The organism is Thalassotalea sp. ND16A (genome assembly GCF_000764205.1).
Lineage (GTDB): Bacteria > Pseudomonadota > Gammaproteobacteria > Enterobacterales > Alteromonadaceae > Thalassotalea_A.
On sequence record NZ_JQDZ01000030.1, the window covers coordinates 57672 to 115342 of the forward strand.

A 57671-nucleotide genomic window follows, 5' to 3' on the forward strand; every position below is an offset into this window, starting at 1 on the left:
GGTGTTGTAGCACGCGCACGTCATAAAAAAGTTTTAAAGCAAGCGAAAGGTTACTACGGTGCTCGTAGTCGCGTATATCGCGTTGCTTTCCAGGCTGTAACCAAAGCAGGCCAATACGCTTACCGCGACCGTCGTCAACGTAAACGTCAATTCCGTCAACTTTGGATTGCTCGTATTAACGCGGCAGCTCGTCAAAATGGTTTATCTTACAGCCGTTTCATCAATGGCTTGAAAATAGCTTCGATTGAAATCGACCGTAAGATCCTAGCTGACATCGCAGTATACGATAAAGCAGCTTTCACAGTTCTTGTAGAGAAAGCGAAAGCTTCTTTATAATTGTTGTAAAAGACTTTTGAAAAGGACGCTTCGGCGTCCTTTTCTACTTCTTAACATTAGCCCTATTATTATCAAAAGGTCTTGGTATGAATTCTACCTCCGAGCATTTTTAATAATAATGAGGATCAGGAACGAGGAACGAGGAACGAGGGGTTGAACAAACCAATCTTGCTCGATAATTCAAAAAATCTTCATCCTAAACTCGATTATCAGGTGCGATACGCGGATCTATAGTTCCTCGTTCCTCGTTCCTATTTTACTTTTTTGAAACACTAAGCCAACAATAGGCTTTCAACTGATAAAACATTTTGGGAAACAAACATGACAATTGCTAATCAAGTTTTGGCAGTAAATAACGATCTTCCTATTAAAACTGATGCACCGGTACACAGCGGCAAAGTGCGCAGCGTTTACTGGTTAACCGCAGAAGATTCTCGTCGCCTGATCCAAGAGAAAGGCTACAACGTAGCAAGCGATACGCCTCTGGCTATTATGGTGATCTCTGACCGTATCTCGGCGTTTGACTGCATCTGGCATGGCGAAGGTGGCATGAAAGGTGTTCCTGGTAAAGGTGCCGCATTGAATGCCATTTCAAATCACTGGTTCAAACTATTCAAAGACAATGGTTTGGCCGACAGTCATATTCTTGATATCCCACACCCATTCGTATGGATAGTACAAAAAGCCAAACCGGTAATGATTGAAGCGATTTGTCGTCAATACATCACCGGTTCAATGTGGCGGTCATACGTCAAAGGTGAGCGTGAATTTTGTGGTATTCAATTACCAGAAGGGTTAGAAAAAGACACTAAGCTTGCTGAATTACTGCAAACACCGTCAACCAAAGGTATTTTAGAAGGCATTTCTGGTGTACCGGCGCAAGACGATGTAAACATCACGCGTAAGAACATTGAAGATAACTTTGCAGCGTTTAATTTTAAATCTGAAGACGATATCGCCCTTTACGAAAAACTGTTAAAAGAAGGCTATGACGTGATCTCTGACGAACTAGCCAAGCTCGATCAAATTTTTGTCGATACCAAATTTGAATTTGGTTACGTGACTGATGCCAAAGGTAACGACAAGCTAATCTACATGGACGAAGTGGGCACGCCGGATTCATCACGCATTTGGGATGGTGAGCAGTATCGAAATGGTAAAGTAGTGGAGAACTCGAAAGAGGGCTTCCGTCAGCTGTTATTAAATCACTTCCCTGATTCAGACATCCTATTGAATAAAGACCGTATGGAAGAACGTGAAGCGTTAGCTCGAGATAACGCTTTACCTGAATCTGTACTGATGGCAGTTTCGGATACGTATACCGGCATTGCGGAAAAAATTACCGGTAACAAAATCGTTATCTCGGATGATCCAAAAGCAGAAATCATCGAAGTGTTACGCAACGAATACGATTTAATTAATACAATTTGATAAATCAAATTCTATAGAAAGAGAGCCCAAAAGCTCTCTTTTTTTTGCCGTTTTAAAACTATAGGGCCAATAAATTGGCCGGTTGGCGGGGTTTTTAACCTCGCGTAATTACCGCAGGTAACCTAAAGTGGCGTTCGCCTAATGCGAGAATGAATTCCCGCCAACCAATATTATTTGATTGGATAAACGTACTTCAACCAGGCCATCATTCTCAGCAATATTCTGCGCACCAGAGAAACGTGCAAAATATCATGCTTGTGATTAATGACCGCCGCTTGCCCCTGAACACCAAGTGGCAGGTTGTAATCGGATAAATCTTCATCCAGTTCTATTACCGCAATGGCGAAGCCGTGCTGGCCGATCATCGACGCAGGGATGAGTAAACCATTTGCTTGTATTTGACCTTCGGCCATAGCCGGCAGCACATCAACAACTTTACCGGTAAACACTTTACCAGGCACCGCATCGAAAATGACTTCTGCAGCCAATCCTTTCTCTAACCGTCTTAATGAGTTTTGAAAGAATAAACCGGCAATTCTGCGCTTCTCATTGGGAATAAAGCTCATTACCGGTCTTAATGGTAATGAGGAAGCACGTACTCCGGGTCGAATCGCTATTTGCATTGGTACGCCATCGACAGGGGCGCGGATAAAGGTTCTTTCAAAATCTAATCGTGCTTTGTCCCGCTCTGCCATGAGTTGCGCGACAACGGTGTTTTCACCGGCAATTTTTGATTCGGTATCTAAGCGCAGGCGACGCTCTTCCGATTGCGCGCTAGAGAGTGTGGCTTTTGCGGCTTCATAGAAATTACGTTTATTGTCGATTTCTTGTTGGGTAAAAGGTGAATTTATACCTGCTTTTTCATGACCTTCTATCACTCGGTCATAACTTGCTTTGGTTCGGTTTCGTTCGGCTGTCGCCTTTTGTACGTTGGCAATGGCGGCAAGTAAAGACTCGTCTTTTTGCAGCACCGCATTTTTTGCTTCCACTAATGCCGCTTCCGCCTGGTCCAGGGTGATTTGCTGTTGTTGATTTTCCAAAGTAAACAGTATCGTCCCTTTTTTTACCAGTTGATTTGGCATTACATCGACAGTAGCAACGGTTCCGGTGACTTCAGGGACAATAGGAATATTGACAAAGACTTCCTTGGCGTACTTTGCATAAGGGTGGTTGTAATTCATCAGCAGCAATATCGCCGAAAGAATGACAACCCCGCCTAAAATAGCCGTGGGCACGGACCATTTATTTAACGGGATCTTAAATATTTTAAATATGGCAATACAAATTGCGGTGTAAGTAAGAATGATGATTAAGTCCATATTAGTTCTCCTTACTTTGCAATTGCTGCTTAATTTCGGCGAGCTCCGCCTTTAAACTGTCGACGTCTTTCGATAAATCGTTTTGCTCAGTATTAAAACCCCAGCCGACACCTTCTTTATAGAGGGTTGCCCATATCCATAAAAATGGCCAAATAACGTGCAAGGTAAATAAGCTGATCCATCCGGCTACGTGTAAAGCATCTTGTTGTGGGTGATTACGTTTTACCGCAATTTCATAAGGGATATCATGGATGACGATAATGCCATAAAAAAGCACCAGCGCGACAAAGAAGACTAGAAATAAAGCAAAGTATTCAAGCATTTAAGGCTCCACATATTTTTAATTTGGTTTAATTAACATAGCAGTAAAAATGGGAATATACATTTTTTCAGCAAAAAAAAGAGCAGGTAAACTGCTCTTTTTTAAATAAAAATTAATTTTAACGGATTAAATGCTGGTGATGTTTACTGAGAGTTTGAGTAATTGTCCAGGTTGCAGGTATTTTTTACGATTCAAATTATTCCATTTTTCAATGTCGCTAATACTGACCTTAAATTTATTGGCGATTCGGTCGAGTGAATCGCCCGATCTGACTTTGTAATTGATATTGCGCATGATGGTATTGCCAACCGCTGCCGTTTGATTGGTTTTGATTGGCGCTGACTTTCCAGTCCAAACTGTCAGTTTTTGCCCGAGACGCAACATATCTTTCGGGGCAAAACCATTCCATTTAGCAATGTTTTTACCCGATACTTTGTACAATTTTCCTATGTCCCAAAGGGTATCGCCATTTTTTACCGTGTGGGTGATTTTAGTGCCAGTGCCTTTTTTACTGAGTTTAGCCACTCTCACTTGCTCATAAGTTTTATACCGATCAAGTGATTGGGTTGCCGTCGGGATCAGCAGATATCTGCCGGCACGAATGCTGTTGTTTTTAAGATTGTTGGCCTCTTTAACCACAGTAACCGTGGTATTAAAACGATTGGCAATCACGCTTAAGCTGTCACCGTTTTTAATTTTATAACGCTGCCACGATAACCGGTCTTTATCATCAAGTTTCGCCAGCTCACCTTTAAATTTTTCCACCTTGTTATTTGGTATCAATAACTGATGCGGACCATTCGGTGCCGTTGCCCAACGGTTAAAGCCAGGATTAAGTGCATGCAATTCGTTTATGGTTAAACCCGACAAGTCGGCAGCTAAAGCAAGATCTAACTGTGAACCAATATCTACCGAGCTTATCACTGCTTTGTTATCTATGGCGTACAGCGTCACATTGAAATCGGCTGGGCTTTTTACAATTTCGGCCAAAGCTAACAGCTTAGGCACATAATCTCGAGTCTCGCGCGGCAGTTTTAAATTCCAAAAGTCAGTCGGTTTACCTTTACGGGCATTGTATTTAACGGCTTTGGATACTCGTCCTTCGCCGGAGTTGTAGGCTGCTAATGCCAATAGCCAGTCACCATCAAAACGTTTGTGCAAGTATTTTAAAAACTTGATCGCGGCCTGTGTCGATGCCGCTACGTCGCGACGACCGTCATACCACCAGTCTTGTTGTAAACCAAACTGTTTACCGGTTCCTGAGAGAAATTGCCACATACCAGAGGCGCTGCCGTGCGAGTAAGCGAAAGGATCGTAGGCACTTTCAACAACAGGCAAAAGGACCAGTTCCATGGGCATGTTGTGTTTTTCTAGCTCTTCCACGATGTGATGAATAAAGGGCTCAGAGCGTTTCGCCACCCGGTCTAAATAGCTTTGATGTTTAGCATACCAATTACGCTGGGCGATCACTTTTTTGTTTTGTGGAATGTCAAAGTGTAACTGACTACGAACCCTGTCCCAAACGTTGTCAGAAATGATGGCATTGTCTTTATCACCAAGCTCAATATCGACGTCAGCTTTAGGATGGATAACTTTGGCTGTTTCATCCGCCAATAATGCTTCGTAGATATCGCCATTACTGGCCATTTTGCCAGGTGGAATTTTATCTGCACCCGATTTTAGGGCTTGATCATCGAGGTTTTGACAACCAACCATCAAGGTTAGGGATATTGGAAATAGTATTTTCTTCATGAATGCTCTTTTCTATTTTTACGCTAATTAAAGTTGAATGCAGCGCTTGAAATTATAATATTTTTTAAAAATTGTCTTTTAACGACCGGATCGTAGCAAAAACATCGACATCGGTTTGCAATAAATGTTGGCTATGTTGTTTTGCCGATTGTTGTACCGAATCCACATGGCTACGTAAAAACGGATTAATTTGTTTTTCAAGGCCTATTGTGGTTGGTATGGTGGCAATATCCTTTGCTCTTAAGCGCACCACATTATCATAGTAACTCTGTAGTTGACTATTGTTTGGCTCAATTGTTCGGGCAAAATTTAAATTTGCCAGGGTATATTCGTGGGCACAATAAACCTTAGTGTCGGCAGGCAAGTTTGCAAGTTTATCCAATGAATGATGCATTTGGGCGGCGCTGCCTTCAAATAACCGACCACAGCCCCCAGAAAATAAGGTGTCACCGCAAAAAAGTATGCCGTTACTATAATAGGCAATATGGCCAGAAGTATGACCGGGTAAATCGATAACGGTAAAAATTAACTCATCATCATACAAAGATAGCTGATCATTTTCTTCGAGTTTGTGATCGAGCAATTGAATTGCCTCACCTGCCGGGCCAAAGATGGATACCGGCCAGTCATTTTGTTGGCAAAATTCACGCAATTTCTGCAACCCGCCAACATGATCTTGATGATGGTGAGTGATTAAAATGGTATTAAGCGTTAACTGATTTTCTTTTATAAATTCGATACATACGTTAGCATCACCAGGATCAACTAATGTACAACTAGAACTTGCGCCATTAGTGATACACCATATATAGTTATCGTTAAACGCTTTGATCGCGGTAACTTGAGTCATTGGTATTCCATTTTTACTTTTTTTCAGTATACCTTGAGTATACCAATAATTGAATTGCCAAGCTCAACTTTGTTCAACTCAACCAGGTACCATAATATCCATGAAACCCGCGTTAGCTTTTGATCGTCCGCAAGAACCGGTACAGTGGCGAGATATGCCCAATGGCGAATTAATTGCTCAATCGATAGAGCAACACTTAAGCCCTTGGTGGCCAAGACTTTTCGGCTACCATTTATTAAAGCTTGGGGTGTTGAGCGGGGCCATTAATACCGAAAATTCGATGATTAATCACCAGGTTATTGTTACCGGGGCGAATTCTAATGCCGATGTTATTGCCGAAGTTGATGATTTACCCTTTTTAGAACATTCCGTTGATTTGTGTTTATTGACCCATGGCCTGGAATTTGCCATTGACCCGCACCATGTGTTGCGTGAAAGCGATCGTGTGCTTATTCCCAATGGCCACTTAATTATCAGTGGCTTTAATCCGTTTAGTTTGGCCGGTTTTAATCAGCTCATTCCTTTTCGCCGTCAGAGCTTACCGTGGAAAGGCCGTTTTTTTACTCCGATGCGAGTCAAAGATTGGTTACATTTACTCGGTTATGAAATTATTGAAGACAAGCGCTTTCTTCATTCCGTACTGCATTCGCCCTTTGACAGTAAGCGCTGGTGGAACCGAATTTGGTTAAAATTTGCCAGTAAGTATTTAACGCCATTTGGTTCCGTTTATCTGATTATTGCCAAAAAACGAGTACACCCATTGACGCCGCTAAGGCCAAAATGGCAAATTCGTCCTAAATTTCATCCGGTTAAAGTCACCACCTATGGACCAAGTAGCAGGGCCCCTTTGAAAAAATGAGGGTAACACCACTATATTTAGCCATAGATTTTGGTAGTCAGTCGGTACGTGCGGTTATTTTTGATAACAACGGCAATGTGATCTTAAAGCATCAGAGTTATCCACTGCAGTACTTACATCCTGAGCAAGGTTTTGTTGAACAACAACCGGTTTGGTTTTATCAGCAAGTGGCTATTTGCTGCCAAAATTTACAGCAATTGGCATTCGCTGATAACATTGATTTAACTGAGCTGCGCAGCATGGGTATTACCACCATGCGTAATACCTTATTTAATCTCGATGCTAAAGGGCAACCGTTACGAAATGCCATTGTTTGGTTAGATCAACGCAAGGCTACCAATATGCCAAAGTTGCACTGGAGCTGGCGCCTACTGTTTAATGCGGCCAATGTATTAAAGCCGGTATTAGCCACCATTAACACCTTACAAAGTGAAGCGTTTATCAATTATATTGCGCAACACGATAGGCATAATTGGCAAAAGACCGAACATTTACTGTTGCTCTCTGGCTATTTAACCTTTCGCCTTACCAACAACTACGTTGACAGTTCGGCCAATATCATTAGCCACTTACCCTTTGATTTTAAACAGCAGCAATGGCACAAACCAACATCCTGGCAATTTCAAGCGTTAGCGGTAAAAGCCAATTGGTTGCCTAAGCTGCTGAAAACAGGAGGAAAATTAGGACAGCTCACGGCCAGTGCACAACAAGATCTGCAAATTGCCAATTCACTGCCGGTGATAGCTGTGGGGTCTGATAAAGCTTGTGAAGTGTTAGGTGCTGGTTGTTACCGGGCCGGGCAATTGCACATAAGTTTGGGAACGGCGATAAGCGTGACCCTATTAAATAAAACGTTTAAAGGGCCAAAAGCATTTTACCCGGCGTACCCCAGTTTAGTCACTGGTTTGTATTTAACGGAAGTGATGTTGCCCCATGGATTAAATGTGCTGAGTGAATTTATTCGACGCAATGCCACAGCACTGCAATTTTTAACCGACACTAACCTGCAAACCCGCAATATTGAGCATTTAATCGAATTATACATTGCCGCCAATAATGTTACGGCAACAAATTTAGTGTTTGAATTAACAAAATTCGACAACGTGAGCAACTATCATCAGGGCTTTATCAATCTATCGAATCACAGCATTTTCGAGCAATACGTCGCCATTCAAGAGTCGGTGGTAAACAGCTTAAATACGGCGATAAAGCAGCTGTTAAAACGGGTGCACCGTAACGTTAACAAGCTGGTGATCACTGGCGGTGGTGCGAATTCGAGACGATTACTGCAAGCAATTGCCGATAAAACTCAACGCTTCGTGGATAAACCGGAAGTGCTCGATGCCGGCGCTTTAGGCGTTGCCATTACGTTGGCGGTGCAAGATAAGCAATATTCCAGCATTGCCGAAGCGGTTAAGTGCATGGGTGCAAAAACAACGGTGTTTACGCCGGTAAATAATTACCCCGGTGACAATTAGCACGTTAACGAACTGCACTGGAAAAAATGATACAAATAGCGAGCAAAAGTGAGCATAATGCTAATACTTTGAGTCGCTATATCACGGTGACAAGTATTATCAGAGCTAGCAATTTAAAAGCCAAAACTAAAAAGTGAACAATGATGCAACGACAACAATTTCAACAAATCCTTAATGACCTTTTACAACCAGAGCGGATAAAAGATTTTTCCCCCAATGGCTTACAAGTACAGGGCAATGCAACCATCAGCAACGTTGTGACTGGTGTTACTGCATCGCAAGCATTGCTGAATGCTGCGGTAGCTCATGGCGCCGATACAATTTTAGTGCATCACGGTTACTTTTGGAAAAATGAACCTTATAACATTACCGGTATGAAGTATCAGCGGATCAAAACGTTAATCGATAACAACATCAACTTATTCGCCTACCATTTACCCCTGGATATCCATGAAACATTAGGGAATAACGCGCAATTGGCAAAACGATTAAATATTAATGTTACCGGGCCATTAGAACCGGGCAATCCGGTATCGGTGAGCATGCAAGGTGAGTTTGCTAAAGCGCTGTCGGGCGATGAGTTAAATGAGCAGATATCAACCAGCCTAGAGAGAGCGTCATTGCATATCCCGGCCAGCTCGAACAAGCCAATAAAAACAGTAGCCTGGTGTACTGGTGGTGGCCAAGGCTATGTTGAACTTGCCGCGGAGCAGGGTATCGATGCCTTCATTACTGGCGAAGTGTCCGAGCAAACTACCCACATTGCCCGTGAAATGGATATTCATTTTTTTGCGGCCGGCCATCATGCCACCGAGCGTTATGGGGTAAAAGCGTTGGGCGAATACTTACACCAACAGCATCAGTTGCAAGTGCTATTTATCGATGTGGATAACCCGGTTTAAACATTTATCTCCTGTAACCTACCTTTACTCCAATGCGCCCGTATTTGCGGACTTTGTGCCGGGATGTATTTATACCCGGCAGGCAGGATGCCTTTTGAGGGTTTTGTACAGGGATGTAGTTAATCCCGGCAGACAGGAGGTCTTTTGAGGGTGATTATTTTTAGCTTCTAGCAACGAGCTGTATATTTGATGAATTCACCTTTCGTCTAACATTACCAACTCTGCCCGTAGCCCGTAGCCAGAAGCGATTATTATTTTGTACCGGGATGTATTTATACCCCGGCAGGCAGGACGCTTCTTGAGTGTGTTTCATTCTGCACAGTATTTAATCAACTTGATAGGAATTATCATTCAATTACTGGGTATTCTAAAAAATCGAACGTTAGCTTGCTTTTTTTACGCTTTCATTCAATTTTTTGGGAAGGTAAAATAGCCTCATTGAATTTAATTGAGTGTAATAAATGATCAACAACACAACACAATCCTACGGCGTTATCAGTAAATTGCTGCATTGGGTGTCAGGCTTAAGCATTATTGCTTTATTTGCTTTGGGCTTTTGGATGGTAGATTTAACCTATTACTCGCAATGGTACAAAACGGCCCCGCACTGGCATAAAAGCCTGGGCATTTTGCTGCTAGCGTTAACCATAGTTCGCTTGCTAGTGAAAGTGAAACAAGAAAAAGTACTGGCCATTGCCAGTCACTCAAATTTAGTGAAAAAAGCCTCCAGCTTCACTCATAAAGCGCTTTATCTACTAATGGCGTTGGTATTTGTCAGCGGTTATTTAATTTCAACCGCAGACGGTAGAGCCATCGAGGTGTTTAATTGGTTTTCAGTAGCAAGTTTGGGCGCATTTGTTGAAAATCAGGAAGACTTGGCCGGCATCATTCACCGTTATGTCGCCTATTCATTAATTGCCTTGACACTACTGCACGGATTGGCAGCACTGAAACATCATCTGATTGATAAAGACGACACGTTAAAACGCATGATCAAATAACAACTTCCAACTCTTAACTTTTAGCTTAATTCAGATACAGACTTAATTTTCACACAGCTTATTTAGTAACACACATAGGAAAACCATGAAAAAAATTATTTTAGCCACCGCACTATTTGGCTTAAGTGCACTAACATCAACGCAAGCGGCAGATTATGTTGTTGATTATCAAGGGGCGCATGCGTCGATTAACTTTAAAGTAAAGCATTTGGGTTATAGTTGGTTAACTGGCCGTTTTAACGTTTTCGATGGAAAGTTTAATTTTGATCAAAACAATATTTCCGCCTCTAAAATTGCGATCAATATTGATACCACGAGTATTGATTCTAACCACGCAGAGCGTGACAAACACTTAAAAAGTGGCGATTTTTTAGACGTAAATAAATTTGGCACTGCGACTTTTATCAGCTCTAAAGTGGAAGATAAAGGTGATGGTAAACTGGCAATCACCGGTGATTTTACCCTACAAGGCATTAGCAAAGAGTTAGTGATTGATGCAGTAAAAATTGGTGAAGGTGATGATCCCTGGGGCGGTTACCGTTTAGGCTTTAGTGGTACAACATCGATTAAAATGAGTGACTTTGGCTATAAAAGCGACTTTGGTGAAATTTTATTCGACTTACACGTGGAAGGCGTACGCCAGTAACATCTAATTCTTATCAAAAGCGATGGACGGTAAAGTGAACTGTCTATCGTTTTTAACTTTCTAACTTTTTAGCCATTGCCATATGCGGCCCAGTGTCTCATACCAGGCGATTTGGCTTTTCTCTAGTTGATTAGGCTGTGGGAAATATTCTAAGAAAGGCATGTCACCATCAACATCTTTTAGATAAAACCCGGTCGGCGCCGGTATTGGCGTAAGCCCTTGATTTTCAAAATAAGTCATAGACCTTGGCATATGGTTGGCGTTGGTCACTAACACAAAGGTTTTATCTATCAGTAATGGCGCTATGTACATGGCTTCATCTTCGGTATCTTTAGGTCTGGATTCGGCAATGATTTGCTCGGCTTCGATACCAAGTTCAATCGCCGCTTGTTTCACTTTTTCCGCATTCGGTATGTTGTCATGCGAAGACCACCCGGAGGTGATGATGGTTGCTTGCGGGTGCAACTTGGCAATCCGCATGCCTTCGACTAAACGTTGCAGTGAACAAATTTTTAACTCTTGACTGGGTGTCAGTCTTTCATCACTGGTATGGTCGCAGCCTAATATGACTATGTAATCTAAGGTGTCATTACTCGGTTGATAAACACTGTAGTGAGCTTCCAATGGCTTCATCAAACGGCTGGCAACGGGATTAAAGGCAAATAAGAATAATAAGCAAGTGGCTGATATCAGTATTATTCTGCCATGCTTGGGTTTGTAATTAAGTAAAAATAGACCCAGACATAAGGCAATAATTATTATTGGCAGTGGCATCAACAACTGACCAATTAATTTTTTAAGAAAAAATAAATCCACAATAACAGTCTCAAACAGAAGTAATCTTGAACAATAGATAAACTGAACTATATCTAAGGCGATGGTTATTTGCCAATAAACTGTGAGTTTTGCCCGTTATTAGTATTAATACAGTTAAAGAACTAAAAATTATAAGTTTTCTCGACTAAGCTTGTTGCTTTTACCGTCAAATTACGGTTTAATTGCACCGTTGATTAGAGTTATTGCTCAAAAATATACTTTAACCAACACCAGAAGAGGTTGCATTAGCCAGGTAGGTAATTTGAGGGGCCACACCCCAAAGACAATTATTGAGGGGGACTAATGCCGAGAATGAACGCGAATAGCCAATTTTTAATAAATTACTAGGTGGAAAGCGTCATTCGGTCATAACGGTTGAATCCTTATGACTGTCACCGAAACGGTGGAGAGCTTCTGGCTGAAAAATCAAGATGTTATCTTCCTTGCCAATCAGTCATGCTCTTCTTTATACCAGTTCGCTTAATGATGTGATCAATTGAGAATGATATAGAAAGCTTTAGAACAACTGAAATTTTAAAGAGATAGTTATTCATATCTTTTTGAAATTTCTGGACGTTATCAAGCTTTATATACATTCCCGAAGGGGAACTCATGTGTTGTTTATATGAGTTACTCAATGAGCAGATCATTATACGGATTGGTATTAAGTATTATTTGCAGTGCTAAGCTTTATCAGAAAAGCAAGTTAAAACCGCAATTTAGGGAGAAAATCCAATGTTAAACGTAGCCAAATTTGGCGGTACCAGTGTTGCTGATCATCAAGCAATGTTACGCTGTGCGCACATTATCAAATCACAACCTGAAACTCGTGTTGTTGTCGTTTCCGCAAGTGCCGGAGTAACCAACCATTTAGTGACGCTGGCGCAAACTCAATTATCATCTAGCGAACAAGCTAACATTATCGCCAGCATTGGTGACATTCAATTCAACATCAGCAAACATTTAGCTGCGGCAGAAGCGGAACTGAATCAACAGATTGATCAAATATTAGTGTCGTTAACGGCCCTTGCCGAGCAACAAAGCATCTTGCAAACGGCGAAAACCGGCGATGCGATATTGGCCTGCGGTGAGAAAATGAGCTCCATTTTATTTGCCGAGGTGTTGCGCAGTATCGACGTAAACGGTTTCGCCTTTGACGTTCGCCAAGTGATGCGTACCAACAGTTTGTTTGGTAAAGCTGTGGTTGACTTAGAAGCGTTAGCGGCAAATTGTGACGAAAAATTAACGCCATTGTTAAACGATCAGGTTATTGTTACGCAAGGATTTATTGGCGAAGATGGGATGGGCAACACTACCACCTTAGGCCGCGGCGGCTCCGATTATTCTGCAGCGTTGTTGGCAGAAGCAATCAATGCCTCAGGTTTGGCAATTTGGACCGATGTGGTTGGCATTTTTACCACCGACCCACGCATTGCCAGTTCAGCCCGGGCGATCCCAGAGATCAGCTTTGGCGAAGCGGCCGAGATGGCGACGTTCGGCGCCAAAATATTACACCCCGCAACCTTAATACCGGCTATGCGCAGTGACATTCCGGTCTTTGTTGGTTCATCGCGCGAGCCGGAAGCCGGTGGTACCCAAATTCGTCAACAGGTAGACTCAAACCCAACGTATCGTTCTATTGCACTGCGTCGTGAACAAACCTTAGTGACGGTGAAAAGCCCGGCGATGTTGCACGCCAGTGGTTTCTTAGCGCAAGTGTTCGCTATTTTGGCAAAGCATGAGCTCAGTGTTGATTTGATCACCACTTCAGAAATTTCGGTGGCATTAACCTTTGACAATCCTCCGGGTTCAACCCAGGCATTAATCAATAAAGCGGTAGTGGAAGAGTTAGAGCAACTTTGTGAAGTGACGGTAGAGCATGGCTTAAGCTTAATTGCGATCGTTGGTAATGATTTAAATGCCACCTCAGGTTTGGGCAGTAATATCTTTAATAATATTGAAGGCGTGAATATTCGGATGATTTGCCATGGCGCCAGTGCCAATAACTTATGTTTCCTGGTAAATGAAAACGAAGCGAACCAGGTGGTTGAAACCTTACACGATAAGTTGTTTGTGTAAAATGGGCTACGGGCTACGGGCTACGGGCTACAGGCTACGGGCTACGGGCTACGGAATTAGGAACAGCATTACTTAGCCCAAAGTATGGTCAGTTAAAACTGAGAAAAAGGTAAAAATGAAATCTGTTGGCAATAGAAACATACGCTGGGGAATTATTGGCCTGGGTAATATTGCCAACAAATTTGCGATCGACTTACTAACCGTTGATGGTGCTGAACTGTATGCCGTGGCATCAAGAGAGCAGCAAAAAGCCGATGAGTTTTCAACAAAATTTAAGGCCCAAGTGGTTTATACCAGCTATCAGGCTTTAGCCAACAGCTGATGAAAACCTTAGATAAGGTAAGAGAGCTTATTGGCTTGAATTATTCTTTGAAGCCCTAGCCTTAAGCTAAACTGTAACCACAACATTACATTGATACGCTAAAAAGCGAATATTACAAAAGCTCTTCGATGTCGGCAGATATTTTTTCAGGCTTGGTTAACGTGGCGTATCGCTTTACCACTTTTCCTTGGCGATTGATCAAAAATTTGGTGAAATTCCATTTGATCCGTTTACTGCCAAGGATACCTTTCGCTTGTTCGGTTAAGTAATCATAGAGCGGATCGGCGTTTTCACCATTGACATCAATTTTATTAAATAAATCAAAACTGATGTTAAAGTTTAAATCGCAAAAGCCTTTGATCTGTTCGGCATTGCCTTGCTCTTGTTCACCAAACTGATTACAGGGAAACGCCAACACTGCTAAGCCTTGCTCTTTATATTGCTGATACAACTGCTCAAGCCCTGCATACTGTGGGGTAAAGCCACAAGCGCTCGCAGTATTGACTATCAACAACACTTTGTTTTGATAATTCAGCAAAGGTACCGACTCACCTATATTATTGGTTACGGTAAAGTCATAAATATTATTCATTTTATTCCCTTAGAATTATTATTTTTCGTGGTATTTAGATACACTAACATAATTATACCAAGTTGATTAAATATCTGCTCATTTTTAATGGTTAAAACGAATAACTACTGCGTTATAAAATTGATAAGTAGAATAACTACTTACTAAATTTTATGGCTTGTATTTATCCGTTTTTCCACATCAAAAAATAGGCCACATACTTAATCAAATTGGTATTACCAAGTTTTTACGAATTTATCCAAAAAGCAGAGACCAATCATGAAAAAAATTGCCTTCATCGGATTAGGGGTTATGGGATACCCTATGGCCGGTCATTTAGCCAAAGCTGGCTACCAAGTGACGGTATTTAATCGTACTACGGCCAAAGCCATGCAATGGGCGAGTGATTTTGAAAACTCATTTGCCACCACGCCGAAACAAGCGGCGGAAGATGCGGATATTGTTTTTGCCTGTGTCGGTAATGATGACGATGTGCGCCAGGTTGCCTTAGGGGAAGAGGGGATTTTTGCCGGTTTAAAAACTGGCGGGGTTTTTGTCGATCACACTACTGCTTCTGCGGAACTTGCCCGGGAGCTTAACCGGGTAGCCATAGCGCAAGGCAAACACTTTATTGATGCGCCCGTATCCGGTGGCCAAGCCGGGGCTGAAAACGGCCAACTCACTGTGATGTGTGGTGGTGAACAAGAAGTGTTTGTACAGCTGCAACCAATAATGGCCGCCTTTGCTAAATTTAGCCAACTGATGGGCCCGGCGGGCAATGGTCAAATTGCCAAAATGGCCAATCAAATTTGTATTGCCGGCTTAGTACAAGGTTTGAGTGAAGCGTTAAACTTTGCCCAGCGCGCAGGGCTTGATACCGACAAACTGATAGAAACCATATCCAAAGGGGCGGCAGGCTCCTGGCAAATGGAAAACCGCCATAAAACCATGTGTGCCGGTGAATACGATTTTGGTTTTGCCGTCGACTGGATGCGCAAAGATTTAGCCATTACCTTTAATGAAGCGAAAAAATACGATGCAAAACTGCCAGTGACCGAAATGGTTGATGGGTTCTATCAGCAAATACAAGAAAACGGTGGCAACCGCTACGATACTTCTAGCTTAATTTCACTCTTAAAGGAAAATAAGTAAGCGGCAAGTTCTATTTATGCTGTTGTATAGGCTGAGCGATAAAACGAATAAAGCTGCTAAAATAGCAGCTTTTTTGTTCATGGATTGTACTTATACCCGGCAGGCAGGGATAGCCTTTAGAGGGTGATTGTATATTTGAATTAAGGCAATATTTCTTCAAAATCCTGTACGCTATCCATAGCGTTACTGAGCACGACTTCGTGCATTTGCATACTAGGATTTGGTATTAGCAAACCATCATACAAGGCTTCATCGTCATTTAAGCCACTACAAGTAAAAGCAACGGTATAATCGCCTTCAGGGATAAAACCAAATGCATAACTGTAATCATTGCCATTGAGCACGACCGCGGTCGAGCCAGCAGGTGCAACGGCACCTTCTGGTAAATCAGTTTGCGCAGTATTTTCATCATAGTTATCCACTAATACTGGCAAAGAATGGCCCGGGTAAAGATAAACGAAGTTACCTTCATTTTCATCGCCTATGCAGTTAAATAAATTCGCATCGACCATGCCTGACAATGATGCTACCGTCTCATTATCGACAATGGTCACGCCATGCGGTTTAAGGTTGTAGCGTTGGCCATTTTGGTTTTGCACCAAAGCGGTACGAAGATCAAAGTGAATGGTAAATCGTTGCACGCCCTGACTACTCACTTCAAAGCCACCTAGCTTAAGTTTTTGGCTAGGTTGCTTCATCGAAATCTGATCGCCATCTAACTCAGTGACATAGCTGAAGTTATCGCCAACACTCTCGTCTAATACGTGCAGGATCAGGTTTTGGTATACTCCAGGTACTAACTCGGTTTCATCCAGAATAATTTTGCTTTCGCCACCTTGAAATTGTTTCAAGTCCAGTTGCGCATATTCTAAGTCGCCATCTTTGACATCGAGCAGTATGTTGTCTTCGCCTTCTTTGACTAACTCGATGGCATCTACTGCAATCCAGACTTCTGCGGCATCATCAACCGGCGCGTCGGCAAGGGCAAAAGAAACCTTAGTGGTGTTAGGTTTTGAATCGGAACTTGAACCACCACAGGCGGTCAGTAGTAAGCTTGAACCGATCAGCATGGTTAATGGGATAAATTTAAAGTGCTGCATAGAGTCTCCACGACTGTTTTTTTTGAAAAGAGAAATGTAAAAAGTGAAAAATAAAAAGTGAGTAATATCCCTATATCGGCTGATTATAAGGGGTTTTGTTAGCAACTACAAAACAATTGTGACGCGCGCATTGATGGGGTTAATTTAATTTTTTACTGAAAGGCTCATAATCAAAATTACCCTCTAAAAACTTCCTGCCTGCCGTGTATAAATATGTATAAACATTCCCTATTCAACATCCATGGTGCGCGAATATAAGCGTTTCCATGTGCAAAAAAGCATCGTTGATATAACGATGCTTTTTTGTTCCTAGTTCCTTAGTCCTTAGTTCCTAATCCCTACCCTTGAACATACTCATACAACGCTTTTAATACCGCCATTTTAGGCTTGTTATTCTCAAACTGATGGGCAAAATTTTCAATTTCCATCATAAACTCATCATAACTCAAGCCATTAATGCCGGAAGACAATTTGTTTTGACAGTACTGTTGCCACTTTTGTTGTTCAGCCATATCTAAGGTGTGTGGGTAATTACGCGCCCGATATCTAAAGAGCAAGGTATTTAGGCGCTCGTCGATAAAGTTAAACGGATAGCTGCCAAGTTTTTCCGGCTCCATGGTGTGGATCATAGCCATTTTTTGCTTATCTGCCGGACTAAAAAAGTTACCACTATAAAGCGCGTGTTCAGCATCGTCTTTTGAGTCACCATAGTCGGTATCGAATACCGGCGACAATTTTTCTTTAATGCTCTGGCTTTGCGCTTTTAATTTTTTCCAGTTCGCCAAACATTGCTCACGGTCAATGTTGATCAGCGCCGCCCGCTCTGGTGTTAATACTTTAGCCGGCGCAACAATAGGGCATTTATTCACATGCACAAGTTTCACCGGGATAGGGAGCTTACCTTCCGCTTTTAATTCATCATGGCGAGTGTACAAACGCTCTTTAATTTCGTCGCTGCTTAAATCAAACAACGGCGAAATATCTTGCGCTAAATCCACCGAGATAATGGCGTTTTTATTACTTGGATGCGTTTCAATTGGCATGTACCAACTGGTATTTCGCTGATCCGGCGTAATTTTTGATGAAGTATGAAGAAATGGCGCCATTTCATACACATTAAGGTGCTTATTGACTTCTTGTTTGGTACGAATACCAAACACAAAGTTATACAGTTTAGGCTGTTTTTCTTTAATTAACTTGGCAAGAGCGATGGTGGCATAAACATCACTGGTGGCATCATGAGCGGATTCATGACTGATACCATTGGCGGCCGTTAATAGCTCCAAACGAAAGCTAACCTTACCTTCATCATTTACCGGCCAGTTGATGCCTTCCGGGCTTAGGGCATGACACAAACGCGCCATATCGATAATATCCCAGCGACTATTGCCGTTTTGCCATTCTCTGGCATAGGCGTCGTAAAAGTTTCGATAAAATAAGTAGCGAGACACTTCATCATCAAAGCGCACCGAGTTATAACCGGCCACACAAGTATTGGGCACGGTAAACAGCTTCTGAATACGCGCGGCAAACTCGGCTTCGGTTACGCCGTCACGCTGCGCTTTTTGCGGGGTAATGCCAGTAACCATACAAGCGCCAGGGTGGGGCAGGTAATCTTGTGGCGGCTGACAGTAAAACTCTACTGGCTCACCAATCACGTTTAAATCGAGATCGGTTCTAATCGCGGCAAATTGCGAAGGCTTATCAAATTTAGGGGAAACGCCCCAGGTTTCATAATCGTGCCAGAGTATAGTTGGTTGATTTGATGTGTTTTTATCTGTTTGCATTTATTATTTTTATCTTTGTTTTACAGCTAATACAGTAGCTTGTGGTAATTGTTGTAACATCGTATAGCGCTACGACATAGCAGACCGCGATGGTTTAAGCATAAGAGTTTCTACGACAGGAACACTTACCTTTGAATATCGTTATCGTTTTCATGACAAACCAGCAAGATTAAGCCTTGGTCGATATCAAGCTATGACTTTAGCATAAGCCAGAAATAAAATCCCTGAATTAAGACCGGTGCATAAAGATACAAAGGTAATAGCGTAAGAAACCAAAAGAATGATATTTTATATGGCAAAGTTGCTATGAACCCACTTGGCAAAGGTGGATAACTCGTTTTCTGACTCTATATTTTCATGTTGAACCAGGTAGTAACGATCTTTTGTTATTAGTTCATCTTCAAAAAGTTTTACCAGTAATTGCTCATTGAACCAGGTATTACTGATGGGGAGTGGCACTAAAGCTATCCCCATTCCTTGCTGAGCGGCACGGGCCACACCAAACATGCTGTCAAATTGAATGATTTGTTTAGGATCAAAATCTCTGATATTGACATGGTCTGCCCATTGGTGCCAAGACCATGGATGAGATTGATGTAAAATAAGCGGCAGGGATTTCAACGCCTCATAGCCAAGGACTGCCCACTTTTTAAATATTTCTTTGTTACAAGCAGGCACATACCTTATCCCAAAGAGGTCATGCACGATACTGCCATCGGGATTGGCGTTTGCTAATACTATTGAAAGATCACACGATTGGCTGGGTGCAGTACCTGGTTTCACCGTTTCTAATTGTAAATTTATATTAGGATGTGTCTCTGCCCACTCACTAAGGCGGGGAACAAATAATTCGCTAGCAAAAAATTCTGGCAAGCTAATGGTAATGGTAGTGTTTTGCTGGTTATTGGTAAAGTCTGAAATGGTCGATTCTAAATTCGAAATAAGGGGTTGAACAGCGTGATAAAATTGTTTGCCTGCACTGGTTAAGACAATAGCACGTGTTTGTCTGACAAATAAGACAATGCCAATTTGTTGTTCAAGCTGTTTAATTTGATGACTGACTGCTGAAGGGGTGAGGCATAACTGACTTGCAGCTTGCTTGAAACTTAAGCACTTTGCCGCAATACAAAATGATTGTAAGCCTCTGATTGGTGTTTGAATCGTCATAATGGTTACTTGTTGAATAGTTTTTTAATTAATTATCTTAGATGAGCAATAACTGATCCATAAAGTAAGTTGTTGATATTGCGGCCTATTTATTTAATAATTCGTTTTTCTTATAACTTATGCTGAACACGATGAGAACATTTTCACTGCAACGGTGCGATATCGAACACAAAAATACCCGCCAACAAATGCTTGATCCTAGCATCTCTATTTAACTTTCATAGCTGTTTCAAATACTTAAAACCACTTTAAATCGACAACGCAAAAAAATCTATACGACCAAAGTATCAAGCTAGCAGTTTAGGCAGGAGTGGAATGTTTAGTCTGCAACTGGATGTTGCAACATCTCGCTTTTTCATAAGTGAAAAAAACTAATCCATTGAGTGAAATTTAAACGTTTGTAGATATTAAGGTGAAACGGTAGCTTAGTTTTAACGGTTGTGAAGGCTTTCCAGGGTACTTAGCAGATAGAGTGGAGAAGTTAGCTAAAAATAAAAAATAATAATATCTACTTTCATATAAAGGTAATAAATGAGCGGTAGAGTCGATCACACTAGAAATTTTAAACTCAAAAAACGGCTTGGAGGCCTATATCATGAAAGATAAAAAAGTAGCATTAGTCACTGGCGCTATGGGTGGGATTGGCACCGCAATTTGCCATAAAATGGCAGAAGATGGTTACCACGTGTTGGCAACTCACCGCCCTGGAAAAGAAGACAGTGCAACATCGTGGATTGATAGTGAAGCATTTCCAGCGAACCTTGTTGAACCTTTGGCACTGGATGTGTGTGATACCGCGGATTGTGATCAAGTTTTGAAAAAAGTGATGGAAGATTTTGGCCGTATCGATGTATTGGTGAACAATGCTGGTATCACCCGTGATACCACGTTCAAACGGATGAATTTTGCACAATGGAACGATGTCATTAATACCAACCTCAATAGTTTATTTAATGTAACCCAGCCATTATTTCAAGCGATGTGCGAGCAAGGCAACGGCCGCATTATCAACATCACCTCAATTAATGGTTTAAAAGGGCAATTTGGCCAGGCCAACTATGCTGCCGCTAAAGCCGGGATGATCGGTTTTACTAAGTCATTAGCACTGGAGTCGGCACGTTTTGGCGTTACGGTGAATGCTGTTGCACCGGGTTACACCGCGACCCCGATGGTTTCCTCCCTTAAAGAAGAGGTGCTTGATTCAATTAAAGTACAAATTCCACAACGCCGTTTGGCAACTCCGGTAGAAATAGCTAAATCAATCAGTTACTTAGCCAGTGAGGATGCCGCATATATCACCGGCGAAACGTTGAACATCAACGGCGGCCAGTACATGCACTAGGTTTTTACCTAATAATAAAGGATTTTAAAAATGAACAAAGTTTATCTCGTTTCTGCTAAACGTACTGCTATTGGCTCCTTTGGTGGCGCATTTAAATCAGTACCGGCTTCCGCACTTGCTGCTGAAGCCGTAACAGCTGCCTTAGCCGCTGCAAATGTTGATGCAGCCCAGGTTGATGAATTGTTGATGGGTAATGTCATTGCTGCCGGTCAAGGCATGGGCCCTGGTCGACAAGCCGCAATCGCTGCCGGTCTTCCAGAAATTACCCCGGCATATACCGTTAACATGATTTGCGGCAGTGGCATGAAAGTCGTCATGGATGGTGCTGCCCACATTAAGGCTGGCGATGCCAATGTTGTGGTCGCCTGTGGCGGGGAAAATATGTCTCGCTACCCTTATGTGGTGACCTCAGACATACGTTTTGGCACAAAAATGGGCAATTTAGAGCTTTCCGACACGTTAATTGATGATGGCTTAACCGACGTTTTCAATAAATACCATATGGGCATCACCGCAGAAAATGTGGCAGAAAAACTTGAGGTAAGTCGAGAAGAGCAAGATAACTTTGCTTTGCAAAGCCAGCAACGTGCGTTAAATGCCATTGAAAGTGGTAAATTTGTGGATGAAATCGTGCCATTAGAAGTGACCGTACGCCGCAAGACGAATGTTATCGCTACTGATGAGTATCCCAAAGTTGATGTGAGCAGTGACGGTTTAACTAAAATGCGGGCGGCATTTAAAAGAGAAGGCACAGTAACAGCTGGTAATGCATCAGGCCTGAATGATGGTGGCTCAGCAATCATACTGGCATCGGAATCGGCTGTTGAAAAATATGATCTTAAACCAATCGCGGAATTAGTGAGTTATGCTCAATCGGGTATTGATCCTGCCATCATGGGCTTAGGACCGGTGCCGGCGATTGCGAAAGCATTATCACTGGCGGATCTGACGTTACAGGATATTGAACTACTGGAGTTAAATGAAGCTTTTGCTGCGCAAGCGCTTGGGGTAATGAAACAGCTTTGTAATGATCACCAAGAATCTCTTGCGGCGTTAACCGAGCGAACCAATGTTAATGGTGGCGCAATCGCCTTAGGTCACCCGTTAGGTGCATCGGGTAATCGAATTATTGTCACTTTGCTGCATGAAATGAAAAAACGTGGCAACAAACTCGGACTGGCATCACTTTGTATCGGTGGTGGTATGGGAACCGCTGTAATTGTTAAATCGTTAGATTAAGGTGGTAATGCTGGTATTAGGGTCTGTTGATACCAGCACTTAAAATAGCAAGATAAATTAAAATATATCGATAAAGGACTCATCATGACCGATAATAAACAGTATTCAAGCAATTCGTTGTTCAATCCATTATTTGCAACCACGCAAACATTGTGGGGGGATATCGTCTCATATCAGCATCAGTTCGTTACTGACAGTTTGAGCCAATCTGTTGACCAGGTAGACAAAGTTATTAACGCCAAGGATCCACAGACACTTGTGGAAATCCAGAAAACGTTTGTTGAGCAACAAGCAAGTAAACTTACTCAGTTGACTGAACAAGTTGCGAGTAGTTTTCAAAAGGCCCAACTTGATATTCAACAGTCATTTTCTGGCACTCAAGCTAAAACCTCAACGGTTGAAGCAGAAACTGTGGCACCTACAGCGGCTAAAAAACCTGCAGATAAAGCGAGCCTGGTCAAAACCAATAAGGTAAAAACGCCAAAAGTAAAATCGGCTGCAGCTGATCCTAAAGTTGCCAAGACCAAAGCAAGCCCGGCCAAATCGAACCCGGTTAAAGCCAAGGCAGTTAACGCCAAAGTCGTTAAAGCGAAACCAGTTAAAGCAAAAACCGTTAAAGCCGAGGCAAAAAAAACAACGGTAACTGAACCACTTGCCGCTAAAACAAGTCCGGCAAAGCCAGCAACAAAAAAAGTTTCATCGACAAAATCCATTAAGCCAGTACCTGTAAAACCAGCACCAGTAAAGCCATCAACACCACCAGGAAGCAGCGCGAAAAAGCCCGCTTCAGATAAACAGTAATGATTAAAAAATGAACCACACCTTAGTGTGGTTATCAAAAGGGCTTAATGTTTTAACTTCAATGTTTTTATAGCCGTTATCGATAAAAGGAGTGGTATCAATGAAAAATATGGCAAGCGCACAAGAGTTTTTTGAATTTATCAATAATGAAACCAACCAAATGTTGGAAACTCTTTCATCAGAGCAGACGAAACAGGCATTTGCGCAGTTTAATAACCAGTGGCTTGAGTTAACTCAGCGTCATGTTGCAGACCCCTCTGCCTGGCTCAATAGCGTTGTCGAATTTCAAACACAACAAATCGGTTTATGGAATCAATTTCTGACCGGGCAGGCAGCCAAACTGAGCACTGCAGGCAATGACGACTCAGGACAAGCAATACAAGAACAAATTTTTGACTACATCAAAAGTTCGTATGTTATTACCGCAAATACCCTTAATGAATTAGCCGAAGATTCTAATTTAGCTGAGCAAGAGCAGCAAAAACTTGAATTTTATACTAAGCAATACCTTGAAGCGATGTCGCCAGATAACTTTGCCGCGACGAATCCTGAAGTTATTCAAGAAGCCATTAATACCAATGGTCAAAGCTTAGTCAATGGCCTTAAAAATTTATTTTCTGACATCGAAAAAGGCCGCATTAGCATGACTGATGAAAGCGCCTTTCGCTTAGGTGAGAACCTTGCGGTCACTGAAGGTGCGGTTATTTATGAAAATGAATTGTTTCAGTTAATTCATTATCGGCCGCAAAGTGAACAAGTCTTTAGTAAGCCAACCCTCATTGTACCGCCATGTATCAATAAATTTTACATTCTTGATCTTCAGCCACACAATTCATTTGTGAATTACTGCGTTCAGAAACAGCAAAATACCTTTTTAATCTCTTGGCTCAACCCAAGCAATCAGCAGGGTCACCTTAGTTGGGATAACTACGTTGAGGACGGGGTCATTAATGCAATAAATATTGTTAAAAAGATCACTGACTCTAACAATGTTAATGCTGTCTCCTGGTGTGTGGGCGGTACTTTGCTGGCAAGTACTTTGGCTGTTCTGGCAAATCGTAAAGATAATTCAGTACGGTCAGCAACATTTTTAACTACCTTATTGGATTTTGAACAACCAGGGGATATCTCGGTATTTATTGATCAGCAACAGGTTGATCAATTACTGACTCAGGCAAAAGAACAAGGCGTATTAAGTGGTCGATATTTAGCGAACGCTTTTAACCTGTTGCGTTCGCGTGATCTCATTTGGTCTTATGTGGTTAACAACTACCTTAAAGGCAAGCAACCTTCGTCTTTTGATATTTTGTATTGGAACAGTGATTCAACAAACCTGCCTTATGAAATGTACCAGTTTTATATCAAACAAATGTATCTTAATAATAATTTAAGTAAAAACAACGCCATAACCATATGTAATGAACCAATCGACTTAGCTAAAATTGACGTTCCCTGTTATTTTCTATCGACTATTGACGATCATATTGCGCCTTGGAAAAGTACCTTTAAAGGCACTGAATTGCTTAGTGGCAGTCATCAATTTGTGCTTGCTGCAAGTGGTCATGTTGCAGGTGTGATTAATCCTGTGTCTAAAAACCGGCGTCATTACTGGCTTGATGGTGAACTGAATAACGGCGCTGATAAATGGTTAGAAACCGCAACCAAAGAGCAAGGGTCGTGGTGGACTCATTGGCATAAATGGCTTAACAAACGAGCAGGAAAGAAAATTGACTCGCCGGCTTTGGGTAGTGACCAATATCAGGTTATAGAGCCAGCTCCCGGGCGTTATGTGAAAGTGAAGCTTGAAGACATGGACAAGGCAAACTTAAACAATTGTGAAAACTGAACCGTTCAACCATAGATGACCATTTTAACATGAGTTATCAGCCATCTAACACGCGCTTAGTATTTTGTAATACAAAGCGCGTTAGCCCTATATCTCTTTTAAATAGCCCTAGTCAAATTCAGCGATAAACTGTTTTATTCTTGGTCCAACTTCTTGTCTGAATCTTCGACCATTAAATACCCCGTAATGTCCAACTTCAGGCTGAAGATAGTGTTGTTTCATCTGCTCTGGTATACCTGATAATATTTGATGTGCCGCCTGGGTTTGACCTGCGCCAGTGATATCGTCTTTTTCACCTTCAACTGTCATTAACGCCACTTGTGTTACTGCTGAGGTATCGATTAGCTCGCCTTGATAGGTCATTTCACCTTTAGGCAATTGATGCTCAATAAATACGTGTTTAATGGTATCAATATAGTATTGAGCGGGTAAGTCCATTACCGCTAAGTATTCATTATAAAATTGACGATGATTTTCAGCATTATCGCCATCTCCTTTGATTAAGTCACCATAAAAGGTAAAATGTTTATCAATATGACTGTCCATGTTCATACTTAAAAAACCAGAGAGTTGGATAAAACCGGGATAGACTCGCTGCCCTTCACCTACATAGCCATTAGGTACAGAACAGATGACATTTTTCTCAAACCACTCCAGCTCCTTTGAAATGGCATAGTCATTAACTTCGGTTGGGCTGATCCTGGTATCAATAGGGCCACCAAGCAAAGACATTGATTTGGGCTGATAACTCGCATTATTCTGTGCCATGACAGTGGCAGCAACAAGGGTTGGGACGGTTGGTTGGCACACGGCAATAATATGGAAGTCTCCGGCTAAATACTGGCAAAATTCGATAATAGTTTTGACATAATCATCAAACGAAAAACTGCCGGCGCTGAGCGGTACATCCCTGGCATTAACCCAGTCAGTAATGTACACATCGTGATCATCAATAAAGTGCTTTACGGTACCACGTAACAGGGTTGAATAATGCCCGGATAAAGGTGCAATAATTAATACCTTAGGCTGAGAATATTGACCATTTCGCTGAAAGTTCAGTAACTTGCAATAAGGTTTGTCGATAACAACAACTTCTTTAATGGCTATTTTATTGCCATCAATATTGGCATAGTCAATATTAAACCCTGGTTTACCATAAACCCCAGTAAACCGCTCAATGACTTCCATCGTTGCTGCTATGGTTTTACCAGCAAAAGAATAATTTAAAGGTGACCACGGGTGTTCACTAAGCTGTTGCATTTGTTGCATCCAGGCATTCAACGGGGATACTGCAGTCATGTAAGATTGATGCATTTGATATAACATTGTATTGCCTTTTATGTTTGATCTGGTATTCATTTCGAATGCGTAATAATAGTCAGTAAGAATGAAACGACAGGTAATGGTGCGGTGCACCATTAGTTAAATACTAACGCCAATACAGGTCAAAGATCAACCAAAATATATAAATTTCTAATGAATTGGTTCACCGTGATACAAGCAATCGATTTTCTATAATTGCGGGGATTACCAGCAACAGGCTGTTTCAACATCATCTTATATTGAGCAAGGCTAATATTGGTATTTCAGCCAATTCTCGGTACACTAAGACGAAAGATGCAATTAGAGAGTTTTAGTATGGCAGAACCAAGAATTATAAAAAAATACCCTAACCGTCGCTTATATGATACCGAACAAAGTTGTTATATCACTTTAACAAATGTCAAAGAGTTAGTGATGGCAGGGGTAGAATTTCAGGTGGTTGATAGTAATTCATCAGATGATATCACCCGAACCATTTTGCTGCAGATCATTATGGAGGAAGAGTCTCAGGGTAAGCCATTATTTAGCGAAAGTGCTCTGTCTAATTTAATACGGTTCTACGGTGGAACTTTTCAAGGGGTGCTTGGTAAGTATTTAGAGGAGAGTTTAGTGGCATTTAGCCAACAACAACAGCAACTGTTTTCTTCTTCGACAAATTCTAACCCGATGCAAAATATCGCTCAGTTGGCGCAGCAAAATATGAAGGTGTGGACGGATATGCAAAGCTCGTTTTTTCAACAATCGGCCGATTCTGCAAAAGATAATAAAAAGAAATAGTTCACCTTTCCTGAAAAATAAAAATGAACGAATTATTGTGGTGTAAACCGGGATGATTCGTTTTTTTGGGTTTAATCTGTCCGCACTTTTGCCGAGAAAAATCAAATTTCCTGACTCCTTAATAGCTCCTATATTATCTAGCTTCCTACCTGCCACGATATCTGCATTGCCAAGCGATAAAAATGCACTTAGAAAACAGTTCTTTGTCATCCATATAGTTGTATTGATCGAATGAATAATAACCACTTTTGAAATTTATCTATTGACCTTGTTCAAAAATCGTCCTATGCTGCACTGCAGCATATTGCAGTGCACAATTAACTTAACCACGGAGTGATTACTATGATAAACCTTGAAGATAACATGAAATTTTTTAAAGACGTAAGCACAAAAAGCCTTGAAAGTGTTGGTGCTTTTGGACAACTTAATCAAAAAGCATGGAGCTCACTAGCGGAAAAGCAAATGGAAATAATCTCATTAGCGACAGAGGCGAGTGTTGAAAGCTTAAATGTGTTTTCTAAAACCCAAGATGTTAAAGACTTAACCGAGCAACAAACGAAAATCACCAAAGATTTTGGTGAGAAATTAAAAGTGAAAAATCAGGAACTGGTTGATATATCAACCAAGGTCCGTGATGATTTTAACGAATTCACCCAAAAACAAGTTTCTCTAGTTAATGAAAACTTGAGCAATGTCGCCCAATAACGGCATAATTTTCAGGCATTAAAGTGAAACCGATATTCACTTGCTGAGTATCGGTTAATTTATCTACTTGGGCCTCGCTTTATTCATTGCCTGAGCAATTTGCCTTACCGAATTCGTGTGCCAAAAATTTTCTAGAGTTACCGGTAATTTTTGTAACCAATTCGGATGTTGATCAATTGTACCTGGAATATTAACTTGCTCCTGGCTTTCAATAGCATCTTCAAGGGGAATTAATTGCAGATGACTGGGCGCCGTCGCCAAGTACTTTTGTACAGCTATACTCAATTCAGTATTCATTACTGCGGGGTCTTGTTGAGGTGCTTTCGCCATATCGATCACATTTAAGTCGTCTAATGCGGCAATCAGCATTTGTCTATCGCCACTTCGTGAATTTCTGTCTTGATCACCCGCTTCTTCATTGGGATACAAGTTTAACGTTTGACGCCATTGTAAATCTCGTCCTTGCCACCAGCCACTCAACGTGGCGGTATCATGGGTAGATACCGTAACCATGGATTGCACCGGGAATTCCTCGGGACGTTTGAATAAACCTGTCTGCCAACGTTCAAAAAATAGTACTTTGAATGATAACAGCCCAGAATCTTGCATGGTTTGGCTAAATCCATCGGGAACGTTGCCTAAGTCCTCGCCAATCACCACACAATTGTTACGAACGGATTCTAACGCGATCACACTGAGAATATCGGCTAAAGGAAAGGTAATATAAACCCCTTCATCCGCTTGCATTCCAGGAGCTATCCAATATTGACGCATTAACCCTAAAATATGGTCAATGCGTAATGCACCGGCATATTGCATACTGCAACGGAGTGCTTTCACCAAGGGCTGATATCCTTGTTTTTGCAACTCAACCGGGTTCAGCGGTGTTAACCCCCAACCTTGTCCCAATGGATTCATGCCATCGGGTGGCGCGCCAATAGATGCACCAGCAACATATAACGCTTGATCAGACCATACCTCGGCGCCTGAGCCATCACAACCCACAGCCAAATCAAGATACAAGCCGATAGGCATATTTTTAGCCTGTGCCGTTTGTTTAACCGCGTTTAATTGGCGATGCGCCAGCCACTGGACAAAACAAAAATACTCTATGCGGTGCGCATGTGTTCGTTGAAAGGCAAGAACCTTCTCACTATGCGGTTGTTGATAAGCTTTCGGCCAATGGGTCCAGCCATAAGCACCTTCATCGATGGCACGAAAGTGCTCATACAAGGCATCAAATGTGGCAAAGCGAAATAAATCTTGCCCTTGTTGCTGCTTAAATTGCGCGAATTCTTCTGCCTCAGTAGCGTACAACGTGGCACTTGTATGGCAAAAATCTTCAAAAAGTAGGTCGATAACTTGATATTTGATTTCAGCGACGGCTGGATAATCGACGAGCTCAGACTGCTTAGCCTGAGTAATTTTGTCTCCAAAGGCAACACTATTAACGAGGGTTTGCGCCTTTTCACATTGTGCGAAGTTTGCAATGGCAGTAACGTCAATATACAAAGGGTTCAAAAAACATCGACTCGATGGCGAATAAGGGCTTCGATGTGCCGGATTGTTCTGATACAGCGGATGTAACGGGTTGATGCCAATGGCCGACGCGCCTTGCTCTGCGGATTTTTCGATTAAACTATTCAAATCGGTAAAATCGCCGATCCCCCAATTCGTCTCACTACGCAGTGAATACAGTTGAGCGGTGTAGCCCCATATTTTATTTTCACTGGCTTGTTGGTGACTATAACAGGTTTTTGGGGCAAAAATTAGCGGGCAATTAGCCGTATTGCCACCACTGCTAATCGTCAGTTGATGATAGCCGGGCGCAAGGGCAGGTAAGGGCAGTTGGTACTGACAATATTGCACATCATCGAGTTGTATTTCATCGAAGAGTTGTAGGTCAGTAAGGTGAAAACTGCCGGTCATTTCAACGTCTAATTCAGTGATGATCTGCCAGGTTAAAATGTCAGCTGCTGTTTTCGGTAAACTAATCTTGATGAAATGTTGCTGTTGCTCGAGTTTAGCGATATGGACAGCGGGTAACATATTTCGCCATGGGCTTTTATCTAAGTCATTGACGGACTTAACCAATGAGCCTTCATCTAATTGATAACCCATAGCGGTTAATAACGCGCGTTGCGCTTGCTCTTTGGCCACAACTTGATCACCAAATGTTCCGGTATAACTCGAATAAAAACCGACTTGCTCGGCCAGTTGCTGAACTAAACTCATTTTGAATTCCCTTATCACGAATAGAATAAAATTACATGTAACATGTAATAAAATTACATTTGGCTGGACTTTAACAAATAAAACGCTAAAATAACAGCTTCTCAGAACTGTTTTTGTAACTAAATAACGTTATTGTTTTTTGGTTTATTTTATGGTTAAAAATAAAAGGCCAGTCGTCTAAGTCTAGTGTATGGCGACAAATAATCGGCTATTTTAAACGAATAAAGTTCACTATTGGTGCTAATACCAGGTTGTTAATTTTTTGCACCGATACAAAGCAGGGTCTGCACCTAATAATGATTAATACATGATTAATGGAGAATAACATGCTTACAAAAAAATACTTTAAAACCAAAGATGAAGCGGAAGTGACATTTGAATTTGCACGAAATGACGTGAAATCTGTGTCACTGTACGGCGATTTCAATGACTGGCAAGCGATTGAAATGAAATTTATCAAAAAATCTCAGAGTTTTAAAACCAGAGTAAGATTGCCGAAAGGTGGTAGCTATCAATTTCGTTACTTATTAGATAACGCCGAGTGGGAAAATGATCATGCAGCCGATCAATACCTGGCCAATGAATTCGGTAGTGATAATAGTGTGGTAACAATCTCAAGTTAGGCTGAAGGTGAGGTGAAATGAAAGAATTGTTAATTTTTTTATTTCACCTCATATTTTAATGGCACTATGACTTTCAATGGAATACTGTCATTGGAAGCGCTTTCATTACTTTGAGTGTTCATGCTTGATAATTCAAAGGTAATTAGCTTGTTGTATATAGGAAATACATGGAACGATATAGAATGGAACCCGGAAGAGGTTACCCTATAGGGGCAACTCTCGATGATGGCGGGGTAAACTTTTCATTATTTTCGGCGAACGCAGAAAAAATTGAATTGTGTATTTTTGACGAGCATGGTCATCAAGAATTAATGCGCTTTGCTTTGCCTTTGTGCGAGCATCAAGTTTGGCATGGTTATCTTCGAGGCGCGAAAGCCGGTCTAGTCTACGGCTATCGGGTGTATGGGCCTTATCAGCCAGAGTTTGGTCATCGGTTCAACCATCATAAATTATTACTCGATCCCTATGCGCGGTCTTTAGCCGGAGAATTTTCATGGTCTGACCGCCATTTCGCCTACAAGCTTAATGATCCCAAACAAGACTTATCATTCGATGATAGAGACAATGCCGATGTGATGTTTAAAGCGGTTGTGGTTGAGCCCTCGGCGCCACGTTTACCGCGAGTGCCTGTTGCCTGGCAAAATACGGTGATCTATGAAGGTCATGTTAAAGGGTTAACTGAGCTAAACAATAAAGTACCCAAACAATTGCGCGGCTCTTTTTTAGGCATCAGTCATCCCGCAATGATCGCCCATTACCGCGCACTTGGTATCACCACCATAGAATTATTGCCGGTTCAGCAATTTGTCTCAGAGCAGTTTTTAACGGACAAAAATCTTTCGAACTATTGGGGCTACAATTCATTAGCGTTTTTTGTTCCCCATAAAGATTACCTGAATCAAAAGCAGATAGTTGAATTTCAACGTATGGTTGATGAACTGCATCAAGCCGGTTTTGAAGTGATAATCGATGTCGTCTACAACCATACCTGCGAAGGTAACTGGTTAGGACCAACGTTAAGTTTTCGCGGCATAGACAATAGCTCTTATTATCGTTTAAACCCTACCGAGCAACGCTATTATATCAACGATACCGGTTGTGGTAATACCCTGAACATTAGTCACCCCCGGGTTTTACAAATGGTCATGGATAGTCTGCGGTATTGGGTGCAAGTCATGGGCGTAGATGGATTTAGATTCGACTTAGCGCCGATTTTAGGGCGTGAAGTGCAGGGGTTTGATAAAAGTAATGGCTTTTTGGATGCTATTTTACAAGATCCTTTGCTAAGCACTGTAAAACTCATTGCCGAACCCTGGGATATTGGTCCTGGAGGCTATCAACTGGGTGGTTTTCCTGCTCCCTGGTCTGAGTGGAATGATCAATACCGTGATACCATCAGGCGTTATTGGCGCGGTGACAAGGGCATGTTGCCGGAATTTGCCCGTAGAATTCACGGCTCCAGTGATATTTTTGAACACAGTGGCCGCCAACCCTATGCCAGTATCAACTTTCTTTGTAGCCACGATGGCTACACCTTGCATGATTTAGTCAGTTATCAACAGCGTCACAATGAGGCCAATGGTGAAAATAACCGGGATGGTCATTCGGATAATTTTTCACATAACCATGGCATTGAGGGCGAGACCACAGACACCGATATTTTAGCGCTGCGCTTACGGCAAATTAAAAATATGCTCGCCACCGTGATGCTTTCGCAGGGCGTGCCGATGTTACTTGCCGGTGATGAATTGGGCCGTAGTCAAAAAGGGAATAACAATGCGTATTGCCAGGACAATGAGATCAATTGGTTAAATTGGGATGAAAAAAGCTTGTATGCCGATGAACTCACCCCCTTCGTCGCAAGTTTGAGCCAATTAAGAGCACGTGTGCCGATGTTGGCCTATCGAAAGTTTATCCATAAGGATGACCACAGTTCACAAGTCGATATTGTCTGGTTTCATCGTTCTGGACTTCCTATGCACAAAGAGCATTGGCATTCTCATCATGCGGCCACCTTAGGGTACCTGATACAGGAAAAGAGCACTTCATCGGAACAACTGTTGTGCCTTTTTCACGCAGGAAATGAGCCAATTGAATTTCAACTGCCAGCAATAGATGGCATCGAACATTGGCAGGTAATGATCGATACCAATTCCAGTGCCAACCAAGATGAAATCCGCCGCATTCCAGCGCAACGTAAAATTACCATGGCGCCTTTTTCAACCATTGTTTTATTAAATGGTGATTTTAATGATAAAAACCAGGAATTATCCACAGATGAACAAAAACAATAACCTCTGCGAAATTACGGTGTCAGATGACAGTGTATTAATGAATGCGCACACCTTTGCCGAAGACTTAGCTCGACATTTTCATTTTTCTTTAGGTCGAGACAAGGTGCAAGAGTCACATCTATACCTGTATAACGCGCTTGCCATTACCGTTCGTGATCACTTAGTTTCTCAGTGGCGAAAAACCAGAATGGCAAGAGCAGGGCAACGCCGTGTCGCGTATATGTCACTTGAGTTTCTCATGGGGCGCACCCTCAACAATGCCATCTTGAATTTAGACTTAGATGATACGGTTCGCGCAGCGCTCGAAGGATATTGCTGTGATTTAGAAGATGTTGAGCAAGCGGAGCATGATGCCGGATTAGGCAATGGTGGTTTAGGGCGGTTAGCCGCTTGTTTTCTAGACAGTTGTGCGAGTTTAGCGCTGCCGGTCATTGGGTATGGCATTCGTTACGAATACGGTATGTTCAATCAAGAAATTAAAAATGGCCAGCAAGTGGAACATCCGGATAACTGGTTACGTAACGGTAATCCGTGGGAAATAGCAGCGCCGGAAAAAGCGATAAGAATTAAATTTTTTGGTCATGTCGACGTTATCACGAAAAAAGATGGCCAGCAATACCGTCAGTGGAACAATACCCATGATGTCTTGGCGGTGCCATATGACATGCCGATCCCCGGTTATCAAAACGGTATTGTCAATACCTTACGGTTGTGGAAATCGGAAGCGACCGATGAGTTTGATCTTGATGAATTTAACGCCGGCAGTTACACCGAATCGGTAGCACGAAAGAACCTCGCTGAACAAATTACCATGGTGTTATACCCAAATGACAGTAGTGAAAATGGCAAAGAACTGCGTTTACGTCAACAGTATTTTCTCTCTTCGGCATCGTTACAAGACACCATTAATCTTTATGTAGAATCACATGGTAAAAACTTCGATAAGTTTGTTGCGCTAAACAGTTACCAATTGAATGATACTCACCCCAGTATTGCGGTCGCTGAGTTAATGCGCATTCTGATGGATGATTACAGTATTCCCTGGGATGATGCCTGGGCCATTACCTCGCAAACCATGGCGTATACCAATCATACGTTACTGCCGGAAGCGCTAGAAAAGTGGCCGGTTCGTTTGTTTGAAAACTTACTGCCACGTATCTTAGAGATCATTTATGAAATAAACGCGCGTTTTCTGCAACAAGTCGCCGTTTGTTGGCCCGGGGATAGTCAAAAACAGAGTGCTTTATCGTTAATCGAAGAAGGGCATGAGCCGCAAGTAAGAATGGCGCACTTAGCGATTGTCGGTAGTTATTCCGTTAATGGTGTTGCGGCGCTACACACCGAACTATTAAAAGCAGGGCTATTTAACGACTTTTATCAGTTATGGCCGGAAAAGTTCAACAATAAAACCAATGGGGTAACCCCTCGTCGTTGGTTATCGCATTGCAATAGAAGTTTATCTGCGCTGATCTCAAGTAAAATAGGCCGCAATTGGGTCGCAGATTTTGCCGAAGTGTCACAGCTGAGTGAATTTGCCAATAATAAAGCCTTTCAGAAAAAATGGCGTGACAGTAAACAACATAACAAAGCGGCATTGGTCGACCTGGTCGAGGAAGCAACCGGGGTAACCTTTGACGTTAATATGATGTTTGATGTGCAAGTAAAACGTATTCATGAATACAAACGTCAGTTGCTCAATATTATGCATGTTATTGGTTTGTATGACCGCATTCGTAAGGGCGATACTGCTGACATAACACCACGTTGTGTGCTAATTGGCGGCAAAGCTGCCCCCGGTTATGTCATGGCCAAACAAATTATTAAATTAATTAATAATGTGGCCGATACCATCAACTTAGACCCGAAAGTAGCCAAATACCTAAAAGTCGCGTTTATCCCGAACTACAACGTATCGGCGATGGAAATCATCTGCCCGGCAACCGATTTGTCTGAACAAATATCGACCGCCGGCAAAGAAGCATCGGGCACCGGTAATATGAAATTCATGATGAACGGTGCGCTCACCATTGGCACCCTTGATGGTGCCAATATTGAAATTCGTGATGCGGTTGCGCCAGATAATTTCTTCCTGTTTGGTGCAGAGGCCCATGAAATTCCAGGCATAAGAGAAAACTATCAACCGAATGAAATAATTGCAAACTCGCCAACCTTATCGGCGGTGATGCAGTTGTTAGAAAGTGGTCACTTTAATTTGTTTGAACCGGGCATTTACGACTCGATCATTGAGTCGATTCGTGACCCCGGAGATATGTGGTTAACCGCGTATGATTTTGACAGTTATTTCCAGGCGCAACGTCGTGTCGATGAATGCTATAAAGATCAACAGTTGTGGACCCAAAAGAGTATTTTAAACACTGCGGCCAGTGGTGTGTTTTCGAGTGATCATACGATCAGGCAGTATCGAGATGAAATATGGAAACTATAGCTTTATTCTGATACCAATTTGATTCATTTACTTGGTAGAAGCAATGTGGTGATTAGTGTTTGTTAAATAATGTGTGTAAAGGAGGCGTTATGCCCAAGTATGAAAATCGTAACATCAGTAATTTAACTCGAGAAACATATGCAATGGTTTTAGCGGGAGGGAGAGGCTCTCGCTTATACGAATTAACCGATAGACGGGCAAAACCCGCCGTTTATTTTGGTGGTAAATTCAGGATCATTGATTTTCCATTATCGAACTGTATTAATTCCGGTATTAAAAAAATCGGCATTGCTACTCAGTATAAGTCGCACTCGCTAATACGTCATGTTAACCGTGGCTGGGGTCACTTTAAAAAAGAATTAGGTGAATCAATTGAAGTATTGCCAGCGTCACAGCAAAATGGTGACGGCTGGTATGTCGGTACTGCCGATGCGGTTTTTCAAAATATGGATATTATCAAAAGTGAAATGCCAAAATATGTGATGATTTTATCCGGTGACCACGTTTATCGAATGGATTACGGGCCATTATTGGCGTCTCATGTAACCAGCGGCGCAGACATGACGGTATGTTGTATTGAAGTGCCTGTAGCCGAAGCCGCAGGGGCCTTTGGAGTGATGACCGTAGATGAAGACAGTCGTGTTTGTCGATTCGATGAAAAACCGGCTAACCCTGCCGAAGTTCCCGGCAAACCGGGTATCACCTTAGCGTCAATGGGCAACTACGTTTTTAACACCGAATTTTTGTTTGAGCAATTGCGACAGGATGCCGCACAAGAAGGCTCAAGCCACGACTTTGGCAACGACATTATTCCGAAAATCATTGAATCGCATAAAGTATACGCCTTTCCGTTCACCGATCCAGATTCTGTTCGTCAACCTTATTGGCGCGATGTTGGTACGCTGGATTCGTTTTGGGAAGCCAATATGGAATTAGTTTCTCCTGAGCCAGAGCTAGATATGTACGATAGAAACTGGCCTATCTGGACCTATCAAGAGCAAACCGCGCCGGCAAAATTTATTTTCGATGAAGACAACCGACGAGGTCTGGCCGTTGACTCAACGGTATCCGGTGGCGTCGTAGTTTCCGGTTCAATGGTGAAAAAATCCTTGTTGTTTTCGCAAGTGCGGGTGAATTCCTATTGCCATATTGAAGAATCCGTTATTTTGCCTAAAGTGGATATTGGCCGAGGTTGTAAAGTGATCAAAGCGATTGTTGATAGAGGTTGCCAAATCCCCACGGGTTTGGATATTGGTGTTGATCATGCAATGGATCGCCAAAATGGCTTTCGAGTGACCGATAAAGGTGTGGTGTTGGTAACTCCTGCCATGCTCCGTGACCTGGCCGCAAAATAAAATCCATTAATAACTTACCATTGAGTTGTAATGTTTTGAAAAATAACAATTATCCGTAAATTTTTAGGGTAATTGTTGTGATCAAAATAAGTTAATTAGGAACAAACCATGAAAAACCAGGCCATTAGCTTGTTAAGTAATGTAGAAGTCGTGGCGTTAACGACAGCCAAACATGAAGATGTGTTTTCTATTTTGGGCATGCATCAGAACCCACAGGGTAAAGGCTTAATTGTAAGAGCATTCTTACCTGACGCCATTAGCGTTGACGTAATCGATAACAACACCGGTAAAAATGTTGCAGCACTCGCTTTAGTCAATGACTCAGGGCTCTTTGAAGGACCATTAGGTCGCCGACGCAATTGCTTTAATTATCATTTACGGGTCGCTTATCAAGATGAAACGGTTATTGTCGAAGACCCGTACCGTTATCCGGCGCTACTTAATGACAACGATCTGTACCTTTTTTGTGAAGGCACACATCAGCACGTATATCAATGGATGGGCGCTCATCAGCGCGAAGTTGATAATGTTAACGGCACTCATTTTGTTTTGTGGGCACCGGATGCCAAACGTGTTTCCGTTGTCGGTGACTTTAACTTTTGGGATGGCAGACGCCATGTGATGCGCAAACATCCGGCGGCAGGCATTTGGGAAATTTTTATCCCCAACGTCGCTGACCATGCCACATACAAATATGAAATTGTCGGCAGAGATGGTCAAATTCAGCCACTAAAAGCAGACCCATACGCATTTGCCATGCAACACCCGCCTGAGACGGCATCAACAGTTGTGCACAGTCACGCTTACCAATGGCAAGATGAGAAATGGCTGGCGGAACGAACTGCCGAATCGAATCATTATCAGGGGCCGGTGTCAATTTACGAAGTACATTTAGGCTCATGGCGGAGATGTGATCGCAGTGGCACCGCGGCAAATCATAATGCGTCATCGCAAAATAGCTATTTAACTTATCGAGAATTGGCCAGCCAATTGATCCCCTATGTGGTTGAAATGGAATTTACCCATATGCAACTGATGCCGGTAAGTGAGTATCCATTTGACGGATCCTGGGGCTATCAACCGGTCGGACTGTTTGCCCCTACCTCTCGTTTTGGCAGTGCTGATGACTTCAAATATTTTGTCGATTGTTGCCATCAGGCGGGGATTGGTCTGTTATTGGATTGGGTGCCCGGACATTTTCCCACGGATGCCCATGGCACCGGAAAACTCGATGGTTCCTGCCTGTATGAACATGAAGACGTAAGAAAAGGCTTTCATCCGGACTGGAAAACCTTGATATACAATTATGGTCGCCAGGAAGTACAAAGTTATTTATTAAGTAATGCCATTTATTGGTTAGACCAATTCCATATCGATGGATTACGCGTAGATGCCGTAGCTTCGATGTTGTACTTAGATTACAGCAGGGAAGAGGGCGAATGGCTGCCGAATATTCATGGTGGTAGAGAAAATTTAGAAGCGATTGAATTATTACAACAAGTCAATCGCCGAGCCTATGGCAATTACCCCGGGGTGATGATGGTCGCGGAAGAGTCGACCGCCTGGCCAGGGGTCTCAAAACCTGTCGATGGCGGCGGTCTCGGCTTTGGTTTTAAATGGAATATGGGCTGGATGAACGATACCTTAAAGTATATGGAACGCGACCCCATACATCGCCAACATCATCATAATGAAATGACGTTCGGTATCGTTTATGGTTTTAGCGAGAACTTTGTTTTGCCATTAAGTCATGACGAAGTCGTGCATGGTAAGGGCTCGTTGCTGAACAAGATGCCAGGGGATGATTGGCAGAAATTTGCTAACCTGCGTGCCTACTATGGTTTTATGTGGACTCACCCGGGCAAAAAATTGCTGTTTATGGGCGGTGAATTTGCCCAACGTAACGAGTGGAACCACGATCAAAGTTTGGATTGGCATTTATTAGAAGAGGCAAAGCATGAAGGTGTGCAACTGTTAATCAAAGACTTGAACCATACCTACCTTAGTATTCCTGCCTTGTCAGAACTTGATTGCGACAGCAGTGGTTTTGAATGGCTAGACTCGCAAAATAGTGAACAGTCAATATTGGTTTATTTGCGCAAAGGCAAAGCAGGCACGGCACCGGCATTGGTGGTTGTCAATCTTACCCCGACAAGCTACCAGGGGTATTGTATCGGTGTACCGTTAGCTGGTTTTTATCGTGAGTGTTTAAATACCGACAGTAGTAAATATGGCGGCAGCAATGTGGGTAATGAAGGCGGTGTGTGCTCCCACAGTCAAGCCTATGCTGGTCAACCCCATCAAGTTACGCTATCTATACCGCCATTAGCGACGATGATCTTTGAATGGCAAGCAAATTTTTAAGGATAACCCATAATGCAAATTAAAACTCAACCTTTTACCGACCAAAAGCCGGGCACCTCGGGTTTAAGAAAAAAAGTGAGGCAATTCCAACAACCAGCTTATCTGGAAACTTTTGTGCAGGCGGTATTTAATACCATTGCGCCTTGTACTGGTAAAACCCTGATACTGGGCGGTGATGGCCGATTCTATAATCGCGAAGCAATACAAATCATCATCGGCATGGCAATCGCCAATGGCTTTGCTCAAATACTGGTAGGTAAGGGCGGAATTTTATCAACGCCAGCCGCTTCTTGTGTGATCAGAAAATATCAGGCCTGTGGTGGCATTATCTTGTCGGCCAGCCATAACCCAGGTGGTCCAGAGGAAGATTTTGGCATCAAATTTAATGGCGACAACGGTGGCCCAGCAGCAGAAACACTCACCGATGCCATTTTTCAACAGACACTGAGCATAGAACATTATCTAAAGGTCGATACCGACGAAGTTGATCTTGATACATTCAGCACAACTCAAGTTGCACAATGCAAAATTAAAGTGATTGATCCGGTAAGCGATTACGCCGATTTAATGGAGTCGATGTTTGATTTTGATTTAATGAAATCTTTGTTTACTCAGGGCAACTTTCGTATGTGCTTTGATGCGATGCATGCCGTTAATGGCCCATACGCGAAAGAAATACTCGAAAATCGTTTAGGGGCGCCGACAGAAATTGTCATTAATGAAGTGCCATTAACCGATTTTGGTGGTGGACACCCTGATCCTAACCTGGTTCATGCCCATCAACTGGTGCAGCGATTAAACAATTTACCGGCAGGGATAAACCCGATGTGATCACATAAGGGTAAAACGGCTAATAAATAATGTAAAATCAATTTACTACTTAATATAAAAGACAATAAAGGGTGTGCACGATGAAAATATTAATGGCTGCTGCGGAAAATGACGCGTTAGCTGGTGGTAAAGTGGGGGGCATTGCTGATGTAGTACGTGATATCCCACTGGCATTGGCCAATATCGGTCAGCAGGTTGATGTGGTTATGCCGGGCTACGGCCGTTTTTCTCAGCTACCAGGGGCTCAACATATCAGCTCGTTGCAAGTGATGTTTGCTGGCCAGCAGCAATCGATTGATATTTTTAAAATTAAGCAGGATGATGCATTAAGCGGATCAAAAGCTGGTTCTCAAGGCAAGGTAACTCAATGGGTCATTGAACATCCTTTGTTTGCCATGGGTGGCAACGGAAAAATTTACTGTGATGATCCCGACAACCGGCCATTTGCAACCGATGCGACAAAGTTTGCATTATTCAGTGCTGCGCTCGCTAAAGCCATTATTAGCCAGGTCTTTGGTGACATTGATGTATTGCATTTGCATGACTGGCATGCGGCAATGGTGTCAGTACTACGGGCCTATGATCCTGAATATCAGCAATTACAATCAATAAAAACTGTCTACACCATTCACAATTTAGCGTTGCAAGGCATTAGACCTATTGATGATGATGAGTCGTCATTAAAAGCCTGGTTTCCTAATTTGCCTTATCAACAAGATAAAATTAATGATCCTCGGTATCCGCATTGTTTCAACCCGATGCGAGCTGGGATTAATTTGTCGGATAAAGTGCACGCGGTGTCACCGACCTATGCAAAAGAAATTCTAATACCGAGCAACAGTGAACAAGGATATTTTGGCGGTGAAGGTTTAGAAGATGATTTACGCTACTGTGCTGACTCCGGACGATTACACGGCATATTAAATGGCTGTGAGTACCCGGAGAAAACGGTTAAGCGCTTACCTTTAACTGAGTTAATGCAGCTTTGTGAACAAGAGCAAATGAAATGGTTAGCCAATAAACCATTGGTGGATAGTGCTCATTTAATTGCGATGACGCGGATAAAACAACTCGCCAGTCAAAAAATCAAAACTCACCCGTTAGTATTGACTTCGGTGGGACGAATTACTGACCAAAAAGTTAGATTATTTCATCAACGAATGAGCAATGGTGAAACTGCGTTAGAACAATTATTAACGATTTTAGGTGATGCCGGTGTTTTCATCCTGTTAGGCAGTGGTGACTCAAAGTTGGAAAACTTCTTGACCCAAATAGCAGCGAAAAAATCGAATTTTATTTTTCTCAAAGGCTACTCTGCAGCATTATCTGAAAACATGTACAGCTCGGGTGATCTATTTCTAATGCCAAGTTCATTTGAGCCTTGTGGTATCAGCCAAATGCTGTCAATGCGAGCGGGACAACCTTGCCTGGCCCATAGTGTTGGGGGGTTATCTGATACTATTAACCATGATAAAAATGGTTTTACTTTTAATGGCGATAGTCCTCAGCACCAGACTGAAAATATGCTTCGTTGTTTTCAGTCAGTATTAGACAAAAAACAGAACAATCCAAAAGCGTGGAACACGATTTCCACCAATGCCTTTAAATCCAGGTTTTTATGGCGTGATGTCGCCGAAGATTACCTTAAATATTTATATAGCAATTAATCATACTCTGCTTTGCCTGGCTAGAGCTGAGCACTTATTCTTTTTATTCTGTTTTTTCATCTTTTGTTCGAACATTCATGCCGAAGCCTCTGATTAATGTCTGATGTTTCCGACTAACAATATCCACCAAGGTTTTTGAATAGTCACCTCAAGCGTTTGAGTTAAGGGTGAGTCAAGAATTTTGATTTGTCAAGATAAGACGGTGTTTGTTTTTGGCTTGGCGTTGCGAACGAGCTAACAATGTTAATAATTATTGCTATAAGCAAACTTTAAATGGATGCTTTTTATTAACTAGTGTTGCTTTTTTGCAACACTAGTTAATATGATAGAACTTAGTGATAATTTATGATTGTCAATTATTTACTTATAAAACAAGGTGTTAACTTATTTTTATTGCATTTATAATTCTGGTTCTTAATTTGCTATAGAACAATTGTCATTCACATAATAAGAACCAGGATATTTATGTTTCAACGTTTAATAGCAAAAAATGCGCTCGCGCTGTTAATCGGCGCTGCCATGCTTATTAGCAACCAGACTCACGCTCAGGGAATCAAACCAAGCGCTTTCTTGAGCGAAAAGCCAGAGGGCTTTTTCTCTCGTTTGCCCTCGACAAATTCTTGATATTGCTCGTGCCACTTGGCCAATCCCCAATTCCACGAATTTTGATGCGAACGCTTGCCGTACATTCGGGCTGAAAATACCGTCATTAAAGTGATCACATCTTTGCAAAGTTCTTGCTCAAAGTTTAAACCCGAACCCAAATCTTCCAGAACAACATCACAATATTGGCTGAGGTATTTAGCTTGGGTGACTAAATCTTTTTTCTGATCATGGGAGCTAACTCGAGCATAACCAACTTTGATTTTCTCGGATTCGTTGAGTTTATAACGACGGTGATTGCCTAACGTTCGGCTATGTGAATTCAGTTTGCTATTGCGATCCCAGCGCCTCATAGTTTCGACTGAAACACCATAATGCTTTGCGGCCTCGCCTATACTCACTAAATCGAAGACTAAAGTTTTCATAATCACCACCTCATGATCAGGTTTAGGCAATTATCCGCCAATACCAAGGTGCCTGGCCGGATTGTGTTTTATTGCTAGTTATAGCAGATGATTTAACGGCAATCGCCATCGCGATTGATCCGCTGCTGATCAATCAGAGTCTGATTAATTTAATTAATAATGCGGTCCAGGTAAATCAAAACCTAACGCGGATGAAAGTGATTATCTCAGTGAAAGTAGTAGATAACAACAGGGTCAGTGTGATCGTTTTCAATGAAGGCAAGATCATCGCTGAAGATAAACAATCAGTTATTTTTAATTTGTATTACTCTAGCCAGGAGCATAAAAAAAATCAAAGGCTTAGGTTTATCAATTGTGAAAAAATATTGTTAGACCAAGGTGCTGATATTTGCTGTTTGGCCGAAGACAAGGGCGCTGCTTTTCAAATTACCTTGCCATTGATAACGTAAATTCATGGAGAAATAAGAAAAAATTTATGATGAATAAAAAAATACTGATTGTTGATGATGAAATCAATATTTGTCGTAGCATTAAAGCTTGTCTTGAGCCGGAAGGTTATACGGTTACCAGCTGTATGCAAGCAGATAAAGCGAAAAAAGGTTTTTTTGAAGTCGCCGACAACGGTACGTTATTTCTTGATGAAATTGCCGATATGCCACTCAGTTCACAATCAAGTTTATTGCGGGTGTTAGAAAGTAAAGAATTGCAGAAAGTGGGTTCTGATAAAATAACTAAAGTCGATGTTCGCTTATTAGCGGCGAGTCATAAAGATTTAAAAGCATTAATTGCACAAGGTCTATTTCGGGAAGACTTGTATTATCGTATCAATGTCATTCCAATAAAATCGCCGTCATTACGAGAACGCAGTAGTGACATCCCGTTATTGGTTGAACATTTTATTGACCGTATTTGTCAGCGTAATGGCATGGCAATAAAGACCATTGATGATAGTTGCAATGAGATATTGGCCGAATATGCCTGGCCTGGCAATGTTCGAGAGTATTTATTAAAAAAAATAGAACAATATCAGGGCAATATCACCGAAGTTGCGAAATCATTAATGATCGACAGAACCCATCTTCATAAAAAGTTAACTCAACACGGGATTAAGCGCCATCAACGTTTTGATTGATACTCGTCAATTCTCCCACCTATCTGTTTGTAAAACTCATCTGCTAAGTTATAAAAACGGTCCTGCTAAAGCGGGGTCGTTCTTTGATCCATTTACGTTTTGAAATATAAAAATTTATTGTGAGCACAAACTTTGTGTATAAAAAGAATTTGTGTGATCAGTGGTATTATATTATTTGTATTATAATTATTGTAAATATATTTTATACAATATAAGATATAAATAGTCGGTTAACATCCGGCTAACAATAATTAGAATTTCAACAGCAAAATTGAATGGCGTATTTGTCAGGGGAAAATTGTTAAATGAATAATAAAAAATCAAAACTAAAATATTTATCTATGCTCATTATGCTGAACTTAGGTATCTCTACTGCAATTAATGCAGAGGAAGTGACGAGCAAGGATGAAAATGATGACGAGGTTGAAGTTATCACGGTAACAGGCATTCGCGGCAGCTTGATTAAATCCCAAGACATTAAAATGGATTCTGGCACAGTAGTAGATGCCATTACCGCCGAAGATATCGGTAAATTTCCAGATCAAAACGTGGCCGAATCTTTGCAACGGATCACTGGCGTATCAATAGATCGCAAGGGGGGGGAAGGTCAATTAATTACTGTGCGTGGCATGGGACCAGAGTTTACCTCAGTGCTAATGAATCGCCGTACTTTGGCAACAACTAGTGGTGGTAGAGCATTTAGTTTTGATATTCTTGCCTCTGAATTAATCAGTGGTGCAGAAGTACATAAAACTCAGTCGGCACATTTGCAAGAAGGTGCCATTGGCGCAACAGTGAATGTTACCACTTTCAAACCGTTCGATATTCCTGGCTTTAAAGCAACAGCAAGTGTAAAAGCCCAATACGATGAGATGACCGAAGAGACAAGTCCACAATTTTCAGGTCTGATCAGCAATACCTTTGATGACGATAAATTTGGCGTGTTGGTATCATTTGCCCACAATGAGCGTAAAAGCCGCTACGATTCAGCGAACACGGCTTACTACTGGCATACCGATTTAACCATGGATGATGACACCTATTACGACGATGTCTATTTTCCGCAAAACTATGATCAAATAGCCCAAACCGAAGAACGCACTCGTACTGGTGGCACCGCCGTTTTTCAATACCAACCATCAGATAACCTAGCATTTACTGCCGATGCACTATATTCGAAATACGATGTCGATTATCGTCAAGATATTTTAGCTCATTGGTTTACCAAAAGTCAGTTAACCGATGTTGAATTAGATGAAAATGGCACCTTGGTTAAACTCTCGATGGGCAAGGGCAGTAATAGCGATGTCATGGTACGCCAATCTTCGACGAGCAATGAACTAATCGCCTTTGGTTTTAATGCCGATTGGGCTGTGCGTGATGACTTAAATTTTAATTTTGATGTAAGTTATTCGGAAGCGGAATCAGATCCGAAAAAAGGCTCTACTGATACCGTAGCGTCGCGCCCTGGTGATTATACCTATGATCGAAGTTCAGGTGCACAATTGCCAGAGTTAACCTTTGATCGCAGTGATTCTGCTGACGGATTAAAAGCCGGTTGGGGTGAACGGTTTGGTACGGTGCGCAAAGATGACGTATTGGAAGTGAAAGTGGATGGTCAATGGACGGTTGATCAAGGTGCTTTGGCAAAGATTGGTTTCGGAGCTATGCTCTCTGATCGTACTTTATCGAGTAAAAAGCAAAGAACCACTCGACCTATGCCGTGGTTATGGGGTGATAACAGCAACCCCATTTTGTTACCAGCAAGTATGTTTACTAGCTTTGATGCGGATGGCTTTTTATCTGGTGGCAGTGGTTCACCTGAGCAATCTTGGCTGACTTTTAATTCGGAAGATTTTTTCGACTATTTAACCTCTCCTGACGTCGTTGCACAAATGGATGACCCTGAGTATACCCAGCAACTGATTGAAGAAAACGATGGCTTTACCATGCATCAAGTACCATGGACCTATGAAATTAATGAAGAGTTAAAAGCTTTATATGTGGATTTCTATCTTGATGGTGAATTGGCCAGCATGCCTTGGTCAATTACCACCGGTATGCGCTATGTTGAAACGACCAGCGAGGCCGATGGCTTTGCGATTCCGTTATTAGATTTAGAACCATCAACGTCTAAACCGGGCTTTGTAAATGCCATTGAGGGTGATGATTATGCCCCGATCACAGTTAAGCATACCTATGATAATTGGCTACCAAGCTTCAATGCTAAAATAGAAATCGTTGAAGATGTGATTGCCCGCTTTGCTTATTCAAAAAGTATTACTCGCCCAGAGCTTGATGAAATGTCCCCTGAATCAGGATACGGCGGCGGCGATGTGAATAACTTAAGCGGTTGGGGTTCTAACCCTAAGTTGATGCCATTTGAATCTAAAAACCTGGATCTTGCGCTTGAGTGGTATTATGACGAAGGCAGTTATGCGGCCGTTGCCATGTTTACCAAAGATGTTGATGGTTATTTAGATTATGATGAAGTGAAAGAAGTGGTCACCGTTCCAAGCGGCAGTTATGACTACAAAATTTCTCGCCCGGTTAATTCTGACGAAGCCGAAATTGAAGGTTATGAAATTGCTTTGCAACACATGTTCACAAGCCTGCCGGCACCATTTGATGGCTTAGGTTTTATTGTTAATAAAACGTTTGTTGATAGTGAATCCACCGCTGATGAAGAAGGTAAGTCATTGCCGCTCATTGGTTTGGGTGATTCGTCTAACTTAATCTTATTTTATGAAAAAGATAAAATTCAATTCCGTGTGGCGTACAACAAGCGTGACCGCTTTATGCAATCGAAACCGCGTTCATGGCGTGATGGCCACTATGTGGATGATTATAAACAAGTGGATGTCAGTGCTAGCTACGACTTCAATGAGAATGTCACTGTTTTTATTGAAGGCATTAATGTTACCAATGAGCTTTATACCACTACTGCAAAATATTCGAATCAATACCTAGATATCACAGAGACTGGTGCACGTTACTCTGTTGGTGTTCGCGGAACGTTCTAATCTCCTCCCTATGAGCAAACGGATTTGCTCACTCTGGCTGTTATCACTGTAATTTTTACTTTAAATTGTTTTACCTTTATCTACTCAGAGTAAAATACCTACGGTTCTTACGCTTCAGCAGCGGAAAACTAAATACTCTAGTAGTCATAGCAAAATTTGTTTTAAAACAATGAATAAAAAACTATGAATGTTATAATGTGTCTCTATAATAGCTATTCATATTAAATATTAATACCGAGGTAGAAAATGGGTCTCCGTCGCAGTAAAACCAGTAAAGTTTATTTGCCTTCTAATTCACGTTACAGCCAATTTTTATTGGCTGAGTTCAAAATTACCGATAATTTAATCGAGCAGTTTGAAAAACCAGAAAATAATGACAAATTGAAACCGTGGCAAAGTTTTTATCAACAATTGTCTGAACAATTGTTTACTGTGTGTGAAGCTGAAGAATTAAACACAGTACATTTTATTGCCAACGATAAGTTACCTCGAGTACGTTTCAGTGAGGAAGTACGTCATTGGAAAACCGAACAACAAATAACGATTTTCTATAACCCGGAATATCACCAGTGTTATAAAGCTCATTTTGACGGCGCCGTACGAGCAAAAAAAGTGTCTTTATTATTCTTAGCTACGGGTGACAGCATTCGTACCAGTGCCGCTGATTTTCATCAAAAAGTTAGTAAAGCAGTGGCAACATTAATAAAACAACTGAACATACCTGCTGAAAAAGTACGTCTTAGAGATCATCAACATTTAACCTACGATTTATTTGCCAAAGATAAAAATGTGGAAGGCACGAATGCGCACACATTGCGTTTGATCCGCAGACGTTACAAAGCGGCTGATTTTATCTTGCCAGAAAAGCACGACACTATCAGTTACGTAGTGGCAAGCATTCCAGTGTCACGTAAATTGATAAAACGAGCAGGGATTAATTTGGTTGGGGCTAAATCATATTCTCCTTTGTATCAAATGTTAAGCGATGCGAGTAGCAGTGCTGCAACACAATTTGATTTGAAAAATGGTGCCTTTATTGCCAATGGTTTAACGCCAATCGTACGTAATAGTTCAACCAAGCCGGAGCAAGCGGTAGGTGAGCTGCAAATGTTAGGTTTTGATCCACAACAGCCTAAACATGAATTCTACTGTTCATGGCAAGATAATCATTTGGTCGATTATGTGCAAATAATATTTGCTGCGACTGAGCAAGACATCAAAGACAAAGGCTATAGCAAGTTTGTTGACAATGTCGATAAATCATTAAGAAAAATGGCTAACGCACTTGATATGACCCCTGAGCGTGATGAAATTGCAGTTCGCTTTCATCAACACCTTGCTTATTCATTGAATCAATCTTAATTTAATTGCAGTTTATTAGTCTCGACATATTCACTTTTAATGGGTATGGTATGAGCCACTAAGACAACTAGCATTGCTAGAAAAGCGCTCTTATTTGAGCGCTTTTTTATTGCTCGGTGAAAAAGTCATAAAACTTTTTATAGTAAAATTGCTCGCCATTATTTTTCTTGGGTAAAAAATGGCTCGCCACTATTTTGTTGTTATGATTTTATTCGCCATTTTATCTCGCCATATTTTCTCTGACTAACAAACGCTGAACAGTTACAGTGTAAGCTTTGTCTGATTAATTAACTGAAAGCCGGAAATATTCAGGCTGTTAAGTTAACTGGTTGTTTTGGCACGATTTTCGCTTTACTAAAAATAACAATAATAATCATTGGTGAAAATAATGACCGGTAAATCATTTAAAAACATAACAATATTAAAACCTGCGCTTGTGCCTTTGCTGCTTCTTATGCTGGCAGTGCTTTTTTCTCAAGGCAGCGAATCGCAACCGAAAGCTTCATATATAGTTCAAGGGGCAAGTAAACCGACTCTAGTTTCTGCTATTGAATCTGTTGGTGGTGAAGTGGTTCACAAATATACGGTGATCCAGGCAATCTCAGCGTTACTTACCTCAAAGCAAGTTGCAATGGTTCATAGTAAGCATCCGATGATCCGTATGTTTTCTGATGAAGCGGTAAGTTTGAGTGGGGAAAATGGTCATGACGATGATGGCCATGGCAATGAACATGCTGGTGCGCGTGATACTTACTTTCCAACTCAAGTTGGTGCCAGTCAGTTGCATACCGAAGGGATCACTGGTAAAGGCGTTGGCGTGGCTATTATTGATAGTGGCTTAGCAAAGTTTAAACAGATTAAAAAAGATACCTATGGTGAAAAACGTAAAATTCATCTCCATAGTGTGATTAAAGGGTCGAAAGCGGGTAAAGACAAATATGGTCATGGTAGCCACATCACCAGTCTTATTGCCAACAGTTCGTCTACCCACAACAGCAATGGCGAAGAGGTCGATTCATTTAAAGGTGTAGCTCCTGACGTTGAATTAACGGTAGTCAAAGCGTTTGATAAAAATGGCCATTCTACTTACAGCCATGTACTTAAAGCCATAGAGTATGTGGTTAACCATCGTGAAAAATTTAATATCAAAGTGTTAAATTTGTCTTTTAGTGCGAAGCCGCAATCGTTTTATTGGCAAGATCCTATCAATCAGGCGTTAATGGTTGCCTGGCAAGAAGGGATCACGGTATTTGCTTCCGCTGGCAATAGTGGCTCTGAGGCGATGTCTATTGGTGTGCCGGGCAATAACCCGTATGTAATTACTATCGGCGCGACTTCAGATAATTACACTCCGTATGAGCCCAGTGATGACTTTATCACTTCATTCTCAAGTGCCGGTCCTACCGTTGAGGGGTTTTTAAAGCCTGAACTGGTAGCCCCTGGTGGTCACGTGCAAGGGTTAATGGCTAAGTCATCAAAGATTTATCAAAACTACCCTCAGTACGCTGATGGTGGAGATTATTTCTTATTGTCGGGTACGTCGCAATCGACAGCTATTGCCAGTGGGGTTGCGGCATTAATGTTGCAGGATCAGCCAAACCTAAGCCCGGATGACATCAAATGTCGGTTAATTTCATCGGCAATGGTTGGCTCTAATGATGCGGGGTTAAGCTACAGTATCTTTCAGCAAGGTGCAGGTATGATCAACGCATCTTGGGCTGTTGACAGTGAACATTTTGATTGTGCCAATCAAGGAATGGATATTGCCAATGAGTTAAATGACTCTCAGCATTATGCAGGCCCTGCTCGTAGGTACGAAGATAATGGCGATTTTTATATTTTGGGTGTCGAAGGTTCAGAGTGGGATGGTGTTTATCGTGAAGCTCACTTGTGGCCAAACGCGCACTTGTGGCCAAACGCCCACTTGTGGCCAAACGCGCACCTGTGGCCAAACGCGCACCTGTGGCCAAACGCCCACCTGTGGCCAAACGCGCACTTGTGGCCAAACGCCCACTTGTGGCCAAACGCGCACCTGTGGCCAAACGCGCACCTGTGGCCAAACGCACACCTGTGGCCAAACGCGCACTTGTGGCCAAACGCGCACTTGTGGCCAAATTCCAACCTTTGGGGCGATGCTCCGGTATGGGAAGATGCACACTTGTGGCCTAATGCAAACTCATTTACGAATGGTAGTAATGACATGAACTCGGTAAGTTTTATCAATAACTGGGTAGAACAACAATAATTGGCTAGAACGACAATCATTTGATCTGTCCTTACCCTTTTGAGCCATCTCCCAGGTTCAAGAGGGTAAGTACCTCCTCGGCAATTGCTTCCTAGATAATAACCTGCATTTTTCTCCCTGTATGTACAAATAAAACGCTATTAAAGCGCTTTTTTTTACTGTTTTAATGGTGTGTTTTGGCGATTAGATAATGACAAAATGCGGTACAAATGTTATTAATAATTAAAAATAATAATAATATTTAAGTTGCCGTAATGCCGCCGCATAAAATCCAGTCTCAGCAAATCCGCATAACACTGTTTTTCTTACTTTTATTCATCATTGTCGGCATTTTTACTCAGGTTAAAGCAAATACCAATTCGTTAAATCTAAGCGTGAATAGTCAATTACAATTTACCAATCTAAACGATGCAGAAATTTTGTCTCACCCAGCGGTGAATACCATAGTGCAAGATAAAATGGGCTTCATCTGGCTGGGTAATCAAAACGGCCTTAATCGTTTTGATGGTATTTCATCGAAAATATATACGCATGTACCGGGAGATATAACCAGTTTGGCGAGCACTTGGGTCAACAAAATCTATGTTGACTCGGAAGAACGATTATGGGTATTAGGAAATGGTGGCATCAGTTTATATTTGCCTGAAATTGATGGCTTTAAAAATTACAACAACAATGCCGATCTCAAAGCCGATTTAGGAAAAAATTATAAAGCCATTGCTGAAGATGATAATGGTTCACTTTGGTTTGCCAGCAAAGGCATTGTCACTTTAGATATCAAAACCTCTGCATTTAATCTGATCGATGAATTTGACAACGTGTTAATTTCGGATCTTATTTTTGATAGTCAACAAAATTTGTGGGTCGCAACTGAAAAGAACGGGTTACGAGTGAAACTTTCTGGTCAAGATACATTCCAGACCTTTACTACTGAGACTAAGGTGGCAATACCAAGCGATAAAATTCAAACCGTTTTTGAAGATCAACAACATCGCTTCTGGGTGGCAACCGAAGATGCTGGTATTTTTCTATTTGATTTGAACAATGGCGTAAGTAAATCGTTTCGCTACCAGGAAGGTGATGAAACTAGCCTGTGTTCTAACTATGTCCTCGACATTTACCAAGACAGTAAAAGTTCGTTATGGTTTGCAACTGATCACGGGCTTTGTCAATTTGATCCAAAAAATCACAATTTTATCCGCCATGTTAGTAGCAATGCCCGGGTCAATAGTTTAATCGATAACAGAGTAAAATCGCTTTACCAAGATGCGGGGGGGGTAATGTGGGTTGGTACTTTTGCCGGAGTAAGTCGCTGGAATGCGGAATCGACACCTTTTAATCATTTCAGTAAAAACTTTGGTGCCGGAAAAGGCTTATCCTCGAATGTGATTGCGGCAATTACCGAAGATCCGGCCGGCAATATTTATGTTGGTACCTGGGGTGGGGGACTTAACATCATTGCCGCAGATACGGGGAGCATAAACGTTTTAACGGTCGATAAGAACGATCCCGATGCCTTACAAGATGAGCGGGTAATGAGCCTGTTAATGGATAGTAAAGAAAACCTTTGGGTCGGCACTTTTGGTTCCGGTTTGCATGTTAAAGCCAAAGGCAGTTCAGTATTTACGGTATTTAATCACCAAGCCGAAAACCTTAAGTCGTTAAGCAGTAACAAGGTGAGTAAAATCATTGAACTGGAAAATGGCGTGGTCGCCGTAGCCACGTTCGGTGGTGGACTGAACCTGGTGCAGCAAAATGGCAATATTGTTCGCATTATGCATGATCCCGAGGATGATAACTCCATATCCAGTAATAAGATTCTGGATATTATCAAAGAAAATAAACATATTTTATGGATTGCAACCCGAGGTGGTGGGATCAACCGATACAACCTTGATACCGGCAACAATACCCGCTTTTTGGTGGATGAAAGCAATAAGAATTCAATCGTTAGTAATAGCATTGTCAGCTTACTAAGCACGGATAAGTATATCTGGATGGCGAGCGAAGATTTTGGTATTTCGAGAATAAGCCGCAGTGATTTTGAACTCGGCATTGTCCATTTTGAGCATATCGGGATTAATCAGGGATTACCCAGTAACGTAGGTTATGGTCTGGTAGAAGATGATGACGGTTTTGTCTGGTTAAGCCATACCCGAGGTTTAAGCCGAATTTCACCGATGGATTTATCGATTAATAATTTTAATAAAACTCATGGCTTACAAGATGATGATTTTAACGCCGGCGCATACTATAAATCGAAAACTGGGAAAATATATTTTGGTGGGCCAAATGGCTTTAATAGTTTTATGCACGACAATGTGCCTATTAACCACAACCAACCACCATTGAGGTTAACGAAATTTTCTAAATTTAATCAGCCGGTTGCCATCCATAAAATGTTTAGAAATGATGGCGTGTTAGAACTGAAGCATTCAGACTCTTTTCTTGAATTTGAATTTGCCGCACTCGATTACACCAAACCAGAGAACAACCAATATCAATATATGATGCAAGGGTTTAATACCCAGTGGATTGATTCCGGCAATATTAACCGTACCACGTTCAGTAGCTTACCGCACGGAAACTATATCTTTCGGGTAAGAGGAAGTAATAATGATGGCCAATGGAGTGAAGCCGAATTAAGCATTGCCATTGAAGTCACACCGCCGCTTTGGTTAAGTTGGCCAGCGTATCTTTTCTATCTGGCAATCATACTGCTGATGGCTTATTTTATTCATCGTAGTCAACAGATAAAATTACAGAAACAAATTGCTTATCAAGAGCAATTAAAGGCCGAAGTAAACCTGAGAACGAAAGAATTGCAAACCGCGAATTCGGCTTTAGAACAAGCGGTGGTTGAAATTCATTCGGCAAAAGTACTCGCTGAAAAAGCGGCCAATACCAAAGCAAACTTTTTGGCGACGATGAGTCACGAAATTCGTACGCCAATGAACAGTATTATTGGTATGAGTGATTTATTGCTAAAAACTGGATTAAATCGAAGTCAAAACCATTTTGTCACTTCCGTGCAAAATGCGGGGGAAATGTTATTAGAGCTGATTAATGACATTTTAGATTTTTCTAAAATGGAAGCCGATAAAATTGAATTAGAACAACAACGTTTTAATATTCATCATCTACTCGAAGAAGTCAGTTTCTTATTTGCCAATCGAGCGCACAGTAAGGGGGTCGAGCTTACCTTATATATCGATGTTGGTTGCGCCGAAATGATCAATGCTGATCCGTTAAGGATTAAACAAGTGATCTCTAATTTATTGGGTAATGCGATTAAATTCACCGAAACTGGTCATATTGAATTAATGGCAACCTCGGTTAACGATGAATTGATCATCGAAGTTAGCGATACTGGTATTGGCATTAGTGCGTTAAATCAAAGTAAAATTTTTCAAGTGTTTCAACAAGAAGACAATTCTACAACCCGCAAATACGGTGGTACCGGGCTGGGGTTGGCCATTACCAAAAAGCTTGTTGAAGTCATGTCTGGTAACATCAGTGTGTGTTCAACACCAGGTTCAGGCTCTACTTTTACGGTAACTCTACCGTTGGTAGCTGTAGATACTGCTGCCTTGCCAGCGAAGCATATTGATGCAACCGTTTATATTCTCGCGACTAATCAACATATCAATCGAATGGCGATTAATACCTTACAACGAATTCAGGTGAATTATAAAGATATCAGCGCTCAAGCAAACATCGAAGTTGTTGCTAGCGACAACCGTTCTGCGTTATATCTGGTTGATGCCGAAATGCTCAAGCAAACTCATATCTATAAACAACTCAGTCATCATGCTGGTAATGTCATTATTATGGGCAATAGCGGAGAAAAGCTGGATTTATTAGCCGCAGCTCGTAGTATCGACAAGCCCTTAAGATCGCAAGCTCTGCTTGAATTACTTGAAGATTGCTTAACGGGTGATTTCAGTTCTGATAAACACAAAGCTTTACCTCTAGTGTTGGACGTTGAAGAATTTAAGGCGCACATTCTTTTGGTTGAAGATTCCGAGACGAACCAGGAAGTGGCAACAGCCATGTTGCAATTATTTGGCTGTGAAGTTGAAATAGCCAGCAATGGGGTGATAGCAATAGAAAAAGTTCAGCACAATCACTATGATCTTATTTTCATGGATTGTCAGATGCCGGTGATGGATGGCTTTAAAGCCAGCCAAATGATCCGTAAATGGCAGCATCAGCAGAATTTAAAAGCTACACCAATTGTGGCATTAACGGCAGGAGTAGGCTTAGGCTACGAAAAAGACTGCATTACGGCGGGGATGAATAGTTACATTTATAAACCGTTAACCACTAATGTGTTATTGTCGGTTCTGAAAAAATACCTAAACCATTTAATGGTTCCGTCAACGGAGTTGCAAGAGCACAAGCATGAGCCGTTTTTATTCGAACCCACTGAGCAGCCGAAAGAGCCGCACGAATACATAGCAGAGAGTAAATTTGATTGTTTAATTGATATGGTGGCTATTGACGCCATCAGAGAAATTGAAAAGATCACCAACCGGGCGATATATTCTCGTGTTCTGGAAACGTTTAAACTGGAGTTTGTAAATAAATCCAATAGTTTAAAAGTAAGCCTCGGCAATAATGACAGTGACAATGTAAAAAAAATAGCGCATGCAATGAAATCACTTTGTGCGAATGTAGGCGCAAAAGAGTTGAGTAATTTAAGTATTTTACTAGAGCAAGATGCACGCAGAGGGCCGCTGGATGAATGTCATGCGTCGGCCGCTAAAATGGATACTATTTACCAGGAAACCATAGTCTTTTTAGACGATATTGCCAGAGAGGTTGTATGAATACAGCAACAGATAACGCTAAAGTGTTAATTTGTGATGATGACCCTACGTATTTAATGCTGATGCGTGATACGTTAGAAGCCTCTGGCTTTGAAGTGATAGAAGCCGCGGATGGTGATACCGCGATGGTGAAATACATCACTATGCAACCTGATATTGTCTTGCTTGATGTTGAAATGCCAGGGTTAAGTGGCTATGAAGTATGTCAACAAATACGAGCCCACAAAACCGGTAAAGATATTCCAATTTTGATGGTAACCGGCGCCGATGATTATCAATCAATTTTACAAGCTTATGAAATTGGCGCGACGGACTTCTTACCGAAACCCATTCGCTGGCCGATGATCACCCATAGAGTCAAATATATGTTACGTAGCCGGGATGCTCTGCGGGAGTTGAAAAACTCTCAACAGCGCCTTCAATATTTGGCTTATCATGACAGTTTAACCGGACTGGCGAATCGGGAAAGCTTTAATGAACATTTGCAGAAGTTTTTAACACTTGCCGACCGTGGTAACTACCATGTTGGCGTGCTATTCATTGATTTGGATCGATTCAAACGAATTAACGACACCTTAGGCCATAATTTTGGCGACCGGGTATTACAAAAAATTGCCAAGGTGTTAAATAGCAACTTACGCAATTGTGATCTGCTTGCCAGAAGCCAGGAAGATGTGCCTAAAACAGCCGTCGCACGCTTAGGCGGTGATGAATTTACTGTGTTTTTAAGCCGGGTTGACTGTGTCGATGACATCGCTGTAGTTGCGCAACGTATCATTGATTCGATATCACAACCGATAAAAATAGAGCAATATGAAGTAACCGTAACCCCAAGCATAGGTATCTCTGTTTATCCCGAGGATGGTACTAATGTGACCAACTTGATGAAAAATGCGGATGTAGCCATGTACCATGCCAAAGATCAGGGGCGGCAATGTTTTAAATTTTATTCAGAATCATTAAATAATCGTGCCATAGAACGATTGCAAATAGAACAAAATTTACGCAAGGCGTTAGAAAATAATGAGTTTAGTCTAAATTATCAACCACAAGTTAACGTAAACTCCAAACAAATTGTTGGGGTTGAAGCCTTGCTCCGCTGGCAAAATCCAGAATTAGGTTTTGTTAGTCCGGCTGACTTTATTCCTATTGCCGAAGAAACCGGCCTGATCATTGATATTGGTGAGTGGGTGCTTAAACAGGCATGTGAACAAGCGAAATCCTGGTTAGATGCTGGTTTCCCGCCGTGTCGAATGTCGATAAATTTATCTTCGATACAATTCAAACGCGGCTCGCTGGTTGGTGTAGTGCAAAACGTATTAGAGCAAACCGGCTTGCCGGCAGAACTGTTAGAACTGGAACTGACAGAAAGCGCGATCATGACCGATGTAGAAGAAAATATTTTCAGGCTAGAGCAAATTAAAGCCTTAGGCGTTGGCATTGCTGTTGATGATTTTGGCACTGGCTATTCATCGCTCAGTTATTTGAAAAAATTTCCAATTACCAGCTTGAAAATCGATCGCTCATTCATTGCGGATATTGCAACAAGTTGCGATGATGTCGGTATCGTAAAAGCAATTATCGCTTTAGCGGAAACGCTAAACCTAAGTGTTATCGCGGAAGGTGTTGAAACCACTTCTCAGTTGCAAATATTGCAAAAATTTAACTGCTCGGTGATACAAGGTTATCTCTTTAGCCGGCCATTAATTGCGACCGATTTTGAGAAACTGTTAACGAAAAAATTTGTGATGGCGACAAATGAAAATAAAATGACGTTTTTCAATGAGTAATATTGAATACCAGCTGTTGCTGGTTAGCCATTCGGTGGCATCTGCTCAGTTTATTGATAATTTTGGCACTGACAACATTAAGGTTGATTGTTATCAGCAGAGTATTGAACAACTTATCGAAACTAAAGACGATGCTAACTATCACTTAGTTTGTATTGATAGCGATTTAATACCGCCTGGTTTTACCAAACAGCAACTCTGTGGCTTACTCAATACGGGTGTAGTGTTTGTTCATTTTGGTCAGCATCATGACTTAAACGCCAACGCTTTGCTATATGCACAATGTGATTATGATGAGATTAACTGGCCGACAACCAAAGCGCAGTTGCACAATAGCATGCAAATGGCTTTGTACAAGTTGCAAGTGCGGCGCCGGCAAACGAATCAGAATGATCTATTAACCAATACTGTATCCTGTATTGGTGATGTCCTTATTTATCTTGATCAGCAAGGCGACATCACCACCTTAAATGAAACTGCACAGCAGCTGTTTGCAGTTGATGAAGCCGAAGTTCGTGCTA

At 41.7% G+C, this 57671-nt stretch carries 44 protein-coding genes and 1 riboswitch (2 of these 45 cut by a window edge); of the genes, 32 read left to right on the plus strand and 12 right to left on the minus strand.

Annotation, left to right across the window (positions count from 1 at the left end):
• A protein-coding gene (rplT, locus tag ND16A_RS14090) for a 50S ribosomal protein L20 (RefSeq protein ID WP_033076612.1) crosses the window boundary here: on the plus strand, positions 1 to 336 show its 3' portion. 18 nt of this gene lie to the left of the window's left edge; the window shows 336 of its 354 coding nt (coding positions 19-354); its start codon lies beyond the left edge, outside the window; its stop codon occupies positions 334 to 336.
• 321 nt (positions 337 to 657) lie between these two features.
• Entirely contained in the window at positions 658 to 1767 is a 1110-nt protein-coding gene (locus tag ND16A_RS14085) for a phosphoribosylaminoimidazolesuccinocarboxamide synthase (protein ID WP_033076613.1), read from the plus strand.
• 170 nt (positions 1768 to 1937) lie between these two features.
• Here ND16A_RS14085 and ND16A_RS14080 read toward each other — a convergent pair whose 3' ends face one another.
• The 4 genes from ND16A_RS14080 to gloB form a co-directional block, all read right to left on the minus strand.
• The gene (locus ND16A_RS14080; protein ID WP_033076614.1) at positions 1938 to 3086 is read right to left on the minus strand and encodes an HlyD family secretion protein; all 1149 of its coding nucleotides are present in this window, start codon (positions 3084 to 3086) and stop codon (positions 1938 to 1940) included.
• 1 nt (position 3087) lies between these two features.
• Complete coding sequence (locus ND16A_RS14075) at positions 3088 to 3408, minus strand: DUF3302 domain-containing protein (RefSeq protein ID WP_033076615.1); 321 nt, start codon at positions 3406 to 3408, stop codon at positions 3088 to 3090.
• 126 nt (positions 3409 to 3534) lie between these two features.
• The gene (locus tag ND16A_RS14070; protein ID WP_033076616.1) at positions 3535 to 5160 is read right to left on the minus strand and encodes a LysM peptidoglycan-binding domain-containing protein; all 1626 of its coding nucleotides are present in this window, start codon (positions 5158 to 5160) and stop codon (positions 3535 to 3537) included.
• A 64-nt stretch (positions 5161 to 5224) separates the two neighbouring features.
• Positions 5225 to 6010, minus strand: a complete 786-nt coding sequence (gene gloB, locus ND16A_RS14065; RefSeq protein WP_033076617.1) for a hydroxyacylglutathione hydrolase — start codon at positions 6008 to 6010, stop codon at positions 5225 to 5227.
• 100 nt (positions 6011 to 6110) lie between these two features.
• Here gloB and ND16A_RS14060 point away from each other — a divergent pair, with 100 nt between their 5' ends.
• The 5 genes from ND16A_RS14060 to ND16A_RS14045 all read left to right on the plus strand — a co-directional run bounded on the left by ND16A_RS14060 (position 6111) and on the right by ND16A_RS14045 (position 10896).
• Positions 6111 to 6869, plus strand: coding sequence for a class I SAM-dependent methyltransferase (locus tag ND16A_RS14060; protein WP_052072890.1), 759 nt, complete (start codon positions 6111 to 6113; stop codon positions 6867 to 6869).
• Positions 6866 to 8347, plus strand: a complete 1482-nt coding sequence (locus tag ND16A_RS20115; RefSeq protein WP_052072891.1) for an FGGY family carbohydrate kinase — start codon at positions 6866 to 6868, stop codon at positions 8345 to 8347. Before ND16A_RS14060 ends, ND16A_RS20115 begins: the two co-directional genes overlap by 4 nt.
• A gap of 143 nt (positions 8348 to 8490) precedes the next feature.
• Complete coding sequence (locus tag ND16A_RS14055; protein WP_033076618.1) at positions 8491 to 9249, plus strand: Nif3-like dinuclear metal center hexameric protein; 759 nt, start codon at positions 8491 to 8493, stop codon at positions 9247 to 9249.
• Positions 9250 to 9710: 461 nt separating this feature from the next.
• Positions 9711 to 10250, plus strand: a complete 540-nt coding sequence (locus ND16A_RS14050; protein WP_033076619.1) for a cytochrome b — start codon at positions 9711 to 9713, stop codon at positions 10248 to 10250.
• Between the two features lie 85 nt (positions 10251 to 10335).
• Positions 10336 to 10896, plus strand: a complete 561-nt coding sequence (locus tag ND16A_RS14045; protein WP_033076620.1) for a YceI family protein — start codon at positions 10336 to 10338, stop codon at positions 10894 to 10896.
• A gap of 60 nt (positions 10897 to 10956) precedes the next feature.
• Here ND16A_RS14045 and elyC read toward each other — a convergent pair whose 3' ends face one another.
• Positions 10957 to 11712 carry an envelope biogenesis factor ElyC gene (gene elyC, locus ND16A_RS14040; RefSeq protein WP_033076621.1) on the minus strand — a complete coding sequence of 252 codons (756 nt, stop codon included), beginning with the start codon at positions 11710 to 11712 and terminating at the stop codon, positions 10957 to 10959.
• A 226-nt stretch (positions 11713 to 11938) separates the two neighbouring features.
• Positions 11939 to 12134: riboswitch (Lysine riboswitch) on the plus strand.
• Between the two features lie 313 nt (positions 12135 to 12447).
• Here elyC and lysC point away from each other — a divergent pair.
• Positions 12448 to 13791 (plus strand): lysine-sensitive aspartokinase 3, encoded by a 1344-nt coding sequence (lysC, locus tag ND16A_RS14035; protein ID WP_033076622.1) that lies wholly within the window; start codon positions 12448 to 12450, stop codon positions 13789 to 13791.
• A gap of 115 nt (positions 13792 to 13906) precedes the next feature.
• A complete protein-coding gene (locus ND16A_RS14030) occupies positions 13907 to 14113 on the plus strand; it encodes a Gfo/Idh/MocA family oxidoreductase (protein ID WP_033076623.1) in 207 nt (68 codons plus the stop codon).
• A gap of 112 nt (positions 14114 to 14225) precedes the next feature.
• Here the strand turns inward: ND16A_RS14030 and ND16A_RS14025 are convergent, their stop codons facing one another.
• Positions 14226 to 14705: a glutathione peroxidase gene (locus ND16A_RS14025; RefSeq protein ID WP_033076624.1), complete on the minus strand. Its 480-nt coding sequence runs from the start codon at positions 14703 to 14705 to the stop codon at positions 14226 to 14228.
• A gap of 255 nt (positions 14706 to 14960) precedes the next feature.
• Between ND16A_RS14025 and ND16A_RS14020 the strand changes: the two genes are divergently transcribed.
• A complete protein-coding gene (locus ND16A_RS14020; protein WP_152593806.1) occupies positions 14961 to 15836 on the plus strand; it encodes an NAD(P)-dependent oxidoreductase in 876 nt (291 codons plus the stop codon).
• A gap of 140 nt (positions 15837 to 15976) precedes the next feature.
• Here the strand turns inward: ND16A_RS14020 and ND16A_RS14015 are convergent, their stop codons facing one another.
• Together ND16A_RS14015 and sbcB are read right to left on the minus strand one after the other, a co-directional pair.
• Complete coding sequence (locus ND16A_RS14015) at positions 15977 to 16936, minus strand: DUF4382 domain-containing protein (RefSeq protein ID WP_052072892.1); 960 nt, start codon at positions 16934 to 16936, stop codon at positions 15977 to 15979.
• Between the two features lie 338 nt (positions 16937 to 17274).
• A complete protein-coding gene (gene sbcB / locus ND16A_RS14010) occupies positions 17275 to 18723 on the minus strand; it encodes an exodeoxyribonuclease I (protein WP_033076626.1) in 1449 nt (482 codons plus the stop codon).
• A 76-nt stretch (positions 18724 to 18799) separates the two neighbouring features.
• On the opposite strand from sbcB, the gene ND16A_RS21625 reads away from it, so the two are divergent.
• Positions 18800 to 18931, plus strand: a complete 132-nt coding sequence (locus ND16A_RS21625) for an Arm DNA-binding domain-containing protein (RefSeq protein WP_327144002.1) — start codon at positions 18800 to 18802, stop codon at positions 18929 to 18931.
• Positions 18932 to 19011: 80 nt separating this feature from the next.
• Here ND16A_RS21625 and ND16A_RS14005 read toward each other — a convergent pair whose 3' ends face one another.
• Entirely contained in the window at positions 19012 to 19884 is an 873-nt protein-coding gene (locus ND16A_RS14005; protein WP_052072910.1) for a LysR family transcriptional regulator, read from the minus strand.
• 601 nt (positions 19885 to 20485) lie between these two features.
• On the opposite strand from ND16A_RS14005, the gene ND16A_RS14000 reads away from it, so the two are divergent.
• The 4 genes from ND16A_RS14000 to ND16A_RS13990 all read left to right on the plus strand — a co-directional run bounded on the left by ND16A_RS14000 (position 20486) and on the right by ND16A_RS13990 (position 25118).
• On the plus strand, positions 20486 to 21232 hold the full coding sequence (locus ND16A_RS14000) for an SDR family oxidoreductase (RefSeq protein ID WP_033076628.1): 747 nt from the start codon (positions 20486 to 20488) through the stop codon (positions 21230 to 21232).
• A gap of 30 nt (positions 21233 to 21262) precedes the next feature.
• Complete coding sequence (locus ND16A_RS13995; RefSeq protein ID WP_033076629.1) at positions 21263 to 22471, plus strand: acetyl-CoA C-acetyltransferase; 1209 nt, start codon at positions 21263 to 21265, stop codon at positions 22469 to 22471.
• Positions 22472 to 22555: 84 nt separating this feature from the next.
• The gene (locus ND16A_RS20120) at positions 22556 to 23272 is read left to right on the plus strand and encodes a phasin family protein (protein ID WP_052072893.1); all 717 of its coding nucleotides are present in this window, start codon (positions 22556 to 22558) and stop codon (positions 23270 to 23272) included.
• Between the two features lie 100 nt (positions 23273 to 23372).
• Positions 23373 to 25118 (plus strand): PHA/PHB synthase family protein, encoded by a 1746-nt coding sequence (locus ND16A_RS13990; RefSeq protein ID WP_052072894.1) that lies wholly within the window; start codon positions 23373 to 23375, stop codon positions 25116 to 25118.
• 108 nt (positions 25119 to 25226) lie between these two features.
• Here ND16A_RS13990 and ND16A_RS13985 read toward each other — a convergent pair whose 3' ends face one another.
• On the minus strand, positions 25227 to 26444 hold the full coding sequence (locus ND16A_RS13985; RefSeq protein ID WP_033076630.1) for a polyhydroxyalkanoate depolymerase: 1218 nt from the start codon (positions 26442 to 26444) through the stop codon (positions 25227 to 25229).
• Between the two features lie 312 nt (positions 26445 to 26756).
• Here ND16A_RS13985 and phaR point away from each other — a divergent pair, with 312 nt between their 5' ends.
• The gene (gene phaR / locus ND16A_RS13980) at positions 26757 to 27218 is read left to right on the plus strand and encodes a polyhydroxyalkanoate synthesis repressor PhaR (protein WP_033076663.1); all 462 of its coding nucleotides are present in this window, start codon (positions 26757 to 26759) and stop codon (positions 27216 to 27218) included.
• Positions 27219 to 27581: 363 nt separating this feature from the next.
• The gene (locus tag ND16A_RS13975) at positions 27582 to 27923 is read left to right on the plus strand and encodes a phasin family protein (protein WP_235281979.1); all 342 of its coding nucleotides are present in this window, start codon (positions 27582 to 27584) and stop codon (positions 27921 to 27923) included.
• A 63-nt stretch (positions 27924 to 27986) separates the two neighbouring features.
• On the opposite strand, the gene malQ is transcribed toward ND16A_RS13975, so the two are convergent.
• Positions 27987 to 30158 carry a 4-alpha-glucanotransferase gene (malQ, locus tag ND16A_RS0118870; RefSeq protein WP_052072895.1) on the minus strand — a complete coding sequence of 724 codons (2172 nt, stop codon included), beginning with the start codon at positions 30156 to 30158 and terminating at the stop codon, positions 27987 to 27989.
• Positions 30159 to 30484: 326 nt separating this feature from the next.
• Here malQ and ND16A_RS13970 point away from each other — a divergent pair, with 326 nt between their 5' ends.
• The 7 genes from ND16A_RS13970 to ND16A_RS13940 all read left to right on the plus strand — a co-directional run bounded on the left by ND16A_RS13970 (position 30485) and on the right by ND16A_RS13940 (position 41738).
• Positions 30485 to 30781 (plus strand): isoamylase early set domain-containing protein, encoded by a 297-nt coding sequence (locus tag ND16A_RS13970; RefSeq protein WP_033076632.1) that lies wholly within the window; start codon positions 30485 to 30487, stop codon positions 30779 to 30781.
• Between the two features lie 167 nt (positions 30782 to 30948).
• On the plus strand, positions 30949 to 33075 hold the full coding sequence (glgX, locus tag ND16A_RS13965; protein ID WP_081945486.1) for a glycogen debranching protein GlgX: 2127 nt from the start codon (positions 30949 to 30951) through the stop codon (positions 33073 to 33075).
• On the plus strand, positions 33059 to 35521 hold the full coding sequence (locus ND16A_RS13960) for a glycogen/starch/alpha-glucan phosphorylase (RefSeq protein ID WP_052072897.1): 2463 nt from the start codon (positions 33059 to 33061) through the stop codon (positions 35519 to 35521). The genes glgX and ND16A_RS13960 overlap by 17 nt, the downstream gene beginning before the upstream one ends.
• An 89-nt stretch (positions 35522 to 35610) precedes the next feature.
• Positions 35611 to 36876, plus strand: coding sequence for a glucose-1-phosphate adenylyltransferase (gene glgC / locus ND16A_RS13955; protein ID WP_033076633.1), 1266 nt, complete (start codon positions 35611 to 35613; stop codon positions 36874 to 36876).
• A 108-nt stretch (positions 36877 to 36984) separates the two neighbouring features.
• Entirely contained in the window at positions 36985 to 39240 is a 2256-nt protein-coding gene (gene glgB, locus ND16A_RS13950; RefSeq protein WP_033076634.1) for a 1,4-alpha-glucan branching protein GlgB, read from the plus strand.
• 12 nt (positions 39241 to 39252) lie between these two features.
• Positions 39253 to 40071, plus strand: coding sequence for an alpha-D-glucose phosphate-specific phosphoglucomutase (locus tag ND16A_RS13945; protein ID WP_052072898.1), 819 nt, complete (start codon positions 39253 to 39255; stop codon positions 40069 to 40071).
• An 80-nt stretch (positions 40072 to 40151) separates the two neighbouring features.
• Positions 40152 to 41738, plus strand: a complete 1587-nt coding sequence (locus tag ND16A_RS13940) for a glycogen synthase (protein ID WP_033076635.1) — start codon at positions 40152 to 40154, stop codon at positions 41736 to 41738.
• A gap of 545 nt (positions 41739 to 42283) precedes the next feature.
• On the opposite strand, the gene ND16A_RS0118875 is transcribed toward ND16A_RS13940, so the two are convergent.
• Positions 42284 to 42766 carry a MerR family DNA-binding transcriptional regulator gene (locus ND16A_RS0118875; RefSeq protein WP_052072899.1) on the minus strand — a complete coding sequence of 161 codons (483 nt, stop codon included), beginning with the start codon at positions 42764 to 42766 and terminating at the stop codon, positions 42284 to 42286.
• 71 nt (positions 42767 to 42837) lie between these two features.
• Between ND16A_RS0118875 and ND16A_RS13935 the strand changes: the two genes are divergently transcribed.
• The 8 genes from ND16A_RS13935 to ND16A_RS20125 all read left to right on the plus strand — a co-directional run.
• Positions 42838 to 43215 (plus strand): ATP-binding protein, encoded by a 378-nt coding sequence (locus ND16A_RS13935; RefSeq protein ID WP_033076636.1) that lies wholly within the window; start codon positions 42838 to 42840, stop codon positions 43213 to 43215.
• A gap of 26 nt (positions 43216 to 43241) precedes the next feature.
• The gene (locus tag ND16A_RS21925; protein ID WP_052072900.1) at positions 43242 to 43898 is read left to right on the plus strand and encodes a sigma 54-interacting transcriptional regulator; all 657 of its coding nucleotides are present in this window, start codon (positions 43242 to 43244) and stop codon (positions 43896 to 43898) included.
• A 305-nt stretch (positions 43899 to 44203) separates the two neighbouring features.
• Positions 44204 to 46921 (plus strand): TonB-dependent receptor, encoded by a 2718-nt coding sequence (locus ND16A_RS13930; RefSeq protein WP_033076637.1) that lies wholly within the window; start codon positions 44204 to 44206, stop codon positions 46919 to 46921.
• Positions 46922 to 47167: 246 nt separating this feature from the next.
• Positions 47168 to 48283 carry a DUF3083 family protein gene (locus ND16A_RS13925; RefSeq protein ID WP_033076638.1) on the plus strand — a complete coding sequence of 372 codons (1116 nt, stop codon included), beginning with the start codon at positions 47168 to 47170 and terminating at the stop codon, positions 48281 to 48283.
• A gap of 388 nt (positions 48284 to 48671) precedes the next feature.
• Complete coding sequence (locus tag ND16A_RS0118885) at positions 48672 to 50528, plus strand: S8 family peptidase (protein WP_052072901.1); 1857 nt, start codon at positions 48672 to 48674, stop codon at positions 50526 to 50528.
• Positions 50529 to 50782: 254 nt separating this feature from the next.
• Positions 50783 to 55360, plus strand: a complete 4578-nt coding sequence (locus tag ND16A_RS13920; protein WP_052072902.1) for a two-component regulator propeller domain-containing protein — start codon at positions 50783 to 50785, stop codon at positions 55358 to 55360.
• On the plus strand, positions 55357 to 57150 hold the full coding sequence (locus ND16A_RS13915) for a two-component system response regulator (RefSeq protein ID WP_052072903.1): 1794 nt from the start codon (positions 55357 to 55359) through the stop codon (positions 57148 to 57150). The genes ND16A_RS13920 and ND16A_RS13915 overlap by 4 nt, the downstream gene beginning before the upstream one ends.
• Positions 57143 to 57671: the 5' portion of a sigma 54-interacting transcriptional regulator gene (locus tag ND16A_RS20125; protein ID WP_052072904.1), read on the plus strand. 2612 nt of this gene lie beyond the right edge of the window; 529 of the gene's 3141 nt are visible here — the first part of the coding sequence; the start codon lies at positions 57143 to 57145; its stop codon lies off the right edge, out of view. Before ND16A_RS13915 ends, ND16A_RS20125 begins: the two co-directional genes overlap by 8 nt.

Excerpts from the sequence above, each read along its gene's own strand:
- ND16A_RS13930 (WP_033076637.1), top strand. The coding sequence starts at position 44,204 with ATGAATAATAAAAAATCAAAACTAAAATATTTATCTATGCTCATTATG.
- ND16A_RS13915 (WP_052072903.1), top strand. The coding sequence starts at position 55,357 with ATGAATACAGCAACAGATAACGCTAAAGTGTTAATTTGTGATGATGAC.
- ND16A_RS0118885 (WP_052072901.1), top strand. The coding sequence starts at position 48,672 with ATGACCGGTAAATCATTTAAAAACATAACAATATTAAAACCTGCGCTT.
- ND16A_RS20120 (WP_052072893.1), top strand. The coding sequence starts at position 22,556 with ATGACCGATAATAAACAGTATTCAAGCAATTCGTTGTTCAATCCATTA.
- phaR (WP_033076663.1), top strand. The coding sequence starts at position 26,757 with ATGGCAGAACCAAGAATTATAAAAAAATACCCTAACCGTCGCTTATAT.
- ND16A_RS14050 (WP_033076619.1), top strand. The coding sequence starts at position 9,711 with ATGATCAACAACACAACACAATCCTACGGCGTTATCAGTAAATTGCTG.
- glgB (WP_033076634.1), top strand. The coding sequence starts at position 36,985 with ATGAAAAACCAGGCCATTAGCTTGTTAAGTAATGTAGAAGTCGTGGCG.
- ND16A_RS13925 (WP_033076638.1), top strand. The coding sequence starts at position 47,168 with ATGGGTCTCCGTCGCAGTAAAACCAGTAAAGTTTATTTGCCTTCTAAT.
- ND16A_RS13970 (WP_033076632.1), top strand. The coding sequence starts at position 30,485 with ATGCTTACAAAAAAATACTTTAAAACCAAAGATGAAGCGGAAGTGACA.
- glgC (WP_033076633.1), top strand. The coding sequence starts at position 35,611 with ATGCCCAAGTATGAAAATCGTAACATCAGTAATTTAACTCGAGAAACA.
- ND16A_RS13960 (WP_052072897.1), top strand. The coding sequence starts at position 33,059 with ATGAACAAAAACAATAACCTCTGCGAAATTACGGTGTCAGATGACAGT.
- ND16A_RS14060 (WP_052072890.1), top strand. The coding sequence starts at position 6,111 with ATGAAACCCGCGTTAGCTTTTGATCGTCCGCAAGAACCGGTACAGTGG.
- ND16A_RS14075 (WP_033076615.1), bottom strand. The coding sequence starts at position 3,408 with ATGCTTGAATACTTTGCTTTATTTCTAGTCTTCTTTGTCGCGCTGGTG.
- ND16A_RS13985 (WP_033076630.1), bottom strand. The coding sequence starts at position 26,444 with ATGTTATATCAAATGCATCAATCTTACATGACTGCAGTATCCCCGTTG.
- ND16A_RS14025 (WP_033076624.1), bottom strand. The coding sequence starts at position 14,705 with ATGAATAATATTTATGACTTTACCGTAACCAATAATATAGGTGAGTCG.
- ND16A_RS20115 (WP_052072891.1), top strand. The coding sequence starts at position 6,866 with ATGAGGGTAACACCACTATATTTAGCCATAGATTTTGGTAGTCAGTCG.
- ND16A_RS14080 (WP_033076614.1), bottom strand. The coding sequence starts at position 3,086 with ATGGACTTAATCATCATTCTTACTTACACCGCAATTTGTATTGCCATA.
- ND16A_RS13975 (WP_235281979.1), top strand. The coding sequence starts at position 27,582 with ATGAAATTTTTTAAAGACGTAAGCACAAAAAGCCTTGAAAGTGTTGGT.
- lysC (WP_033076622.1), top strand. The coding sequence starts at position 12,448 with ATGTTAAACGTAGCCAAATTTGGCGGTACCAGTGTTGCTGATCATCAA.
- gloB (WP_033076617.1), bottom strand. The coding sequence starts at position 6,010 with ATGACTCAAGTTACCGCGATCAAAGCGTTTAACGATAACTATATATGG.
- glgX (WP_081945486.1), top strand. The coding sequence starts at position 30,949 with ATGGAACGATATAGAATGGAACCCGGAAGAGGTTACCCTATAGGGGCA.
- ND16A_RS13945 (WP_052072898.1), top strand. The coding sequence starts at position 39,253 with ATGCAAATTAAAACTCAACCTTTTACCGACCAAAAGCCGGGCACCTCG.
- ND16A_RS14045 (WP_033076620.1), top strand. The coding sequence starts at position 10,336 with ATGAAAAAAATTATTTTAGCCACCGCACTATTTGGCTTAAGTGCACTA.
- ND16A_RS13940 (WP_033076635.1), top strand. The coding sequence starts at position 40,152 with ATGAAAATATTAATGGCTGCTGCGGAAAATGACGCGTTAGCTGGTGGT.
- ND16A_RS21925 (WP_052072900.1), top strand. The coding sequence starts at position 43,242 with ATGATGAATAAAAAAATACTGATTGTTGATGATGAAATCAATATTTGT.
- ND16A_RS14070 (WP_033076616.1), bottom strand. The coding sequence starts at position 5,160 with ATGAAGAAAATACTATTTCCAATATCCCTAACCTTGATGGTTGGTTGT.
- ND16A_RS14000 (WP_033076628.1), top strand. The coding sequence starts at position 20,486 with ATGAAAGATAAAAAAGTAGCATTAGTCACTGGCGCTATGGGTGGGATT.
- ND16A_RS0118875 (WP_052072899.1), bottom strand. The coding sequence starts at position 42,766 with ATGAAAACTTTAGTCTTCGATTTAGTGAGTATAGGCGAGGCCGCAAAG.
- ND16A_RS14085 (WP_033076613.1), top strand. The coding sequence starts at position 658 with ATGACAATTGCTAATCAAGTTTTGGCAGTAAATAACGATCTTCCTATT.
- ND16A_RS14015 (WP_052072892.1), bottom strand. The coding sequence starts at position 16,936 with ATGCAGCACTTTAAATTTATCCCATTAACCATGCTGATCGGTTCAAGC.
- ND16A_RS13920 (WP_052072902.1), top strand. The coding sequence starts at position 50,783 with ATGCCGCCGCATAAAATCCAGTCTCAGCAAATCCGCATAACACTGTTT.
- sbcB (WP_033076626.1), bottom strand. The coding sequence starts at position 18,723 with ATGCAAACAGATAAAAACACATCAAATCAACCAACTATACTCTGGCAC.
- ND16A_RS14030 (WP_033076623.1), top strand. The coding sequence starts at position 13,907 with ATGAAATCTGTTGGCAATAGAAACATACGCTGGGGAATTATTGGCCTG.
- ND16A_RS13995 (WP_033076629.1), top strand. The coding sequence starts at position 21,263 with ATGAACAAAGTTTATCTCGTTTCTGCTAAACGTACTGCTATTGGCTCC.
- ND16A_RS13990 (WP_052072894.1), top strand. The coding sequence starts at position 23,373 with ATGAAAAATATGGCAAGCGCACAAGAGTTTTTTGAATTTATCAATAAT.
- malQ (WP_052072895.1), bottom strand. The coding sequence starts at position 30,158 with ATGAGTTTAGTTCAGCAACTGGCCGAGCAAGTCGGTTTTTATTCGAGT.
- ND16A_RS14055 (WP_033076618.1), top strand. The coding sequence starts at position 8,491 with ATGCAACGACAACAATTTCAACAAATCCTTAATGACCTTTTACAACCA.